35 protein-coding genes are annotated in these 47,515 nt (G+C 52.5%); 12 read left to right on the forward strand and 23 right to left on the reverse strand.

Features of this window, described 5'->3' with window-relative positions; translation table 11 throughout:
- The first annotated feature begins 437 nt into the window (after positions 1-437).
- From KOR42_RS20120 to KOR42_RS20135, 4 genes are all read left to right on the forward strand, one after another.
- A complete protein-coding gene (locus KOR42_RS20120; RefSeq protein ID WP_146511634.1) occupies positions 438-1,340 on the forward strand; it encodes a hypothetical protein in 903 nt (300 codons plus the stop codon).
- 158 nt (positions 1,341-1,498) lie between these two features.
- Positions 1,499-3,442, forward strand: coding sequence for an SHD1 domain-containing protein (locus KOR42_RS20125; protein WP_231741025.1), 1,944 nt, complete (start codon positions 1,499-1,501; stop codon positions 3,440-3,442).
- Between the two features lie 224 nt (positions 3,443-3,666).
- Positions 3,667-4,398 (forward strand): ribonuclease PH, encoded by a 732-nt coding sequence (gene rph / locus KOR42_RS20130; protein ID WP_146511636.1) that lies wholly within the window; start codon positions 3,667-3,669, stop codon positions 4,396-4,398.
- Positions 4,399-4,668: 270 nt separating this feature from the next.
- The gene (locus KOR42_RS20135) at positions 4,669-5,730 is read left to right on the forward strand and encodes a hypothetical protein (RefSeq protein WP_146511637.1); all 1,062 of its coding nucleotides are present in this window, start codon (positions 4,669-4,671) and stop codon (positions 5,728-5,730) included.
- 68 nt (positions 5,731-5,798) lie between these two features.
- Here KOR42_RS20135 and KOR42_RS20140 read toward each other — a convergent pair whose 3' ends face one another.
- Positions 5,799-6,809 carry a S1C family serine protease gene (locus KOR42_RS20140; protein ID WP_146511638.1) on the reverse strand — a complete coding sequence of 337 codons (1,011 nt, stop codon included), beginning with the start codon at positions 6,807-6,809 and terminating at the stop codon, positions 5,799-5,801.
- Between the two features lie 269 nt (positions 6,810-7,078).
- Between KOR42_RS20140 and KOR42_RS20145 the strand changes: the two genes are divergently transcribed.
- Positions 7,079-10,228, forward strand: coding sequence for a fused MFS/spermidine synthase (locus KOR42_RS20145; RefSeq protein ID WP_197441381.1), 3,150 nt, complete (start codon positions 7,079-7,081; stop codon positions 10,226-10,228).
- 132 nt (positions 10,229-10,360) lie between these two features.
- Here KOR42_RS20145 and KOR42_RS20150 read toward each other — a convergent pair whose 3' ends face one another.
- The 9 genes from KOR42_RS20150 to gcvT all read right to left on the reverse strand — a co-directional run bounded on the left by KOR42_RS20150 (position 10,361) and on the right by gcvT (position 19,641).
- Positions 10,361-11,896, reverse strand: coding sequence for an inverse autotransporter beta domain-containing protein (locus tag KOR42_RS20150; protein ID WP_146511640.1), 1,536 nt, complete (start codon positions 11,894-11,896; stop codon positions 10,361-10,363).
- Between the two features lie 270 nt (positions 11,897-12,166).
- Positions 12,167-13,918, reverse strand: coding sequence for a phosphoenolpyruvate--protein phosphotransferase (gene ptsP, locus KOR42_RS20155; protein ID WP_146511641.1), 1,752 nt, complete (start codon positions 13,916-13,918; stop codon positions 12,167-12,169).
- Positions 13,919-14,001: 83 nt separating this feature from the next.
- Entirely contained in the window at positions 14,002-14,286 is a 285-nt protein-coding gene (locus tag KOR42_RS20160) for an HPr family phosphocarrier protein (RefSeq protein ID WP_146511642.1), read from the reverse strand.
- Between the two features lie 153 nt (positions 14,287-14,439).
- Positions 14,440-14,910: a PTS sugar transporter subunit IIA gene (locus KOR42_RS20165; RefSeq protein ID WP_146511643.1), complete on the reverse strand. Its 471-nt coding sequence runs from the start codon at positions 14,908-14,910 to the stop codon at positions 14,440-14,442.
- Positions 14,911-15,034: 124 nt separating this feature from the next.
- Positions 15,035-15,397 carry a ribosome hibernation-promoting factor, HPF/YfiA family gene (gene hpf / locus KOR42_RS20170; protein ID WP_146511644.1) on the reverse strand — a complete coding sequence of 121 codons (363 nt, stop codon included), beginning with the start codon at positions 15,395-15,397 and terminating at the stop codon, positions 15,035-15,037.
- Between the two features lie 424 nt (positions 15,398-15,821).
- Positions 15,822-16,319, reverse strand: coding sequence for a hypothetical protein (locus tag KOR42_RS20175; protein ID WP_146511645.1), 498 nt, complete (start codon positions 16,317-16,319; stop codon positions 15,822-15,824).
- Positions 16,320-16,429: 110 nt separating this feature from the next.
- Positions 16,430-17,212, reverse strand: a complete 783-nt coding sequence (locus tag KOR42_RS20180; protein ID WP_146511646.1) for an SDR family NAD(P)-dependent oxidoreductase — start codon at positions 17,210-17,212, stop codon at positions 16,430-16,432.
- A 444-nt stretch (positions 17,213-17,656) separates the two neighbouring features.
- The gene (locus KOR42_RS20185) at positions 17,657-18,370 is read right to left on the reverse strand and encodes a pyridoxine 5'-phosphate synthase (RefSeq protein ID WP_146511647.1); all 714 of its coding nucleotides are present in this window, start codon (positions 18,368-18,370) and stop codon (positions 17,657-17,659) included.
- A 185-nt stretch (positions 18,371-18,555) separates the two neighbouring features.
- Positions 18,556-19,641 carry a glycine cleavage system aminomethyltransferase GcvT gene (gene gcvT / locus KOR42_RS20190; RefSeq protein ID WP_146511648.1) on the reverse strand — a complete coding sequence of 362 codons (1,086 nt, stop codon included), beginning with the start codon at positions 19,639-19,641 and terminating at the stop codon, positions 18,556-18,558.
- Between the two features lie 121 nt (positions 19,642-19,762).
- Here gcvT and KOR42_RS20195 point away from each other — a divergent pair, with 121 nt between their 5' ends.
- Entirely contained in the window at positions 19,763-20,920 is a 1,158-nt protein-coding gene (locus tag KOR42_RS20195; protein WP_146511649.1) for a serine hydrolase domain-containing protein, read from the forward strand.
- A gap of 44 nt (positions 20,921-20,964) precedes the next feature.
- On the opposite strand, the gene KOR42_RS20200 is transcribed toward KOR42_RS20195, so the two are convergent.
- Positions 20,965-21,597: a Maf family protein gene (locus tag KOR42_RS20200; RefSeq protein ID WP_146511650.1), complete on the reverse strand. Its 633-nt coding sequence runs from the start codon at positions 21,595-21,597 to the stop codon at positions 20,965-20,967.
- Positions 21,598-21,620: 23 nt separating this feature from the next.
- Positions 21,621-22,376 (reverse strand): PP2C family protein-serine/threonine phosphatase, encoded by a 756-nt coding sequence (locus tag KOR42_RS20205; protein ID WP_146511651.1) that lies wholly within the window; start codon positions 22,374-22,376, stop codon positions 21,621-21,623.
- Between the two features lie 169 nt (positions 22,377-22,545).
- Between KOR42_RS20205 and KOR42_RS20210 the strand changes: the two genes are divergently transcribed.
- Entirely contained in the window at positions 22,546-23,355 is an 810-nt protein-coding gene (locus KOR42_RS20210; RefSeq protein WP_146511652.1) for an alpha/beta fold hydrolase, read from the forward strand.
- A 66-nt stretch (positions 23,356-23,421) separates the two neighbouring features.
- On the opposite strand, the gene KOR42_RS20215 is transcribed toward KOR42_RS20210, so the two are convergent.
- From KOR42_RS20215 to KOR42_RS26890, 4 genes are all read right to left on the reverse strand, one after another.
- Entirely contained in the window at positions 23,422-24,996 is a 1,575-nt protein-coding gene (locus KOR42_RS20215) for a DUF7133 domain-containing protein (RefSeq protein WP_146511653.1), read from the reverse strand.
- Complete coding sequence (locus KOR42_RS20220) at positions 24,996-27,470, reverse strand: c-type cytochrome (RefSeq protein ID WP_197441382.1); 2,475 nt, start codon at positions 27,468-27,470, stop codon at positions 24,996-24,998. The genes KOR42_RS20215 and KOR42_RS20220 overlap by 1 nt, the downstream gene beginning before the upstream one ends.
- A 344-nt stretch (positions 27,471-27,814) precedes the next feature.
- Positions 27,815-28,591, reverse strand: coding sequence for a FliA/WhiG family RNA polymerase sigma factor (locus KOR42_RS20225; RefSeq protein ID WP_146511655.1), 777 nt, complete (start codon positions 28,589-28,591; stop codon positions 27,815-27,817).
- An 867-nt stretch (positions 28,592-29,458) separates the two neighbouring features.
- Entirely contained in the window at positions 29,459-29,887 is a 429-nt protein-coding gene (locus tag KOR42_RS26890) for a hypothetical protein (RefSeq protein ID WP_197441383.1), read from the reverse strand.
- Positions 29,888-30,249: 362 nt separating this feature from the next.
- On the opposite strand from KOR42_RS26890, the gene KOR42_RS20235 reads away from it, so the two are divergent.
- From KOR42_RS20235 to KOR42_RS20245, 3 genes are all read left to right on the forward strand, one after another.
- Positions 30,250-32,298 (forward strand): ABC transporter ATP-binding protein, encoded by a 2,049-nt coding sequence (locus tag KOR42_RS20235; protein WP_146511656.1) that lies wholly within the window; start codon positions 30,250-30,252, stop codon positions 32,296-32,298.
- 168 nt (positions 32,299-32,466) lie between these two features.
- Entirely contained in the window at positions 32,467-33,816 is a 1,350-nt protein-coding gene (locus KOR42_RS20240) for a sigma-54-dependent transcriptional regulator (RefSeq protein WP_146511657.1), read from the forward strand.
- A gap of 61 nt (positions 33,817-33,877) precedes the next feature.
- Complete coding sequence (locus tag KOR42_RS20245) at positions 33,878-34,966, forward strand: prenyltransferase/squalene oxidase repeat-containing protein (RefSeq protein WP_231741026.1); 1,089 nt, start codon at positions 33,878-33,880, stop codon at positions 34,964-34,966.
- A 73-nt stretch (positions 34,967-35,039) separates the two neighbouring features.
- Here the strand turns inward: KOR42_RS20245 and KOR42_RS20250 are convergent, their stop codons facing one another.
- The 4 genes from KOR42_RS20250 to KOR42_RS20265 form a co-directional block, all read right to left on the reverse strand.
- Positions 35,040-35,567, reverse strand: coding sequence for a hypothetical protein (locus tag KOR42_RS20250; RefSeq protein ID WP_146511659.1), 528 nt, complete (start codon positions 35,565-35,567; stop codon positions 35,040-35,042).
- Positions 35,568-35,704: 137 nt separating this feature from the next.
- On the reverse strand, positions 35,705-36,352 hold the full coding sequence (locus tag KOR42_RS20255; RefSeq protein ID WP_197441384.1) for a J domain-containing protein: 648 nt from the start codon (positions 36,350-36,352) through the stop codon (positions 35,705-35,707).
- A 204-nt stretch (positions 36,353-36,556) separates the two neighbouring features.
- A complete protein-coding gene (locus tag KOR42_RS20260) occupies positions 36,557-37,642 on the reverse strand; it encodes a dipeptidase (protein WP_146511661.1) in 1,086 nt (361 codons plus the stop codon).
- A gap of 43 nt (positions 37,643-37,685) precedes the next feature.
- A complete protein-coding gene (locus tag KOR42_RS20265) occupies positions 37,686-38,993 on the reverse strand; it encodes an alpha/beta hydrolase family protein (protein WP_146511662.1) in 1,308 nt (435 codons plus the stop codon).
- 199 nt (positions 38,994-39,192) lie between these two features.
- Here KOR42_RS20265 and KOR42_RS20270 point away from each other — a divergent pair, with 199 nt between their 5' ends.
- Positions 39,193-41,460, forward strand: a complete 2,268-nt coding sequence (locus tag KOR42_RS20270; RefSeq protein WP_197441385.1) for a BatA domain-containing protein — start codon at positions 39,193-39,195, stop codon at positions 41,458-41,460.
- A gap of 147 nt (positions 41,461-41,607) precedes the next feature.
- On the opposite strand, the gene KOR42_RS20275 is transcribed toward KOR42_RS20270, so the two are convergent.
- Positions 41,608-43,248 (reverse strand): serine/threonine-protein kinase, encoded by a 1,641-nt coding sequence (locus tag KOR42_RS20275; RefSeq protein ID WP_146511664.1) that lies wholly within the window; start codon positions 43,246-43,248, stop codon positions 41,608-41,610.
- Positions 43,245-43,868, reverse strand: a complete 624-nt coding sequence (locus KOR42_RS20280; RefSeq protein ID WP_146511665.1) for a sigma-70 family RNA polymerase sigma factor — start codon at positions 43,866-43,868, stop codon at positions 43,245-43,247. Before KOR42_RS20280 ends, KOR42_RS20275 begins: the two co-directional genes overlap by 4 nt.
- A 595-nt stretch (positions 43,869-44,463) precedes the next feature.
- Here KOR42_RS20280 and KOR42_RS20285 point away from each other — a divergent pair.
- Positions 44,464-46,095 carry an AAA family ATPase gene (locus KOR42_RS20285; RefSeq protein WP_197441386.1) on the forward strand — a complete coding sequence of 544 codons (1,632 nt, stop codon included), beginning with the start codon at positions 44,464-44,466 and terminating at the stop codon, positions 46,093-46,095.
- 48 nt (positions 46,096-46,143) lie between these two features.
- Here the strand turns inward: KOR42_RS20285 and KOR42_RS20290 are convergent, their stop codons facing one another.
- Positions 46,144-47,499, reverse strand: a complete 1,356-nt coding sequence (locus tag KOR42_RS20290) for an ATP-binding protein (RefSeq protein ID WP_315861344.1) — start codon at positions 47,497-47,499, stop codon at positions 46,144-46,146.
- Positions 47,500-47,515 lie beyond the last annotated feature (16 nt).

Genomic DNA, 47,515 nt, shown 5'->3' on the forward strand with positions numbered 1-47,515 from the left:
CAAATCGAGCGAAGCCATGATCTATGTGGCTTCCATTGGTCGCATGCTCCGCCGCTTAGCTCCTTCACCCAACCAAGCTCCGTTCAAATACCGACTTACAGCATGAAGAGGATTCCGGATAGGCTCTCAGTGTACTTCAGGATAGGGATCGGGATACTGCGCAGATGCCTCAGACGCCCACAACCCGACAACTAGCAAGAGAGAGAGAGAGAACTTACCCATCGTGTGACTCCAAAGATAAAGGATGACTGCCCACACACGGAAAAGTGATACCACATCTGAATCACATAAGCAAATCTACAATCGAAGAAATATTCGATTTAGTTCCAGACTTACTCAAGCTCGTTCACAGAATGTTAATTACCATTTCTGCTGCCATGACACCCTTTCATTCAACGCCCCGGTTCGGTGACCAATTTCTTACAAGGATTCCATGAATGCGATGTTCGCTCTTGATCGTCGGCGCTGCTGCAGTGCTGCTGATGTGCGTTGGTCCAAACCATGCTGCTGATGAGTCCTTGACGGTTTCGTCTCCCCCGGCGGAGATGGAACTTGATCCGTTTTATGGGAAGTATCTGAGTGCGAATGGATATCCGATCGTCAGCTCGGAAAGCGTGAGTGACTATGCATTGAAGGAAGCGGGGTATCTCGTGAATCAGATGCTTGCGCATCGGCCTGATGTTAAAGAGGCGATGATCGACGGAGGATCGCGATTGATCATTATGGCTCATGACGAGCTGACGACCGATGTTCCTGAACATTCGCACTTAAAACCGAAAGACTTTTGGGATGCGCGAGCCCGCGGTTTGGGAGGGTCGAGAACTGATCCGGTTTGTTCATGCGGTGAGGAGAACCTGCTCGCCTTCAAAGGAGATCCTTATTCGACCGAATGTATTCTGATCCATGAGTTCGCGCACAACATTCACTTGCGAGGCTTGGTCGAGATCGATCCGACATTTGATGAACGACTCAAGCAGACTTACCAGCAAGCCATGGACGCTGGGCTTTGGAAAGGCAAATATGCCTCGACCAATCATGCTGAGTATTTCGCGGAAGGTGCGCAGTCGTGGTTCGGCAACAACCGCGAGAATGATCACGATCACAACCACGTCAACACGCGCGAAGAACTGATCGAATACGATCCCGATCTGGCAGCCCTGTGCGAAGAAGTGTTTGGGGAAACCGAACTCGTCTACACAAAACCAGCCACTCGACTCTTCGGTCACCTTGAGGGTTACGATCCGGAAACTGCTCCCCAATTTGTCTGGCCCGATCGTCTCAACGACGTGAAGAAAAAAATCCGCGCCGACGCCGAGAATCGGGGCAAGACCTCGAAATAGAGAGGTCTCGCAAGAGTCCGCACGACCCGGCCGACGACGAGATTTCCAGCTGCAAGTTCAGCATTCTGAGAGACCGCGCTTGACGCGTGCCTCGTGAGAACTTACAAACGAAAGTCATCAATGCGTTTATCTACGATCAACTCATCTCAGGATTTCCCATGCTTGGCTCCATTCAACAGATGATGAACGACCTGACGTTCCGACTCGCCTTGGTCCCCCTGGTTGTGCTTGGGATGACCGCCCTGGCGGCTGCCGAGGAGATTCGAACATGGCAAGATGCAACCGGCCGCTTCAAGATCGAGGCCAAATACGTCAGCACCGAGGGTGATACCGTCAAGCTGGAACGAGCTGACGGAAAGAGCATTGAGATCCCGATTTCCAAGCTGAGCAAAGAGGATCAGGACTATCTGGACGACTTGAAGAACAACCCGTTCAAAGTTGCTGAAGACGACAACCCATTCATGGTCAAGGAAGATCAACCCGGTCAGGCGGCGCCGACTCCAAGCCGATCCGGAGGGGCACGCTCCGGATCGGTTGAAGTGACGGTTGACTGGGATCAGTCCGAACATATTGATGTCGGCCTCGCTGGCGATGGATGGGACTTCACCGTCGAAGGCGATCAGGAGTTGGACTTCATCCCCAAGAATGTCGGCCTCCCGACTCGGAAGGAATTTTTCGAAGGGATGAAAGGAATCGCCATCAACACTGTCGCACGGAAGGCGGTGGTCGGCTTTGTCGCGGATCCTCCAGGCGGAAAAAATGACGCTGTCACGCGACTGGTCGTCTGTGATTTACAATCGGGTCGAAGCACGGGCGAAGTGACCCAGCCGGGGAATTTCGTTCCATTGGCCCTTCACGACGATGGAGCCACTCTTCTGATGCGAACGACGAAGTTCGGGTTCGGAAACAGCAGTGAACTCCAAGTGTGGAGAATTCAGGGTCGGTCGATCAACGTCGAACGAGTCATGACCCCGCACCAGGATGACTGGAAGAGTAACAACGATCTCAACTGGGCAGCGTTCATCGATCGCAACACGTTTGTAACGAAAAGCTCGGGAGGCATCGTCGCTTTCTGGGACATGGACACGTTCCAACCGATCTGTGATTTCAAAGTCGATGGCGGCTCCCGTCCTGCATTGTCCATCGATCGCAAAACTCTTGCTTTCTCAACCGGTAAAAAGATCGGTCTCTTTGACACTCAAAGCCGGGAGGTCATTTGCCTGCAAAGCACTCCTCGAAAACTCCAGTGGCCCAACCTTGCGTTTAGCCCTTCGGGAAAACAACTCGGCTGTATCGCCTTTAATTCCATTCTCATCTGGAACACAGAAACGGGTGAGTTGTACCGAGACTTCGAAACTCCCGGTCTGAACATCAACGGCAAGCTTGAGTTCTCCGACGAAGACTTTGTGCTCGCGGGCGGACGTTATCTCATCGAGTTGGAAAACATGATCAAGCTCTGGGATTACGAAGGAGCTGGTTCCGTGAATGCCATTGGCGGTGTGACATTTTTCGCAGTAAATCCGCATAAAAAAGGCGGAGCACTCATGCCAACGCTGGTTCCGCATGATGCCGCTCTCGATGCACTCGATGCTGCATTGAATGAACCGGACTTGTTCATTTTCAGGAAAGGCTCTTCGGTTCGACTCGACCTCAATGGAATTTCCGGACAGCATCGAGCAGAGGTGGAAGCCGATCTCCGGAAGAAACTTTCAGACCTCGACGTTCAAGTCACCGACTCGGCCCCGGTGACCATCAAGTGCACTGTGACGGGACCGAATTCGAAGAAGATGACGTACACCCGGTTCGGCACTTATGACGTTCAGATTTACAACACCAAAATTGAATTTCTGTACGAAGGCAAAGTTGCCTGGCAGTCATCAGGAACAAACATTCCCCACTTCGTCCGTATCGGAGCGGATGAAAATCTCGGGGACGTCCTTCGCAAGAAGTCTCAGCAAGCGGACTACAGCTTCTATAAGAATATTGTCCTGCCGCGTTTCCTCCAAAAGCCAAATGATGGAAATCAGCAGAACAACCGAGCCAGGCAAACGATCGGAAACTCGAAAGTGGTTCCGGTCGCCAGCAATCGCTCGCGTCGATGATTCAGCGATTCGACTTTTGATTTCCGCGCTCCTTTCGGTGCAGCGAGAAGGTTTCTACACTCCTCGACTCTGCGGCGTTTGGGAAACAGCTTTTGCGATCATGTTCACGGAGTCAGTTGATTTATTGAAGCGGTCCATCGCTTCGAAAGAGTCAGCGACTCCTTTGAGCAAAAAACGGAAAGCTGCTCTCGAATCACACCAAACTGCGAATCGAATGAGTAGCCATGTCACGTCATGATGGGCGTCAGCCCAATGAACTCCGCCCTGTTCAAATTGAACGACCTTATTTCGGATCAGCACCGGGGAGAGTCCTGATCAGTGCCGGTCGAACCACGATTCTCTGCACAGCCAGCCTGAGTGAAGATCTCCCGCCGTGGAAGCTCAAGAGCGAGAATCCCACGGGATGGGTTTCTGCAGAATACAACATGCTGCCGGGAAGTACGGCTCCGCGAAAATCACGACGAACCGATGGACGCGGGACCGAAATTCAGCGATTAATCGGTCGCAGCTTACGGGCCGTCATCGACTTTCAGACACTTGGTCCACGCATGATCACCGTTGATTGCGATGTCATTCAAGCCGATGGCGGAACGCGAACGCTGAGCATCACAGGGGGCTTTATCGCGTTTGTTGATGCTGTTCGAAGCGTTGAGGATCCCACATTCGATCCCAGTGCGGTCTTTCTCAACTCAGTCGCCGCTGTGAGTGTTGGTGTCGTTAATGACGTCCCCGTTCTCGATCTTGACTACCCGGAAGACAGCACAGCGCAGGTTGACATGAACGCGGTCATGACCGGAGACGGGAATATTATTGAGATTCAGGGCACCGCTGAACGATCCGTTTTTTCGCGCGACCAGCTCAATCAACAACTCGATCTCGCCGCCGCAGGAATTCAGGAATTGACACGTATCCAGCAGACCGCATTGGGCGATGACTGGCCAATCGCTGATCGTTAAGACGCGACGACTTTCTGCCTGGCATCGTGTTCCTCCCGCAGCCCAAACGCCGTTTTTTCAGGAATTCGCCCGTGAATTCAGACATTGAACGTCGTCAAAGACCCGTCTGGACACAACTTTCCATAGCTGATAGAAATCTGAAGTCGAATTGGTAGTTTTCTGCAGAAACGAGAAAATCATGTGCTGACTGGATGTCAGACAGACTTTCTTGGCAGAAACTTCGGCGTTCTCTCTTTCCAGTCAACTCCAGATCAGCACACGGAGGGTGTTATGGTCGCGAGATTGTTTCTGTCTCTGATGACATTGGCATTTTGCACGTCCATTTTGGGTTCATCTGCGAACGGCGCAACTATCGAAGCCGATCCCGGCAAAAAGTATGAGCTGACGAAAAATCGCGGCCCGTGGATGATCAGCGTCGCAACCTTTCACTCAGCGTCTCCGGACGGCGTCACACGCAAAGGGAAGTCTCCCGAAGAAGCCGCACATGAATTGATCATTGAACTGCGTGAACTCGGCATGCCCGCCTACATGTATGTTCATGAGCCAGACCAACAGCGAGTTTCCGTCAAAGACGTGCTCGGCCGCGAAGAATACAAGAAAAACCTGAGACGAGTTCGGTCAGTTCTCGTCATCGCTGGTAACTACGATGACATCGACGACAAACTCGCGCAGGACTCATTGAAGTGGATCAAAAAACTCAATCCGGAATGTCTTCAGACCGGAGTCGTCTTTCAGGCGACCGAGGCGCGTCCGACTCCGTTGAGCGGCGCCTTTCTGACGATCAATCCGCTTCTCTCCCCTGAAGAAGTTCAGCAGAACCGGCAAGACCCTTTGCTTGTCCGTCTGAACAGTGGACAGGAGTATTCGCTCTACGAGAATCCCGGTGAGTACACACTCGTCGTGAAACGCTTCCTTGGAAAAAGCCAGACTGTCAAACCGGGCGACAAACTTCCGTCGATCACTCAATTCCTCAAGGACAATGACCTCGATGACGCCGGTGAGGCTGCTCAAGAACTCGTCACAATTCTCCGTGGTCGTTATGACGAAGGATTGAACAACTCTCCCGGGATCTTTAATGAGGTCGAAGCTTACGTCTGGCACGACCGACACGAGTCATTTGTCACCGTCGGCTCGTTTAGTTCTCCTAATGACGGAGCGATTAAGAAGTACATGGAAGCATTCAGCCCTCGTCTTGTGACGTTTGAAAATGGAAGCCAGAACTTCCAACCGGTCCATCTTTCGATTGCTGGATTCGGAAAAGGTCGCAACGAAACTCGCTTGTTCGTTTTCGATCCTGAGCCACAGCTCATTCGCGTTCCGAAAAAGCGATAGGCCGAACAACGAAACAATTGTCTCGTAAAGAAAGTTCCTCGTTCCGAATGGGACGAGGAACTTTTTGTTTAGTCGATGATCAACGGGAGCGTCATGATCTCTTCGTCTCTGATCAGTCGAACTTCGAGCTCCTCCTTGGAAGTCACCTGCACCAGAATTCGATGGATGTCGTCAATGTTTTCGGTAATTCGATCATTGATCGACACAATCCAGTCTCCGCGCTGAATGCCAGCCCGTCCAGCTGCTCCACTTGCGTCGAAGTCGACAACTTCAACAACCGAAGGCGAGAGAAGATCGAACTCCCGAACCATCGAGCGAGGGAGATGCCGAACGGTTGCCGTCACGCCAAGCTGTCGACGTCGCACTTCTCCGTGTTGAAGCAGTTCTCCAATCACCCACTGGACGGTCGCACTTGGAACTGCGAATCCCAAGCCCTGAGCGTTCTGAACAATCGCTGTGTTCACACCAACTACCCGTCCGCGCGAATCGACCAGTGGACCACCACTGTTCCCGGGATTGATCGGCGCTGCATGTTGGACGATATTTTCGATCAGGCGTCCGTCGCTGCCTCGCATGTTCCGTCCCAAAGCACTGACGACACCAGTCGAGACAGTCGTACGAAGTCCCAACGGGCTGCCGATGGCAATGACGAGTTGTCCCACCTTGAGAGCCTCCGAATCGCCGATCGCTGCATACGGAAAGTCGCTCGACTCTAACCGAAGGAGAGCCAGGTCCGTCGCTGGATCATTTCCGACGAGAACCGCTTCGAGACGATCACCGTCGATCGTCTCCGCGACGAGCTTCTGAATTCCATCGACGACGTGACTATTCGTCACAGCATAACCGTCTGGAGTAATCAAGAAGCCCGATCCGTTTCCGTGCTGTCCGTTGCGGTGTTGTCCCCAAAGGCTCACTACAGCTGGGGAAACTTGATCAACGACACCCACGACAGCTGATGAGTAAGCGTCTAGGACGTCGGAATTTTCAACGGGCGCAGTGTTCGGCGAAGGCCCCGAATTTCCTTGCGGTTGCCCGTCAGACGAAACCGTCCTCAACAAGTATTGATCTAACCAGTTCATCGTTTTTTCTCCTGCTTGAGACTGCACCAATCCTATGCACGAGAACAGTGAGGTCCAGCCTTGCCCAGCCGGGCCAAATGTTGAATGACCGCTCACACGACTCCGGATCGCTCAAACTCAGCTCAACGTAACCCACACTTAACATGATCTTTACATTGAGTCCCTTCTGGTCGCAGATTCACTTGAGTAGACTGTTTTGCTGTTGGCAATCAGAAGGGATTGCTTTCGTCGCCACTTGCTCGCACACTCGAAACGGTCCCCTGACTATCGTGAGACCCGTCGCCAAAGAAGCTGTTGTTCCGTCGTTCGTTGTGGCGACGTTGCTCACGTGTTCAGGAGCCTGTGCCCTCATATTTCAAGTCGTGTGGATTCGCGAACTTCGACTGATTTTCGGCGCGACGACATCTGCCTCAGCTGCGGTTCTGGCCATCTTCATGGGAGGCCTCGGTCTCGGAAACTTTCTGCTCGGCCGCCGAATCGATCGCAACCCGGCTCCGCTCAGAGTCTATGGAAAACTTGAAGCAGGCATCGCCTTCTCAGCGGCCATCAGTCCCCTTCTTGTTGAATTATCACGTGCGATTTACCTCGGTCTCGGTGGACAGGCGACGCTTGGATTTCCGACCGCAACCGGACTCCGGCTTCTGTTCTCCGCCCTGATCCTTGGTGTTCCAACCATTTTAATGGGAGGAACACTGCCCGCCGCAGCGAAAGCAGTCTCGTCGACGAAAGATCCCTACCGACGCGGAGTCGCACTCGTCTACGGAATGAACACGCTCGGTGCAGTCCTCGGTGCTGGGATCGCAAACTTTTATCTTCTCGAAGCATGGGGCGGGCGATGGACTCTCTGGAGTGCCTGCGGCCTCAATGCCGGACTCGCCTGTATCGCTCTGCTCCTTTCCGCTCGATATTCACGAACTCCTGTCGATGAACACGCACAGGAAGCCTCCAGTAATGACGACGCCCCAGCTGAAACGAAGACGTCGAGCCAATTCCTCACAGTGTGCCTCACGTCTGGTTTCGTCGGCTTTGTTTTCTTTCTAATGGAATTGGTCTGGTACAGAATGCTCGGTCCACTGCTGGGCGGAACGACCTATACCTTCGGACTCATTCTCTGCCTGGCACTTCTGGGAATTGGAATCGGGGGCGCGGCCTATTCTCTTCTGGCACGTTGGATCAGGCCCACACATCGACTGCTGGCTTTAACGTGTGCTCTCGAAGCCTTCTTGATTGCACTGCCGTTCTTTTACGGAGATCGCGTCGCCCTCTGGGTACTTGAACAACAGCGACAGGGAATCGATTCCTTCGGTGAGCAAGTCTGGAACTGGTTTCAAATCGGCGGGTTTGTCATTCTTCCCCCAGCGATCATTTCAGGGTTTCAGTTCCCTGTTCTCATAGCGGTCGCCGGGACAGGTCGAGAGAACGTCGGACGACAGGTTGGACTGACCTTTGCCGCGAACACATTGGGAGCCATTTGCGGCTCACTGGCAGGCGGCTTTCTGCTGCTTCCCCTACTCTCAGCTCCCGGACTATGGATCGTCTGCATTTGGATTCTTATCGGATTGACCTGTCTACTCGCACTGGCCGGTCGACGCGAGGAAGGAGTCTGGCTCAGTCCCGCCGTTGTCACGTCATTACTTGCCGGCTGCGCGATTTTGTTCATCGGGCCAACTGCCGTGTGGAGACATTCCGGAATTGGGGCAGGCCGAGCCGAACTGATCGGCACCGGACAAAACGCAGAACAGCGTTTCATCAACGAAAAGCGTCGACAAACACTCTGGGAGGGAGAAGGACTCGAATCGAGTGTGGCTGTCACTGCGACTGACAGTCTCGCCTTCCTCGTGAACGGAAAGAGCGATGGAAACGCCTACGGAGACGCAGGGACACAGATCGGACTTGGACTCATCGGGCCACTTCTGCACCCTGACCCGCAGCGAGGACTGGTGATTGGTCTGGGAACCGGCGAGTCGGCGGGATGGCTGGCAGACTGCCGCAACATGGAATCCGTTGACGTCATCGAGCTCGAGCCAATCATCATGTTCATGGCAGAACTCTGCACGCCGATGAATCGTGACGTCCTCAACAACCCGAAAGTCCACATCGAATTCAACGATGCTCGCGAGTTCCTTCTGACAACTCCCAACGAGTACGATCTCATCGTCTCGGAACCTTCGAATCCCTATCGTGCGGGCATTGCAAATCTGTACACGCAAGAATTCTACGAAGCTGCTGCTGCCCGATTATCAAGTGATGGCCTGTTTCTTCAGTGGCTGCAAGGCTACGAAGTCGATCCACGTACAGTGAAGTCTGTACTGACAACGCTGCGATCGGTCTTTCCCGCGACACAAATCTGGCGAACGAAATCGCGAGATCTCGTTCTCGTCTGCGGTCGATCGAAGGACAGCCTTTCGTTTCAACGGGATGAACTCGTCGCACGTCTTCAAGACTCAACGCTCTCGGAGGGGCTTCAAAAGGCCTGGCGAGTGACAGACCTGGAAGGCGTCCTCGCTCACTATGTCGGCGGAGACGAAGCGATTGACACCTTTCTCGACGGAAGCGATCAACTTCTCAACACAGACGATCGCAATCTCCTCGAATATGCGTTCGCGCTGACCGTTGGAAAGTCGACGCGATTTTCGATCCATGAACTGCAACAACTTGCTGACCGTTCCGACAATCCATTTCCAATTTCCATTGACGACGAGCAGAAGGAAGCGATCGCTCGCCGTCGCCTCGCGATGCTGCTTCATCTCGGCGGCGAGATTCCAGCCAACGAAGCTCCTCAATCGGTCGATCCTGATCGAGTTGCCGCCTACCGAGCGTATCTCGATGAGAAATACGAGGAAGCTGCGAAGCACTTTGGTCAATCTGAACCGGACTTGTCTTGTCCGATCGACACTCTTGTCTTCGCCCACACGATGGCTGAAACCGGTCGACCAATTGACGAGGAGATTCTGGCAACGGTTCGCGCCCAGAACGAAACCGAAGCAGCTGCAATTGAAGCGATCTCAGCGTGGCATCGAGGTGAGCAAGACGCATCGATCAAACATATGGTCACAGCATTCGAGAAACTTCGTCAGAACCCTTGGGGAAGTTGGTACCTGTTCGATTCCCTGATTCGCCTGTCAGGACGAGCCGGGCAAGTAAGCCCAACAGCTGCGGAAGCGATCTTTGATGAACTCGAAGATCCGTTTTCGATGTTCCGTCTCGAAGACAAACGACTTCTTTTGCGCTATCTCGCTTCAGAATCACTCTCGCCGGACAAAACTGTTATCGCTTTGGAAGCACTGGAGCCGAACGTTCCCTGGATTGGTTGGCTGCTGGAGAACCGAGCGCGAGTTTACGAGTCAGTCGACCATCCACTTTCTCGAACCGCCGCGAGTGATCTTCAGTTGTTCCAATACTCGGAACCGCCCAAATAGATAGATCGTCGATGATCGCAAAGTGACCGTTCAACGTGTCCGGATCAACTCGCGAAAACCAGCAATGGCTTCTCAGAGAACTGCTTGAACGCAAGCGTCACGAAGAGAGACTCAACCTCTTCCGCTGCCAACTTAATAGATCTGGCGTCTTGGCAAGTCCGCAAATCGGCGGCGTATCGGATCGGGCAGCGGCTGATTAGCTTTTGGCGAGAGCGGAATTCGAATTCTCGCGAATCCCCAGAACTGTGTGTCACGAAGTTTGTCGTATGAAAGTTCAACGCCAGCTTCGAACCGCGACTGATTCCCGAGCCATGGAAGGGCATAGCATCGATACTCTAACCGGGACTTCGGTCCTGTGATCGAACTGAAACCCGATGCGGAATTCCCAAGATGGTAGATTCCGTTGAACCAGCGAAGTTCCCGGCTGTCCAGCCATCCCCAATGAAGAAGCCGGCAGCCATATTCGATTTCGAAACCTCGATACGCCCGTTCCTGAAAATTGTGAGTGAAAACCGTTCCGTTCGAAAATCCGCTCCGACGATCTGCTGATTCACCGCCTTGATTCGGGAAGTAAGCGGTGATTCGAAAATCGCGTTCGAGTGTGATCACTTCAATCCCGGTCGTGAATTGATTGAAGCTGTTATCATCGGTTGTATTCATGTGATCGAAGTATCCGTAGACACCCCAGATCCAATCGTCCTCATCGATGAAACGGTATCCCAATCCGAACATTCCAGTGCTGGCGTCTTCACTGTCGAACTGAGCCCGCAAGTCTGAAAAAATGAGGCTGTCGTTGGTTTCCCAAAGAGGAAGCATCCCGCGAATCTCCGTCACGGTTCTTTCCGATCCCGGCATGATCATCAGATCAATGAACGGAGCAAGATCACTCGTTCCGAGGCAGTTTTGACACTCATCTGCAAATGATCCCGGGCAGCACTCGTCTCCCATCCAACTCTGATTCAACTCTGGAGAGGCTGCTTGTGGTGGAGCCGAGTCCATCGCAAGGAACGGATCCGGGTCCGGAAACAGTTCCGGTCCAGCCTGTGATGGCTGTGGGTCGAGCATCGGCGAAGACGGTATTGGTGAAGACGGCGAGGGCGAAGAAGTTGGAGCAGGAACCGGAGCCAAATCAGGCAGTTCGACTTCCGGAGGAACCGGGACGTTCAAATTCGCCGGGTCAGGTTGAGAGTCGGGATGTGGTTCAATCGCCGGACTCGGATCGGACGAGATGAATGCTTCTGCCACAACGGGAGGTTGCGAAGGAATTTCAACGAGTTTCGGCGTCGGGGTCGCAGGCACCAACTGTTCAGATTCACTCTCCCCGGCTGTCTGCAAGACCTGTTGAGGTTCAGGAAACTGAGCGGGTCGAGCGTTCTTCCGACGAGCGTTCTGTTCTCGAACAAGCTGTTCCAGATCCAGAATCTCGGGAAGGCTTTCGTGCTTCGGAATTGGCCGACATGGCGGAGGAAAATCTCCCTTCACGAACCCTAAGAATCGAGGAGGAGGCGGAGCATCGCTCTCGACAAATCCCAGAAACTTCGGCGGAGCAGGCTGTTCGGAATCAACATATCCAATGAAACGAGGAGGCGGAGGCGCATCACTTTCCGCGAACGCACTGAGTGCGAAACAGAATTGGGCAGAGAGTATGAGTCCACAAACAAGACGCATTCGAGAGAACCATCCATTAACCAGTTTGTGGACTGTACTACTCCCTTCCAGCGGTTGAGGTCAATCTGCCAAGAATGGGATGCCTCTTCATGAAGCGATCACAGGCACTTTTCGCCGTTTTCACTCAACTTCATGGTAACCAGTTCATGGCGGTCAGATCATTGGACCAGAGCCACTCGCAACAATCCCGTTCAGGAACTCACGCAGCCAAACACAGCGATCACCGCGATGAAAGATCCCGAGCTACGCAAACCCTTCATTAAGAACGACTTACGGCAAGTCACGATCCGGGAGAAATCGCTTGAGTTCTCCGCGTAAGAACGTCTCGATGTCACGCGCAAGGTCAAGCTGATAGCACTTTTGCGCCAACTCTTCGCATTCGGTGATGGAGATGTTTCTCACGAGTTGCTTGATGATCGGCACCGACTGAGGAGTCACGCTGAGATTCCGCAACCCCATGCCAAGCAGCAGCGGCACAAACATCGGATTCGAAGACATTTGACCACAAACTGCGACGGGCAACTTCGCATCGCGGGCAGCAAACAGAACCCTCCGCACAAGGAACAAGACTGACGGATCGCTGCCGTTGTAGTATTTGGCGACCATCGGATCAGACCGATCCGCTGCGAGGGTGTATTGAATCAAGTCGTTCGTGCCGATGGAGAAGAAATCGACTTCATGCGCAAACTCCTCGGCCATGATCGCGGCCGACGGAACCTCGACCATCATCCCGACCGGGATATGCGGATTGTGTTCGATCTTCTGCTCTTCAAGGTCTTCGCAGACGTCGCGAAACACCATTCTGGCCTGACGGAACTCTCCAATTGAAGAGATCAACGGGAACATCACTCGAGCGTTTCCGAACACGGCAGCACGCAAGATTGCACGCAATTGCGTCTTGAAGAGTTCAAGATACTCCAGACTGACACGAATACTTCGCAGCCCCAATTCCGGGTTGCTGACTTCATTGTAAACGTGTTTCATCGCGCCGGGAATTTTGTCAGCCCCGACGTCGAGGGTTCGAATGGTCACCGGGCGTTCCCCGAACGTGTCGATGACTTTCCGATACGCCTGATAATGATCTTCTTCGGAACGTTCGCCCATGGCTCCGAGGTACAGAAACTCGGTCCGGTATAACCCGATTCCATCAGCTCCGCGTTCTTTGCACTGAATGGCTTCTTCCGGGAATTCGATGTTCCCGCAAACCTCGATCGAAACTCCGTCGGTCGTGATCGCCTGACCGACACCGAGTTTGCGAAGTGCCTGAGACTTCGATTGGAACCGCTCTTTGATCAGCCGATATTTTTCAAGAGTTTTCTCATCAGGGCCGATGATGAGCCGCCCCTCGTTTCCGTCGAGGATGACGGTTTCCCCGCCTGAGATATCGGTGAGGAAGTCTCCGACCCCAACAATGGCCGGGATTTCGAGAGCCCCTGCGAGAATTGCAGTGTGGCTGGTACTGCCTCCTTTTTCAGTGGCGAAACCCTGAACGAATTTCCGATTCAGCCCGGCCGTCTCGCTGGGAGTCAGGTTGTATGCGAGCACGATCACTTCGGTCGTCAGGTGCGACAATTCTTCCCGCTGTTCTCCAAGCAGATGCCGGAGCAGGCTTCGTTCGAGATCGAAAATATCCGCAGCCCGCTCAGCGAGATACTGATCTCCGAGATGCTGGAGTTCCTTCGCATACCGTCTTAACACTTGAGACGAAGCATGTTCGGGAGACTCGTGATCTTCCCGAATCCTCCGTTCGATCTGCTCGATCAGCTTGGGATCTCTGACAAACTGTAGATGGGCCCCGAAGATCGAAGCATACTCTTTGCCGAGATGCTTGGCAGCAAGTGCCTCGTTGGCCGAGATTTCCTGAGCGACTTTTTCGAGTGCAGCGTGCAGGCGTTCCACCTCCACGTTGACAGCATCAATACTCACCGAATCCTTTGGAATTCGGAAGTCTTCAACCCCTAAGACAAATGCTGGTCCAATAGCGACACCGGGTGAAACAGCAATCCCATGTCTGACCTGCATTGAATTCCTCGAAACGGTATGTCATCACTCGCGATGGGCTCCACCAGCGCGTTGGATCCCCCATCGGATTTTCGCGACTCGATTTATGACGATGGTTCTTCGGGTTTTGAGAGCAATTCCTCAAGTTCGTTCAGCACTTGCTCTGCATCATCACCGGTTGCTTCCAGTTCCAGCATAGAATCAGGAACCGCGGCAAGTTGCACAAGATCAAACATTGAAGAAGCATCGGCAGTCTTGTCGCCATAGGTGATTCGAACCTGCCCCGAATGACGACTCACCAGAGCAATCACATTCGAGCATGCACGAATGTGAAGCCCCTGCGTAATTTTGAGTCGCACCGTTCGGCGGAGCACAATCGAACCATTCATGAGTCCTGAATAGACTTTCTTTTGGAGAAATCAGTGGCGACTCGATCCAACACAAGTTTTCAGTGATGGCAATTCACCTCACTGAAAACCGGGATGTCTCGAATGCCCTTCCCTTACCGCGAATCTCTCACAAGAGTTTAGAAATCGGAAATATTACACGAGGTTTTCGTCAGCTTCCTGCAACAGATCGACGACTTGCGACTGCGTGGTCGACTGCTTCAGGAAACTACAAAAGTCGTCTTTCTTCAAGTATCGAGTGATTGTTTCCAACCCGCGAAGGTGATCACCTGGTCGATCCGGGGGAGAAATCAGCAAGAACAGAATGTAGACAGCTTCCCCGTCGAGGCTTTCAAAGTCCAGTCCATCGTGACACAGTGCCACTGTTGCAATGATGGACTCAACAGAAGGATGCTTGGTATGTGGGACTGCAACCCCACGACCGATGCCGGTCGAACCGAGTTCTTCTCGTTTGAGAATCGCCGAAACGATCGCTTCTTCATCGACTTCGCGAATCTTGCCAGCTGTTTTGAGGCTGGCCACCATCTGTCGAATTGCGGATTCCTTCGATTCAGCTTTCAGCTCTGGAAGGATCGCTTCTGGAACGACAAACTCGTTGAGTTTCATGTGTCGCGGTTCCTGATCAATAAATCTCTAAATGAGTTGCTGCGGCGACGACTCGATTTGGACCGTCTACCCAAACAACATGAACATCTAACGCGTCGTTTCAACGACAAAATTCTGATGATGATTATTCTTCTTCATCATCGCTACCGACAACTTGATCAGAGACAACTTCATTCAGGGGCTTGTCTCGTCGATGATCTGTCAGCTTTCCTTTGTATTTTCGAATCTGTTGTTCCATTTTTGCCAGAACCTGGTCAAAGCATGGACCGACTTCGTCAGCACTTGTTTCGTGATGTGTGACAAAGTCGTGTTTGTGCTCGGCATCAACAAGCATTTCGACCCGAACCCGGTCTCCTTCGTAATCCAGCGTAACCTGAATTGCAGTCACACGTTCGAAGTAATGGAGCAACTTCTCCGCCTTGCGAGTAATGTAGTCGCGAAAATCCTCGCTAATTTCACCATGACGACACGTAATCGCGACTTGCACCGGGCAACCTCTTTCAACAAACAGCAGACGGTTTCGAACGAATGTGTTCAAATGACACGACGAATGGTCAAGACTCAAAACGCGATTTTAGTTCAACGTGGACGTGCGTCAATTCACTTCTCGAATTCGCTGGAGCAAGTTATTCACTCAACGATGTTTGTTGATCCGTTGACCGACGAAATTCCGAACGTTGTTTTCAACCGCATGCGATTCAGGATCGCTCTTTGAGTCATCAAGAATCCTTGAACCGAAGTATTGCGTTCGATTCCTGGAAGACAACTGCGAGTTCGCTTTCTGAAGTGGCACGATTCCTATGCATCATCGAAACTCCGACGATGCCTGTCCGTTCAAATCTCGGCTTCGCACTTGTTCTAAAGTAAACTCGCTTTGGCCTTGGCACGCACAGAGGCGAGTTGGCAATCCTTTAGTGTGCGTGACCGTGGTCGTGTGACACTTTCGCGGTCAGCGTCTTATCACCCGTTTTGATTTCAACCTGTCCGGTGATTTCTTCGATGTCGTCGACCGACTCCGGCAACGCTCCCTCAGCGGATGTGAATCGCGACGTTGTTCCTTCTGCTTCCCCATCGAGTGGATTCGCAGCGAGTTCGACAACAGTCACATCATCGCCTTCACCGAGGAGAAGACTTGCCGTTGCTTCTTCCAGGGGAACAGCAGTCGCTGCATCGTCTCCGAGAACATAGACCGAAACCAAACCGTCGGAGTAAACGATCTCGCCGTGATAGTCTCCGAATTCGAGAATGTGTCCACCATTGGGGCCTTCAGCATGATGATGATCGTGGACGGGATCTGTATTCACGACGTCATCCACGTCACCGAGTTCCCGATAGCCATCATCCGATCCGCATCCATGAATGGCGACGATCAACCCAAGAGCCAAAACGCCTGCGGAGTATCTACGCATCGACTTCTCCAAATAGAACAGAAATGCATGATTGAAAACGACAAGAATGAAAGCATTCAAGCAGTTTGATCAGCAATCCACAATTGAAACTGGATTCCTGGAGAGGAAGATTACTGTTTTCCTTCTGCTCGATTCGACCACCAGGGCAGACTGATTCCTCCATCCATGACAACAGTGCTTCCGGTCATGTAGTCACTCTCGCTGCTCATCATAAACGCAGCAAGCTTTCCAACTTCTTCAGGTTGCCCTAATCGCCCCCAGGGGATGTTCTTGGCACCACTCTCGAGTTGCTCTTCGGAGAAGAATTTTCTTTCGCCGGGTGTGTCAATCCAGCCCGGATGCACAATGTTGACACGAATTCGATGTTGCGCGAGCTCAATCGCAGCAGTTCGCCCCATCTGATCAATCGCGGCCTTAGCCATGTTGTACGCCATGGCTGTCGGAATCGGGATCGTCGCGTGCGGGGAACTGATCACGAGAATCGCCCCGCCCTTTCCTTGTCGAATCATTTGCAATGCGGAAGCACGAACGCCATAGAAAGCCCCCCACATTGAGACATCAATAGTGCGGCGGAATCCTTCCATATCCGCATCGACCATCAATTCTCGATCACTGTAGGCAGCGTTCGAGACAAAACCGTTCAACTCGCCCCACTGGTTGACGACTTCTTCGATGAGATTCTCGATTGCACTCTGCTCCGCGACGTCTCCCTGTAAGACGAGACACTCACGTCCCAGACCTCGAATTTCTTCCGCAAGGCTCTCCGCAGCATCAGAACTTGATCGATAATTGATCGCGACATCCGCGCCTGCACGAGCCAGTTCGAGCGCGCATCCTCTTCCGATCCCTTGAGACGCACCGGTAACGAGGATTTTTTGTTGACTCAAATCCATGGATCGCTTTCTGATTGACTTTTGTTCGCTGAATTGAGAAGAAAGAAATGACTCACCGATTTCCAGCGAGATCCTCGCCGGCAATTCATCGGTTCGTTGTTGCCAACATCCGTCCATTCAAACACGTTTCGGGATACGTTCTAAGATAACAAAGTCATCCACTCACCCCAAACGCTGCGGAATTTCGATTTGCAGTGTTTTCCTAACCGTCCTCAGCGACGACAACAATGTTTAGGAACCTTGCTCCTCAGACGCACGTCAAGTCGTTGCCCCGCCGGTTCCCGCCGGAAATATCTGCCTTCCGAGCTTCGCTACTCGCGAAAACTTGCGCAACCGTGGTCGAACCAATGCTCCTCCCGGAGTTCTCTCGGAATATTCACACGTCGCAACATTCGAACACACGTTGCAACATTCAAACGCTTCCCCGAATGACAGAACGGGATATCACACGATCAGCTCTTTCATTTCTCGAACTGCCTGTTCGAGCCCGACGAAGACAGCCCTCGCGATGATGCTGTGACCGATGTTCAATTCACCGACTCCCGGAATCTCAGCGACGGGGACGACATTGCGATACGTGAGCCCGTGCCCCATGTGGAGTAGCAACCCCGAGTTCAACGCCATTTCCCCGGCCCGATAGAGTTGATCAAGCTCTGCTTTCCGAGCCTTCTGATTCTCAGCATCTGCGTAGCGACCGGTGTGCAGCTCGACCGCCTCCGCTCCGAGTTCGCGCGACGCTTCAATTTGATGTTCGTCGGGATCAATGAAGAGGCTCACTTCAATTCCGGCTGATTGAAGTTGATCCACACAACGTTTGACGCGGTCGCGATGTGTGATCACGTCGAGCCCCCCTTCTGTGGTGACCTCTTCGCGTTTTTCCGGGACGAGAGTGCACTGATCGGGAACAACTTTGAGTGCAATCGCCGTAATCTCTTCTTCCGCAGCCATCTCCAGGTTCAGCTTCACCTGAACGGTCTCTTTGAGAGTGAAGACATCCCGATCCTGAATGTGACGACGATCTTCACGTAAGTGAACTGTAATTGTATCTGCTCCGGAGAGCTCAGAAATGACCGCACCCCAGACGGGATCCGGTTCGTATGTTCGGCGTGCCTGACGAATCGTCGCAATATGGTCGATATTGACACCAAGCTGAGCCACAGTGGTTCTCCTTAAAAAATTGTTCCAAAACGCATTCGTCGACGGTCTTCACGCGAAGCAATTCGAGTTTCGAGAAACGATTCATCAGAACACGCCGGGTTTGAAGTTCGCATGTCGACACAAACTCAACCCGTCCTCAACACGTCACTGGCATGTTAATGAATCGAAGTCATCACGTTTAACGATTACGATCGCTTATAGAATGGAAGCGCCGCGATTTCCCCAGGTTCGCGCTTTCCGCGAATATCGACGTCGACCATTGTGCCAGGTGAAGCGTACTTCTGGTCGATGTAACCCATCGCAATCGACTTTTGGAGCGTTGGAGAAAATGTTCCGGAGGTCACTTTTCCAACTTCCTCCGAGTCGACAAGCAAAGTCGCCCCTTCACGTGCGATTCGCCGTCCAGACAACACGACTCCAATCCGCTTCGGCAGCGAGTCAGATGCTTCTGCCTTCTCGCGAATCGCTTCGTGGCCGAGAAAGGAACTTTTCTTGAGTTTGACACCAAACGTCAGCCCCGCTGTGACTGGATCAACGGCTTCATCCATTTCGTGTCCATACAGAGGCATTGCCGCTTCAAGTCGCAAGGTATCGCGGCAGCCCAGCCCACACGGCTTCAGCCCATGCTGCTCTCCCGCTGCAACGCATGCTGCCCAGACGTCGACAGCAGCGTCATTCTCGACAATCACCTCGAAGCCATCTTCTCCGGTGTAACCCGTGCGGCTGACGAGAGCATCGACACCGTTCACACCGCCTCGTTGAACGGAGTAGTACTTCATCGCGGACAAATCGACATCTGTCAGGGAACTCAAAATCGTCTGAGCTTGCGGTCCCTGAATCGCTAACATAAACGTACTTTGAGTCCGGTCATCAATCGAAACGTCAAAGCCAGATTTGTGCTTCTCGAACCAGCTCAGAATCTTCTCTCGATTCGAAGCGTTCACCACAACGAGAAATTCTGTTTCGAAATTGTAGATCAAGACGTCATCGAGAATTCCTCCCGATTCGTTGCAAACGAGCGAATATCGAACCTGACTGGGTTTCATTTGAGCAACATGATTTGTCGCCACATGATCAAGAAACGAAACAGCATCCGCTCCACTCACCCAGATTCGCCCCATATGGGCGATGTCAAAGAGCCCACATCCCTTACGGACGGCATCATGTTCTTCGACGATCGACGAATACTGGATGGGCATTGACCACCCCGCGAAGTCGACCATTCGCGCTCCCGATCCCTGATGCCAGTTCGACAAAGCTGTCTGTAACATGATTTCTTCCTGATCCAGTCGACTCGATAAAACTTCCACTCAATACAGCGCGCCCATTCAGAGACGAGCATCTTGCAAACTTCGCGTTCGATTATCCATCGATTATAGAGAATTCTATCAAATGAACTTCACCAACACGCCACTTCTCCAAATCGGCTCCGAATCCGAGGTCGGACTCAACAAAGATCGCTGGTCCAAAGTCCTTCAGTCTGCACAATCGCTGATTGACGAACAGCACGTTCCCGGACTTGCTTTCCAGGTCCAGCGAGGCGATTTTTCAACACAAGTTGAATCGTTCGGCCAGACGTTTCTCACAAATCGCGAAACTCCGATCAGTGCAGAAACACCCTTTCTCATCGCTTCACTCTCTAAGCCGATGGTCGCGATGACCATGTTGATGCTCGTCGAACGCGGCGCGTTGACGTTGAACCATCGAGTCAGCGATCTCGTTCCGGAGTTTCGAGGAGCCGGCAAGCGTGGCATCACCATCAAGAATGTTCTCACGCACACATCAGGCTTGCTGGACATGCTTCCCAACAATCGGGAGCTGCGATCTTCCAACTCGTCCATTCTTGAATTCGTGAAAGAAACCGGAAAGTCGGATCTCGCCTTTCCGACCGCGACGAATGCACAGTATCAAAGCATGGGCTTCGCGCTTCTCGCTCCGGTTGTGGAGAATGTCACAGGAAGACCGCTCCGTGAGTTCATCAGAACAGAACTCTTCGAAAAAATTGGAATGCACAATTCCTGGCTCGGCATTCCCGAGTCCGTTCAACTGAAAAAACCGGTTGCGGAAGTCCGTGTCCCTGACGATCAAATCGGAGAAGATCACTGGAACTGGAACAGCAACTACTGGAAAACTCTTGGAGCTCCGTGGGGAGGAGTTGTCTCGCCGGTCGAAGACGTCAGTCGGTTTTGCCGTTGGATTCTGGCGGGCGGAAAATCTCCTGATGGACAACATTTATTGAAGCCGGAAACGATTCGACTCGCAACATCCAATCGACTCAGAGACTTCCCGAACATTCCTGACTCCACAATGCGATGCCGTGGCTGGGGATACGGTTGGCGGATGAACTGGACAGATCATCGCGGCACATTCACTGATCTCGCGAATGAGCATGTCTTCGGACACTGGGGAGCGACCGGGACACTGATGTGGATCGATCCCAACACTCAAACAGCAGTGGTCATTCTCTCTACGCACCCCGCTTCACGATCGGTTTCTCCACTCGTCAACCTCTCCAACCAGATTGTCGCTGCCTTCGAATCGACGGATTGAGAACACAAAACACCCGAAGCAAGATGTTTCAAAATTGGAGGCAGTCAATCTGAGTTGATGACGCCGCAATCGCGAAGCGCACTCCAAACCCACTCGAGCGGCAAGCCGATCACGTTGGTCAGGCTGCCTTCAACGGATCGAACAAACAGACTCCCGGATGCCTGAATTCCGTATCCGCCCGCTTTTCCCAGTGGTTCTTCCGTCGAGAGATACCAGTCGAGAAGTTGCGGATCGACCGAATGAAACGTGACGCGACTCGTGACCGTGCCCGTTGTTCGCCGTCCATCCGGCTGAAGAATGCAGACGGCGGTAATCACTTCGTGGGTCGTTCCCGAGTAGTACTCCAGGAACCACTTTCGAACGGTCTCTCGCCAATTCTCTCCCTGAGGCTTTCCAAGGACAGCGAAACTACTGTCGGAACATTGCGCGAGGACGATTGTGTCTGCTGTGATCACACCAAGACTTTGATCAAGCTGAATCTGCTGCGCAACGTCTTCGCACTTCGTCAACGCGATATTAGAAAGCTGATCGAGAATCTCTTCCCGATTCTTGATCCCCTCAAATCCCGCCTCTTCATTGTCGAGCGGAGGACGAATCGCGATCAAATCCGGAGGGACGATCTGACGTAAGAGCGTTCGCCGCTGAGGGGATTGTGACCCAAGATAAAGATGACTCATGCGAACTGCGCGGCCGTTCGTTTCTAATTCTGCACGTAAAGAACGATGCAGGTGATGTTGTCTTTCGATCCCCCATCCTGCGCCGCTTTCACCAGCGAGTCCGATGCAGCCTGAGGATCGTCGTTGGCCACGAGAATTTCTTGCATCAGCTCATCGCTGACTCCGTCAGAAACTCCGTCGGTGCACAGCAAATAACGATCACCCGATTGAGGAGCGATACGCACGGCGTCGCTTCCCTTGGCTCCATCCTTCGATCCCAAATAGCGATAGAGAACATTTTTGTATCGATGTGTCTCCGCATCGGCCGGACTGATGGTCCCAGCTTTCACCAGTGCTTGAGTGAGCGAGTGATCCTCAGTCAATTGCCGGAACTCATCCCCACGCAATAGATAGGTGCGGCTGTCCCCGACGCCTCCAATATAGAATGCGTCATTGGCACGGACGATGAAGGTAATCGTCGTCCCCATACTTCGAAACTTCGGCTCGATCTCACCGAGTGCCATAATCTCGGAATTCGCATATTCAATCGCCTGATCAATCCGTTCAACGACCACTTCATCCGTCGTTGTGGCGTCCCAGTCGAAGGTTTGGTCGAGCCGCTTCGAGATCAATTCGACAGCCAGTTCACTGGCTTTCTCCCCTGCACTCTGGCCACCCATACCGTCAGCGATCAGGAAATAATGCCCATCGGAATGAATGAAGAGGCGATCTTCATTATTCTCACGAAAATTTCCAGTGATCGAAACCGAGCCCCAAGTGAGCTCGGAGGAATCTGTCATGGACTCACCTTGAAAATGTCGCTGTGTTGCCCAAACTTTCAATTGTAACCGTCGAGGTGGAAACCACAACACAACAGTATTTTCCAGATCGTCGGAGTCAGTTCAATACCGGACCCGGATTTCTATTCAGGTCGTCACCTGTTTTCACAAGCGGAACGGAGTACACACAATGGTACCCTCACTCAAACGGATTGATGGACGACTTGTCAACATCGTTGATCAAGGAACCGGACCGGCCATCCTTTTCGTTCACGGTTTTCCACTCGATCATTCAATGTGGAAGCACCAGATCGACAGCCTCTCCGATCAATTTCGAGTCATCGCGCCCGACCTGAGAGGATTCGGAACCACCGAAAGCGACGACAAGCTGACGACCATGCGGCAGTTCGCAGACGATCTGGCTGCCATCATTGAAGCGACGGATGGCATTTCCAAAGTGACTCTCTGCGGCCTCTCAATGGGAGGATACATTGCCTGGGAGTTTCTGCAAAACCATTCCGGTCTCGTCGAACGTCTCATTCTGTGTGACACCAAAGCGTCCGCAGATTCTCCCGAAGCCCGGCAGACACGGCTCGACAATGCCGCCCGCGTTCTTCAAGAAGGACACGCGTTCATCGCAGAGGGAATGATGGAAAAACTCTTCTCCCGAAAAACACTCTCGGACAACACTGAGATTGTTGAAGAGACGAAACAGGTCATCCTCAACTCTTCCCCCACTGCAATCGCAGCTGCGCTCCACGGAATGGCTCAACGTTCGGACATGACTTCAATTCTTTCCGGAATCGAGATTCCTACGCTCGTCATCGTCGGGGAAGAAGACGGCATCACGACGAGGGAGGAAATGGAACAAATGGCCCGATCAATTCCGAGTGCCACGTTCTGTCCAATCCCCGATGCAGGACACATGGCCCCGCTCGAACAACCTGAACTCGTAACAAATGCCATTCGCGAGTTTCTCACAAAACATCCGATCAGCTAAGGCTCGATTCGAACCAGGCGTCATGAATCCATACAAGCGATCAAGCCTCGCGACGACTGCTCGCAATCACTGGTCGCGAGTGATCGCCTTAGGAATCCGATTGAGCGTGTAGTACGCATCCGGATGAAGGAGCGGTGCTCCGTCGGCGGAGCGAACCCCTCTCGCGGTGAGTTCATGCACGAAGAGTTCACGCATCCCCTTAACGGTCAGCTTCACAGACAAGCGGTCTTCGGAAACATCAGCTGAGGTGATTGTCAGTTCGCGGTTTTGAATTTCTTCGCTTCCATAGGATGCTTGATAGAGATACGTATAGCTGTTCATCGCGTATGAACTCACATCGGCTGCGGTCTCGGGATCGACTTCTTTTGTGAAGGTCAATCGAAAGCCATCGTTCAGTGCCGACATTTCCTGAATCTCAAAAGGAACACGCCCTGACCACATAACACGTTGCAATCCATAAGACGCTGTCCCCAAGCTGCTCCATCCTCGATTGCTGAGACCAGCAAAGAGGCTTCCATCCGAGGCTTGTTGTAACCGCAACACAGCTGAGGCCATTCCATCTCGAAACGGAAAACAGGCTCCCTGATATTCCCCATCGACCTTTTCAAGAAAGACACGATGGATGCTGGCGAGCGTGAATTCCCCAACAAACAATTGCCCGCTGAACGGACCGAATTTTCCGCCGCTTGAATCGAGGACAATGTCCGTCACCGACTGGCCGACTTTCTTGTACGGAAACCAAACCGCCGGAGGAACCATCTGAGAGAAGTTCTTGAGTGCCGTTGGAAATGGGACTCCATTCGGGACCGATTCGATTCCGTGAATCGGAGAGTCGGGCTCACTCATCGATGCGAGTGCCTCGGGATGATGAAAGAAGGCCCCCTTACGCATGTGATGCAACGAATTTGTCGCGACCCAGTTTCCCTGCTGATCGGTGTAGAACATGTCACCGTCGGCGTTGCTCCCAATTCCACTCGGAGAACGCATCCCGGCACAAATGGGAATCAGTTTTCGATTGTCGAGATCGACTTGCATTCCCCAGCCGCGCCATCGTGCCTGTCGATACCCGAGCGTGGGGTCCTGAATGGTTCTCGAGAGTTGGTCTCCTTTCAGCCCGAGACCAATATTCAGCGTCAACCAGATGTTGCCCTGTCCGTCGAGTTCCGGCCCGTAAGCATATTCGTGGTAGTGTCCCGTCAGCCCCCATCCTGTCGCAGCGGTTTCGTAATCGTCGGCGATCCCGTCACCATCACGGTCACGGACCCGCGTCAGTTCACTCCGTTGAACGGTGTAAAAACTGTCATCATGCCAGAGGAGCCCCAACGGTTCGTGAAGGCCGCTGGCAAACTTGTGGTAAGTCACATTGTCCGGGGGAACGTCACTGACACCGTCCAGAATCCAGATTTCCCCTTTGCGAATCGCGACGGCGAGCCGACCATCCGGAAGCTGCGTCATCCCACTCACTTCCAGCGGCAACCCGTCAGGAGCCGGCTTCCAGTTCTTCGACCGGGACTCCGTTCGCGATTCCGGAGTAAAGATCGACACGATGGGATAATAGTCGTCAACATCTTCAGCGATGACTGACTTCTCGAACAAGCCAGCAAGGACAATGACGACCAGCAGAACTCTCCACAGAAACATTACCAGTGATACTCCAGTTCGATAGAAAGTTGGTTTCCGATTGGCCAGGTGAGAACATTTCGCTCTTCTGAACTGTGGCCATCCGCTTGCCCCTTGAAGATGACTGTTAATCCGTCGCTGTTTGAGTACTGAAGTGGATTTTCAGTCGAAGGCTTCAACTCTGGCCCAAGAACGATTCCGAATTCGTCGTTCAAGCCATCGTCAACATTTCGCGGTTTGACTTGAATCACCTGCTTCAACTCGTTTTGTGCGGTTGGCTCAAATCTCTGCTCGACCACGAAGCCTCCCAATTCAGAGCGAAACGTCGGAACTCCTTTCTCGTCGAGTCGATATCCGAGGAATCTCTGTTTGGACTCAATCTCAACCCGTTCATCGCCCCGATCGGAGCCCTTTCGAACGAAGACATTCGAAACGGCATCGGACAAGTTGAGGCGATCTTGACCGAGGGGGACTGCAGGAGGAGTGAACCGATCGAACCACGTTCCATGGGCGTCCAGAAATCGACCTCTCCAGATTTCCGAGAGCACCACATTTTCGGCATCAAACGCAAGATGCACATTCTCAGGAAATCCGACAGCAATGGCATGTGTTCCGGCACTCTCCATGAAAGTCCGAAGAATCACGGGACGATCTTCCGGGAACAGTTCAAAATCCTGCTGTCTGGCGACGACAATTTTCTCCGGTAAACCTGCCTGGTCAACATTTCCGAGATACGCCCAGAGCGCAGCGATTTGATTCTCAACATCTCCTTGCAGGATGTCCTGATTCGAACTGACCCCATTCGGGAAGAACGACGGCATTCGAGTCCGCTTCTTAAGAGCGATCGGGTTCAGAATGAACTTGTCGAACCAGTCTCGATGCACACGGTCAGTGACACTCGCAAGATCGACTCCAACGACACTCGGAAGGCTCTCCGATTGAAGTGGATGACATTGAACGCATCCCGTGTTGAAGAGTTTCCGACCTGCGGACTGAAGTTGCTTCGCTGTGAATTCCGGCTTGTCAGTTCCCTTCTCTGGGCTGTTCTCTGATTGTGCAAGTTCGTCTTCCGACGCGAGCATTTTCGGCAAAGACGCGCACGCTTCTGACTGAAACCGTGGCATCTGAATCGTGAGATACGGCCGTACCGAATTCTCACCGTTCAGAACACTTTCAATCCATTTGGTTTTGAGCTTCGCTCCGACATGAGTCAACGGAGGCGGAAGCTTTCCTTCATCCCCGATGTCCACATTTCCAACTGTCTCAAAGAACCCGCGGCGACTCGGCCCCATTCCGCCCAGTTCGTTTCTTTCGTGACAAGCAAAACAATTCAACTGAAGCATGGCCCAATCCGCTTCCGTCAGTGTGTCGGATAGCGCATCTTGACTTTCTTTCTCTGATTGAATTCCGTCTCGCAACGCATTGACCTGTCGATCGCTGAGCGGAAAGAAGACTTCATTGGACTTCGGAGAGTTGAGACAACTCTCGTTCGCGTTGAAATCGAGTTCGGTCAATGCCGGCCCCAGTCGTGGCTCAATGACTTCTTTGACGTGATGACAATTGGCACACCCAAACTGTGCGAAGTGTTCGCGTCCCTGTTCGATTTGAGCTTGCAGCTTCTCGTCTTCAAGTTCGACCGATTCGACCTCCGGGAGTGATTTCATCCGGATCTCTCGCGGTTGATCCCCGAGGAGATACGCAGCGACGTCGGCTGCCTCAGTTGCTTTGAGATCGAATGACGGCATCCGGCCAGATGGACGTACCTTCAGCGTGTCCATCAAGAAGTAAGTCAGAGACTGGTGCGAGTACTTATCGTCGAGCTTCCCGAACGGAACGGAATTCACCGTCTGCGCAAGATGACTTAAGCCGAGTTCTTCGATCTCTTCGGACGTCAGTCCTTCGATCAGCTTCAGCAGAGACTGATCCTGACCAGATGCGCTTTGTCCCTCGGTGTATTCCGGATCCGGCTCATGACACGCCACACAACCAATTGTATGAAAGAGTTTCTGGCCGACATCCGATTGACCTTTGATCCAGAACTCATGGGGAACGGGATTGGCTCCGGTCGCTTTGATTTCAGCGAATGGTTCGGTCTGAGTTTTCAGAAATGCGACGATTGACTCGACGACATTGCCTCTCTCGTCAGTCTGCAATCCATGCAAAACGTCCGGCATCGTTGTGCCCGGTTTCACATCGTGCGGCGCAGCGAGAAACCTTTTCAGCCACTCAACCTGCACGCGACTTCCGACGGCTTTCAAGTCGGGGCCACGCTTGGGAGCGGTGTCGTTTTCCGTGCTAAGATGGCAGGCGGTGCAACTCAACTCGGTGAGAAGCAATTTCCCAGCTGCCTCGTTCGGAAGTCGTCTCGATTCCGCAAAGCGATCGAAACCTGCCACAAATGGTTCGATATTCTCAGCGACTGCCGATTCCACCGAACTCCACTGAATGCACAACCCGAAGAAGAAGAATTGTGCAGCCGTCGCGACTCGATTCATCCCGCCATTCCACTGTCTGCGCATTCACCAGTTGCCTGTCTCACGTTCGTTCGCTCGCCTGCGATCACTCGCTTGGCGTTTGACTTTTAAGGATGAGGGCAGGTCATCACGATCACTTGATCGCCTCGCGAAAATGAGAGGGCTCATTCCATTTGAGCCAGACTCATTTTGAGAACGAGAACCTGTTCCATCCAAAGAAGCGGACGCATTGTGGCACAACTTGGAGCAACTCTCCAGACAGTCACGTCAATCCGCGCAGGCGATGAAACAAGTTGCGGCGCGTTCAACAAAAAAAGCCACCTTGCGGTGGCTCAAAAGTTGATGGGATGTCTGATTTCAGCAGCTTATGCAAACTCAGGGCGGCGACGACGCAACTGATCTTTGAGGCGAGTCACGATGCTTGAATGCATCTGGCTGACACGACTTTCCGATAGCCCAAGAGTCTGGCCGATGTCTTTCATCGTCAACTCTTCGTAGTAATAGAGAATGATGATCAATCGCTCATTACGATTCAAACCTTTCGTGACGAGTTTCATCACGTCACGCTTTTGAATCCCGAGCGTCGGATCTTCACCCTTTGAATCTTCGATCACGTCAACTTCGCTGACGTCTTTATAGCTGTCGGTCTCGTACCACTTTTTATTGAGGCTCACGAGATTGACGGCATTCGCTTCGGTCTTGAGCTTGTCGAATTCATCAATCGACAATTCCATTTCCGCTGCGAGTTCGACATCTGTTGGTGGTCGACCATGGCGGGCTTCCAGCGTTTTGCGGGCAGCCTCCAGTTTGCTGGCTTTGCTTCGAACAAGACGAGGAACCCAGTCCATCGTTCGAAGTTCATCCAACATCGCACCACGAATACGGGGAACACAGTACGTTTCGAATTTCACACCGCGCTCGAGATCGAATGCTTCGATAGCATCCATCAGTCCGAACACTCCGGCGGAAATCAAATCGTTCAGGTCCACCCCATCAGGCAACTTGGCCCAAACGCGGTCAGCGTTGAATCGCACAAGGGGGAAATAGTGAACCATGAGCTTATTGCGAAGCACCTGGTCCATCTGATCTTTTTTGTATTCAGTCCATACGGCCTGAATGTCGTCTTTGACCTTCGTGGTCATACACTCCTCCGTGACCTCATGTCGATCACCGCATTCGAGTTCGCGAACGCCAATCTTCACGTCCACACCAGTGTGAAAGCAAAAACATGAGAACGCTTAATCAAATTATCGGCAAACCGAGGAGATTGATTGAGGCAATTGTTACATGTGACACGATCGACACGAATCTTTCAGAAACATCCTGAATCTGGAAGATGTCCGTCGAGACGCAAAAGTGAAATGAAAATCGGGGGGAACATCAGCAACCGGGGGGAAATGAAATGTGTTGCTGACGAGAAGCGGGTGATAATTCAAGTCGCCGAATATTGGCAAGCGACACCACTCGAAAAGGATTCGCCGGTGGAAACAGAGCGCAGATGTTGCCGACTCGGAAGAGCTTCCAGCGAGCGCCCCAGCCCCTGTGGCAGATTTCGCTGAAAGAGAATGGCCAGCGATTGAAAATCAGAAATCAGGACAAAATTCTCTTGGCGCGAGAATTTGGAAGTCCCAGCTGCGGTCCCGAACGAAGATCAGAACAGCACTCCCGGTCCGAACATGTCTCTCAAGAGAAAGAGGCACTACCCGGGATTACAAGCGGTGAATCGCCCTCTCAATCGACTGCTCACTCCAATCGAGCTGTCTGAATTGGGACACTGGGCCGTCGGAACAACACATCTGTGTGCTCATCCGCTTTTAACCAAATAGACAAATAGGACGAGAAGCTGCTCGAACGAATTCCAAGATGTCACACCACGCACAGAGACGGGTCGTAAAGCTTCGTCCGTCGAGCTCGTGTGTCGACTTTGTGGCGTCGTGCAAATGTTCGTGTCGGCCAACGAGACATCCATTCATCTGACCGACACTGAACTGAGCACATGCTTTTTACTCTTAGTATCCCCAGGTTCGATAAGCGACTCCGTATGGCGTCTGGCGAACGACGGTCCGACTGGCACTGACTGGGAATGGCCAGAGTGGGGCATAAGTTCGTGTCTTCACGACAGAACGATGAGGGGCATAACGAACTGTTTGCGTCACTCCGACTGGCGCCGCGACAACAACAGGTGCCGGTGCAGGGGCGACATATGTGACAGGCGCGACCGGAACGACTGGTCGATTCACAATCACTGGAGCCGGGTAACCGTAAGGCACAAACGCAACTGGAGCAGGAGCCACATATACGGGTGCTGCCGCAGAATAGACCGGAACAGGTGGGTAAAGAACTCGATACTCCTGAGCGGAAACTTGATTGTCGAATCCGAACCCAGCAGCCGCTCCCATCAACACACACACTCCAACAATAGATTGAGCCAACCTCATTGTCTCTCCTCCCCTTCAATTTCCTGATGTCTCGATACAGCCACCTCACGCAACAAACCGGGCGTGCGTGACTCCGTTCAAGCATACGCTGGATCAATCAAGAAATCACCTACCATCACGTTCAGTCTCCCCGAACCTCCTATTTTCTCGTCTTTTGAGAAGAGAGTTTGTCGAATTGAGAAGAATCTGCAAAGAGTCCCGCATCACACAACGACACACGCTAAACCTCAACATGGACAACACTTACACCCTGTGCCGAAGAAACGAAAAGTCGCGATTCGTATAGACACACACGCTCAAACCCTGTCTAATCCGACTGGACACTTCGAACGGACTCGAAACAAGACGAAACGGATTATCGCGTGGACAGTTTTCAACGCCTTGTCAAATACGTCTGGCCATTTCGCCGCCAGCTACTTGTCTCAATCATGCTGGGCGTCGTGGTAGCAATTCTATGGGGAGCAAATCTTTCCTTTGCTTTCCCAGTCATCAAGGTGTTGCTCGAACGTAAGAATCTTCACGATTACGTCGCTGAGCAAATCGATCATGCCGACGAGGACGTGCGCGCTGCGGAAACAGCAGTGGCCCGCCACGATAAGACCGTTCAGGAACTCGAACGGGCAAGCGTTCCGCCGACAGATCCCGAATATGTCAAAGCTCTGCAGTCTCGAGCAGAGGCCAACGAAAGCCTGGCGGATGCTCGCAGCGATCATTTTCAGATGCAGCGTCTTCAGGCAGTGGTCATGCCGTTCGTTCCTCAGAACGAATTTCAGACGCTGTTCTGGTTACTGGCAATCGTTCTCGCGGCCACCGCACTCAAAGGATTTCTTGTCTTCCTGCAGGAAGTTCTGGTCGGTCGAATTGCCGAACGAACCGTGATGGCGATTCGAAAGGACTTGTTCAGCAAAGTTCTGAAGATGGATTATCAGTTTTTGTCTCATCAAGGGACAAGTGGGCTGATGTCCCGTTTCACCTACGACGGAGAACAATTGTCGCAGGGAATTGTGCTGTTGGGCGGTCGGCTGATTCGGGAACCATTGAAGTGCCTCTCATGTATGTTCCTCGCGCTTTACATCAACTGGCGATTGACGCTTCTTTCAATCTTCTTCTTCCCGCTGCTCGGATTGTTCCTCTACAAGTTTGGCGATCTGCTCAAGAAAGCGAGTCGTCGAATGATGGAGAGCATGTCGCAAATCTATAAGGTCCTGGAAGAGTCCTTCTCCGGCTTGAAAGCAATTATCGCATTCAACAATCAGTCCCGTCACGAACAGCAGTTCAGCCAACAGTACGAGAAGTATTTCAACAAAGCGATGAAAGTGGTTCGCATCGATGCAGCCGCCAAACCGATGCTCGAACTGCTCGGTCTCGCTGCCATGTTTGTAGCTGTCTTCCCCGGAGCGTATCTCGTTTTGCGTGGCAAAGAACACGTCTACGGAATTCGTCTCTCGTCAGATGTCATGAGTTCTGCGGAATTGGCGACGTTGTATTTCGTGCTTGTCGGAATGCTCGATCCGTGCCGGAAAATGTCGTCCGGATTCTCGAAGCTGAAGAAGAGTGCCGCCGCTCTCGATCGCATCCTCATGGTCATCGACCGCGAAAGTCAAATTGTCGATCCCGTCGCGCCGAAATCGACTCAACGGCACTGCAAATCGATCCGTTTTGAAGACGTCTCATTCCGATATGAATCGAAAGACGCAAAAGCTCAACGAGGACTGGCACTCGAACACGTCGATCTCGATGTCAAATTCGGAGAAGTCATCGCCATTGTTGGTCAAAACGGGTGCGGGAAATCGACGCTCGTGAACCTGCTGCCGCGATTTTACGATCCGGAGAATGGGCAAGTTCTGATCGATGACACCCCACTCACCGAGTTGTCGCTCTCGGATCTTCGAGATCAGATCGGATTCGTGACGCAAGAAACGATGCTCTTCGATGACAGCATCTTCGAAAACATTCGATACGGCAGCCCCAACGCGACACGAACCCAAGTTGAAAGTGCAGCACGTCGAGCCCATCTCCTCGAAATCATTCAGGCACTGCCTCAAGGATTCGACACCGTCATCGGCGACAAAGGCAAAGAACTCTCCGGCGGTCAGCGTCAACGCATCGCACTCGCTCGGGCCATCCTCAAGGACCCCGCGATTTTGATTCTCGACGAAGCGACTTCCGCTGCCGATGCGGAAAGCGAATCACTGATTCACGAGACCCTGAACTCCTTCGTCAAAGGACGCACGACGTTTCTGATTTCACACACGATCTCGAACAGCCTGCTGAAATTTGTGACGCGAATCGTCGTCATGGAGCGAGGTCATGTCATCGCATCAGGAACGCACGATCAGCTGTTGGAAACGTGCCTCGTTTACAAACGTCTCTACAACTCCCCTGCCCGAGTGATTGGAAAAGTCGCATGAATCGGTCAGTGATTGCGTCTTCCTGATTTCTCCGATCAACGGTTTTCTCGCGACTTCCGGCAGTCCGTCTCTGGTCTTTTACTCTCCAAATTCTAAACTTGGGTGTGCGACTCTGGAGTGATTCTTCACTGCAGACACGTTTCCAGCCTCGGTAGGAAAGACCTTACTGTGACACAGACCGCTGCGCAGAGACAAATTCTCGTCGTCGAAGATGAGGATATTATTCGAAATACACTCGCTGAGTTTCTCGAGGGAGAGGGATTCGACGTCACTCAAGCTGCTTCGGTCACTGAAGGACTGAACAAAGCCCGAGAGCAGGATTATCAGGTTGCAATCTGTGACATTCAGCTTCCGGACGGAGACGGCATCAAATTGATGCGGCAGATGCATAAACTCAATCCGTCGCTGTTCGTGCTGATCATCACCGCTTACGGAACCGTCGAGTCGGCAGTCGATGCTTTCAAAGGTGGTGCGTTCGACTATCTGACGAAACCGGTCATCTTTGATGATTTGTCGAACAAGTTGAAACGCGTCTTCGAGTATCGAGATCTCTACCTGGAAAACCAGAAACTCCGACGCGAGCTTGAACAGCCACATCGGTTTGATCAGATCGTTGGCTCAAGCGAACCCCTCAAAGCGCTCCAGGACTCGATCGCCAAGATCTCGGTGACCAATTCGAACGTGCTGCTCGTTGGAGAATCGGGCACAGGCAAGGAATTGTTCGCACGAGCCATTCATTCAGCTGGCCCGATGAAGGACGAGAAGTTTCTGGCCGTTAATTGTGGGGCTCGCCCGGTCGAACTTCTCGAGGCCGAAATCTTCGGATCTGATGCCCCCGGTGCGTCTCAACCGGGGATTCTTCGAATTTCTGCAAGTGGAACGGTCTTCCTCGACGAAGTCGCTCGGCTTCCGATGGGCACGCAACTCAAACTTCTCCGAGCGATCGAGTACGAAGAAAGCATGCCGAGCGGAGGTTCGGAGACCTATCAAGTCAACTGTCGAATTATCACTTCGACCAGTGAAGACCTGTTGCGACTCGTCGGCGAACAGAACTTTCAAGAAGACCTGTTCTATCGGCTCGACGGTGTGAAGATTCGAATTCCGCCTCTACGCGAACGGCTCGACGACATTCCGGAACTGGTCGACCATTTCATTGCCAAACATTCCAAAGCTTTGCGAAAACGAGCTGTCAGCGCAACCAGTGAAACAATCCGACTTCTCATGGCTGCCCAATGGAAAGGGAACGTTCGCCAGCTCGACAACGCCATTGAACGGGCCGTCATCATGTGCGACGGAACAACCATCGAACCCCACGATTTGCCGCCGGATCTTCTGGGAATGGGGCAACCGCTTCCGGACACAGACGACCTGCGTAGCGCATTGAGGCATTACGAACGCTTGCACATCTCGCGAGTGCTGCGTCAATGGCCGGACAAACGCGAAGCAGCCAAACGATTGAAACTCGGCCTTTCGAGCCTGTACCGAAAGATCGAAGAACTCAGCATCGAGCTTGGGTAACGAGGAGCGTCGCAACAAGAAAGAATCGTCCGAATCACGATACGGAATTTCAGGAGAGCCAATGATGTTCGTCAGACAATTGATCTCCGTTCCCGTTCTCCTTGTGACACTCATTGCGACATGCTTCGCTCAATCGAGTAACAACGAACTTCAACCTGAAGACCATCAGGAGAAGATTCAACAGGTCATTGCGAAGAGCATTCCATTCCTCATTGAAGAAGGCGAGGGATGGATCGAGAAACGTGGCTGCGTTTCGTGCCATCAAGTTCCCTTCATGCTTTGGAGTCTTGATGCAGCCGGGAAACGCGGCTTTGAAGTTGATCAATCCAAGCTCGATCACTGGAAAGACTGGGCGACGAAGATCGATCACTTCGCCAATCCCAAGAACACGACCGATCGAAGCGAAGCAGAAATCGCAGCTGCGAACATCGATACGATGGCGCAACTTCTGTTGATTCTGAGAACTCAATCAGAAGATCAACCGCCAGCCTGGCAGGAATCGTTCACACAGTATCTGCTCGACAATCAATTGCCCGACGGGTCCTGGAATGCGTGCGGACAACTTCCGTTTCAGAAGCGACCGAAAACGGAAACGACGCAGGTCACAACAATGTGGACGCTGATCGCGCTGCTCCGAAATGGCAACGCCGACTCTTTAGATTTGTCTGAACAGAGCCTTTCGGAACATCTCACCCCAGAGGGAACAAGCACCGAGTGGTGGGTCACTCGCTTGTTGCTGGCAGTAGAACTCAATCGCCCCGTGGGATTGCCCTTAATCGATGTCACCGAAGCCCGTCAGCAATTGCTTCAATTTCAGCAACACGACGGGGGATGGGGTTGGCGGACAAGTGATCCAAGCGACGCACTTGCCACTGGGATGGCTCTCTATGCACTCAGTCAGACGCAAGAGGATGAAAGTGATTCCGCGATCACCCGCTCTCAACAGTTCCTGATCGAGACTCAAACCGATCGCGGATTCTGGGAAGTTCACAGCACCAAAGGCAAACACCAACATCAGGTCACAGACACAGCAACCTATTGGGGCACGGCATGGGCCGTCGTCGGTTTGTGCTCATCGCTCGAAGATGACAACTCATATGTTGAAAATCTTCATCGCGATGAGAGCACCCGCATCCCGGATTCGCACTGATTCCCTCAAGACACCCGCAATTTGTATTGAGCACAACGGGTTTAGATGACCACTGAGAGAGCCTGACTGTGGTTTAAGATGTCCTGACATCGCTCGGATAAAACGTTTGCAGATGAACTCCACTTCCAAGGCGAAGGATGTAAAGAAAAACAGCATGAGCGAAGAGACCTCTTTCAATCGCCCCCGTTGATTTTGTGAACCGTTCTATTCGGGGAATCGGCTTCGCAAGAGGGATGACCTTCTTCGCTTCTTTCTGCGACTTGTTGACATCAAATTGTTGCAGAAGACTTTGCCCGGCCCCTGAATTGATCGCCTGATAGAGCGCTTTCACCATATCGGCCCGGCTGGTAAATCTCGAATCGACTCCGGGTGCCCATTTGTTTTCGATCCGCACCCCATTCTTGGGGTCCATTCGCCGCGATTGTTCGATCGTCTCCGCGAGAATCAACACCGTCTTGTTCCGATGGGTGATGTCCTCCCTGCCGTCCGCATGTAACCCGATGGCATGGCCGTCTTGTTTCGACTTAGGAGATGGCCGTCCTTCACTCTCGCAAAGCAAGTCGTGAACTTCCTGGTAGGTATAAGTCTTCTGGTAACTCATCAGATTTCTCGCTTTCGTAGATTTTCATCATTGGTTTGCAACGATTCGCAAGACCGAACGCTGCTTGCATCAAACGAAACGGGTTCAGGTGAGTGCATCACACACATGCCAACGGTCGATTCAATTTCCTTCGCGGTTTATGGACCGGTCATCATCTCCCAAGCAGATGCGGCATGCCAGACAAACAACGCAAATCCAAAAAGGACCGTCCAACCCAAAATTTTCAAAGTTGGCGAAGCAAAAACTCCAAAACAGACATCTTCCCCAAAATCAGGCAGCCAGATCAGCAAGACCCCCATCGTCGTTGCTCCCCAGAACAACGCCCCAGCTTCCTCGAAGATCGTGGGGTGAAGCAGACTCATGGCCCCGTAAGTTAAAACAACCACGAGCAGTGTCAGGTTTTGGCCCCAGGTCGACTCCTCGTTTGAAGCGAACGGAGAACTCGAATGAAAGAAGCTCGTCGTGAACAGCTCTGCAAATTCCGTTTGCCTGTTCAATTCGTCCGGAGAAGTCGTTGGCCGTCGACTGGAATTCCGCTGCGAGGGACGCGATGAAGAATTTCCCGGCGATGAATTCTGCTCATCCCATTTTCGACGATCTTCGGGATTGTTGAGAATTTTGTAAGCATTGACGACAGCTTTAAAAGAATCGCTGGAAGACTGCTGAGGATTCCGATCGGGATGATGTTCGACCACCAGCTTCTTGTATTGCCTGCGAATCTCCGCAGAGGTCGCATTTTGGCTCACTCCCAGAATGAGATAGGGATCGAACAATGCTCTCGACACTGTCCTCCCCTTCTCACGCAATCCCAGGAATTGTCAGAGTGTGTGCGGATTGAAATTTCGACCGCATTTCGACCGAGACCGAGGCAGTCACTCCACACGTTTCATCATCGCAAGTCGGCTCTTTGGGATCAAGATGCGGTGAAGTCGTGACCATCGACGGACGCTCCGAATGTCTGCGGAGCAGAGTGCTGACTTCCGAATCAGCTACGATACTTTCTCCGGGAGATTCTTCTGAAAGAACTGGATGAAATTCCGCGAAAGGATTCGCTCGCTATCCTCCTGCGAATAGCCGCGTCGCTCCAGAATCTCAGCAATCTTCGGAAGATACTCAATGGAATCCATATCGCCGGGACTCTGTTCTTTCCCAAAACCTCCGTCGAGATCGGTTCCGATTCCGGAGTGCAAGGCATTCCCGGCCAATTGACAAACATGATCAATCTGATCGACGACATCTTCGAGTGAAACAGTTTCCGGAGGAGTCACTTTCTTGATGTATTCCGGCTTCAACATCCAGTTGTCGAGGGCTGCACCAATGACAGCCCCGCGTTCGATCAACGCACGAATTTGATCATCATCGAGTTGCCGATCTCCGGGGACAAGAGCACGACAATTGTGATGGCTCGCCAGCACCGGACCTTCGAACACATCAAGTGCCTGCCAGAAAGATTCATCCGCCAGATGTGTCGCGTCCAGCAACATTCCGACTCGGTTCATCTCCTTCAAGAGTTCCACTCCATCGGACGTCAGCGGACCTTCGCTTCCGGTCCCGTGACAGTATTCATTCGGTCCGTAATGAGCCGGTCCCACGATTTGCAGACCCGCATGAAACCATTCCTCGACCTGTTTCGGACTCAGAATCGGAGACGCCCCTTCCATACTCAGGAGATACCCAATCGGCGGGGTCGAGGCACTGTCTGCAGATTGATCCGCGCTCTGCCATTCGCGAGCGTGTTCAGTCAAATCGTCCGCGGACGACAGTTTCCGCAAGACGCCCCGTTCCGCCATCGCTTCGTAATAAGCCAGTTGCCCTTTCGCAGCGGCGTAAGTCGATTCACGCCCCTGATAAAATGTCAGTTCAAAACTCTTGCGATGGAGTCGCGGAAGGAGGGTCGCGATGACGATCCCAATCCCGGCGTTTCGTAGCTCCGGAAAGCTCACCATCGCTTCGCCGGGAACAATCCCGTCGAACTGAGATTCGAATTCACGAATCTTCCCAACTGGCCATTCGAGGTTTCGGTTCCACTCGACGGCATTCCATGCCAGATCGAGGTGCGCATCAAAGATCAACATGTGCAAATTCAGTCTTTGAATAATGGAGCTGACTTATTACGAGTCATTCGTCAGTGGATTTAAGATGGCGATCCGCAAAGTCGAGATACTGATCCCAATCGTAGTCGGTGACATCATGCTTGCCGCTGCGAATGTGATAGCCGATGGTTCCAGAGTTGATGGGCTGATTGATCTCCGGCATCTCTTCAGGAGCCGCGTCTCCGCCGAATCCATCTGTTCCGAGCAGTCGATAGACAGGATCAGCATGTAGTGCGGAAAGAAACTCCCCATGCGGATCGGCCCAGCGATCTTCTTCTGCGCTGGCGATATAAACCGGTCGCGGAGCAATGGCTGCGATGAGCAGATGCTGGTCGACGGGAAGTTCGTCTTCGTTGTCGTTGTATTTCAGAAAGTTATCGCAGAACCAGTGCGGGAACGACGTGTTAATCCGACGCACGGATTCGCCAAAACGGCGACGACTGAGGGCTGCTCCGCCACACCCGGAGTTATTAGAAATAACGAGAGCAAATCGCGGGTCACTGGCTCCCGCCCACAGCGAAGTCTTTCCGAGACGAGAGTGCCCCAACACAGCTACTCGCTCTCCGTCGATCGAAGGCGACTGCTCGAGGTAATCGAGAGCGCGGCTGAGTCCCCACGCCCAGGCTGCGATACTGCCCCAGTCTTTCGGAGAGATTGATTCTCCTGATCCGGGGTACTCTCCATGAAGCCCGTTTTCAAACCCGTCATCGAAATCGGGATCGAAGTCCCCGTAGTAAATCGTGACGAGTGCATATCCTCTTTCGACAATTTTCTCGACTGGCCACCGCGACGCAGACGCCCCTCGCGAAGCTTCGGTCGCTTGATGGTTTTCGTATCCCGAGGCCGGTTTGTTCCGCATCCAGTTTTTGTTCAATGTGATTTCGGGATCCGGATGAATGGAATGGTTTCCCCCGAAGTTCAATGCGAGAAACGCGGGAACCTTCTCGTCAGTCTGCAGACGATAAATCAACAGCCGCGCGACAAGCGGAGACTCTTCGTCTCCCAGCAACAGGTCGACTTCTTCCCGAATTGCTTTGCCGCCAAGTGCATTGGCGTGATAGCTGATGAGTTCGCTGCGCACTTCTTCAGGTGCTGGGGGAGCCGATCCGTAGACCTCTGAAGCGAACAGATCAAGAATTTCGCCGCGCCGCTGATTGATCCACTGATCCGCGTTCTCGACAACTTCTCCTGAAGTCGTTGTGAATGGATCAGGAAGCGTGAACTCGGGAATCAAGGATTCGTCATAGATCGCTTCCTGTGCGTTTGAAACAGTCGCAAGACATGCAAACGCCGTCAGGCAAATCGCAAGGAATCGAAAATCGCAACTACTCATCGTGTCTTTTTCCTCGTTGTCAATCCAGAACTCTCATCCAAGGATGATGATTCTTTCTCCGCTTTTCCAGCAAGTGCCGCAAGTCGAACCGAAAAGAAAAGTCGAATTCTCTTTACAGAATCGCAAGACGCACCTGACTCGATCAACTACAATTCGCGTATCCCAGTCCCATCGGTCATGGAAGGATTGTTCGCACCTGATGTCTTCGTGGATTCTTCAGCACTTTTTGAATCCCTCCTTCTTCTGGGCGGGAATGGCGTTGGTCTCAGCGCCAATTATTATCCATCTCATCAATCGAATGCGCTTCAAGCGTGTCCGATTTGCGGCGATGGACTTTCTGCTCGCGAGTCAAAAGCGGAATCAGCGCAGGGTTCTCATCGAACAGTTGCTGCTCCTTCTGCTGCGCATCCTGCTCATTCTTGCAATTGTAGCTCTACTTGCGCGAATGATTCTCGACCCGTCTCAACTCTCACTCTTCCAGGGGGCCAAGTCTCATCATGTCGTTGTTCTCGACGACTCTCTGTCGATGCAGCAGAGAACGGCAGAAGGGACAGTCTTCGACACTGCGAAGGAAGTTGTGCGTCGACTGGTCGCAGAAGGTGCGGACTCGCCTCAATCGCAGATCTTCACACTTGTGCGGATGTCTGCACCGGCGACGACACTTTCTGGATTGAGCGAAGTTCAACTGAACAGCGATCTGCTCGTGGAACTCACCGATCGACTCGACGCGATCAAATGCACACATCAGGTCGCCGAGCCCGATCGAGCTCTCGACTCTGTTCTCGAACGTCTGACTGCAGACCGTTCAGCCGTGCGGCATGTCCACGTAATTTCAGACTTCCGGGAATTGAACTGGATCGAAAGCAAATCGGCAATCGCTTCCTTGAAAGCACTGGAGACTGCCGACACAAACGTCAATCTCGTGAAGTGCGTCGAAGACTCCACTGAAAACCTGACCGTGACTCAACTCGGAGGAAAAGTTGAAGTTGCCGCTGCAGGTGTTCCGGTCACTCTCGAAGCGACTATTCAAAATCAAGGAGTGCGAACAGCCAGCGACGTTCGTGCAGATGTCTTCCTTGACGGGACGCGAACGCCTCGCACAATTGACTTTCAGGACATCGCTGCCGGAGAGCAGACATCGAGGCGTTTCGACGTCGTCTTCGAAACCGCCGAGCATCACCGGGTGGACCTCCGGATTCGCGACGATGCTCTGGAACCGGACAACTTTCGATTTCTCACCGTCGATGTTCCTCAAGAGATCCCTGTATTGATCGTGGACGGCTCTCCCGGAACAGAACAGGCCCTCTACGTTGCCGACGCGCTGGCAGCTGATACATCTGTCACCGGGTTCTCTGTCGACGTTCAGACTCCGGACGATTTGCGAAGAACGCCACTGGAAAACTTCGATCTCATTTATCTCATCAACGTTCCTGAAATCGCCCCCGATGCGCTGATTGCATTGACCGACTACGTTTCAAACGGAGGCGGACTGGTCTGGTACCTCGGCGATGCAATTCGGCCGGCGTTCTACAATGAGAAACTCTTTCAACCCGAAGCCAGCTTGTTTCCCGTCCGCATCGAAATCGCTCCGCGCGAATTCAATCGAGACGACAACGGCAGCGTCGCTCACCCCGATCTCGTTCCTGTTGAATCTCCGCTATTCCAACTGCTGACCGATGCGGAAGTTCCCATCCTCGATCTCGTGTTTGTGAATCTCTATTTTCCGCTGGCGCCGGCAAGTTCAGATTTGCCGAACATGGCTTCGGATGTTTCGGTCCTGGCACGACTCAACAACGATGCCCCTGTTTTCCTCGAACATCGATTCGGAAGAGGCAATGTTGTCACGTGTTTGACATCAGCCGGACCTCTTGTGAATCCGCAAGGGACCGTATGGACAAACTGGGCCAACGGACCAGCCAGCTTCAGTTTTGCCGTCTTTCAACTCGAACTCGCCAAACATGTGATTCGTAAAGACCGATCTCTCCCCGCACTCCAAAGCGGCCAACCGATTGAATTCAAACTCAATCAGGCGTTCTATCAACCCGATGTCGAAGTGCTTTCCCCTTCCGACCAGATTGACCGAATCCAAGCGACTCCGCCCGCTCAAGAAGACAACGATGCCTCTTCCTCCGAACCCGACGGGACGTTATTCAACGTGATCTATCGAAACACGGACGAACCAGGGATCTACTCCTTCGGCCTCTCCACGCAACAACCAGGACGCGAGGAACGGCTCTACGCGGTCAATGTTCCTCCATCCGAAGGGGCTTTAGCAATCGCAGAAACAGACGCCCTCAAGAATGAACTCGGGCTGGACTCAACGATTCAAATTCATTCAGTCGGCACCTATGACTGGATTCTCAACGAATCCCCCGGATCGGAAATTCGCTGGTTGCTCCTTCTTCTTATCCCTCTTCTCTGCATTGTCGAACAGTTTCTCGCCAGCCGTCTCAGCTACGTCGAATGATCTTCAATCGGTTCGCTGCATCGCCTTCGAAAAGAGATTTGCGGTCGCAAACAATTCCCGAATCGTTCTAAGCGAGCTCGAACGATCAACGTCGGCAGCCTCAAAGGAAATGTGTTCCGGGGAGTGCAGACTCCCGATGAGGTTGGTCTAAAATCTCGACCGAAACGACAGGAGTTGAAGAATTCGTCTCACCAGCGAGATCACAATTCCTCCAGTGACGATGAGAATCCCCGCTACGAGATAGGGATAATGCCCCGGGGTTTCCGGATCTCCTCGCATCGAATGCAGGAAGAAATAAGAGATCACCGAAGTCACCGTAGTCACAGCCACGAGGCGCGGCTTGTACCACATGGCGCTGGCCACGATCAGCAATGCGTATCCCGCAACCAGTGACTCAATGGGTCGTGCGGCATAGTAAACCGCAGCGGTGAAGAGGATCGCATCAGATGCAACCCAACAGCGACGAACGAATCGCACATCCTTCCTCAGCAGCCGCTGAAACACAATCGAAGCAGCCCCCCAGGTTCCCAGAATGATCATTTCCGGAATATAGGACGGTCGAAGCCCCGGCACCGACAACTCCGCGAGTTGCACGACCGTGAAGATCACGAGGAACGCCGTCAGATGGACAACGAGAGCCGGTTCTCTTCGCGCCCACCGCCTCACCGAATTCCAAAGTCCCATCGACTTAAGGACGATCGGTTCATGATTCAGAAACCGCTCCAGATCGTCCGCCAATTCGTCTGCCGATCCATAACGGTTCTCGGGCTTCTTCTCGAGACACCGCATACAAATTTGTGCCAGTGGACGAGAAATCGCAGGATTGATCTTCTGCGGATGTTTCGGCTCGCTATCACGTAATCGAAGAATCTGATCGAGCGGAACACTCTCGGAAAACGGAGGTTGTCCGGTCAAAAGTTCATAAAGAATCGCTCCGAGGCTGTAGAGATCCGAACGATAAGTGACCGAATTCACCTTTCCCCACGCTTGCTCCGGAGACATATACGCAGGCGTCCCCAGAATCGCTCCCGACATCGTTTGCTCGTCATCATGCTCGAAGACTTTGGCCAATCCAAAATCAGTGACGAGGGCATTTCCATCGTTGTCGATCAGAATGTTGGAAGGTTTCAAGTCGCGATGAATGACATCCTGCCGGTGCAGATACCCAACCGCCCGAGTGATTTGAACAAGCATCGCTGCCGACTCGTCGAGGCTGATTTCCCCCATCTTGATTCGATCAGCCAACGTAAACTCAGAAATGTAAGCCATGACGAGAAACGGAATCCCCTCATGTTCACCGGCATCGTGCACGCTCACAATATTCGAATGACGAAGACGCGAGGCCGCTCGTGCTTCTCGAAAGAACCGACGAACTTCTTCATCGGAAGCGAACTCACACGACCGAACCATTTTCAGAGCAAAGTGCGAATCCAACGTCTGATGCCGTGCCCGATACACAACTCCCATTCCGCCCCGCCCCAACTCAGCTTCCAAAAGATACGCACCGAACTCGCGCGGAAGCGACTGAAATGAAGAACTCGACAAACTGGAATCGGACGACAACAGTGTTTCGGCCACTTTGTCTTGACCGCCACCTCCCGCCATCGAATCGAGCAGGTGAATGCAATCAACGAGTTGCATGAGATTGGGATGTTTCTTGAGGAGTTCCTCCGGAATGGAAAAGTGCTCGCCGTCTTGAATTGCGTCGCAGTGCCGCTCCAGAAACTCCAGGAGTTCGGGATCGAAGTTCGAATCGGAATCTGACAACTCAGCACCGCGATCAGTCATGAGTCACTCTGATTTTCTACGAGAATCTCTTGAAGCTTATTCAGGGCCCGCATCCACAGCATTTGTACGGCTCCTCGGCTTCGTTCCATTCGCTCGGAGACTTCTTCAAACGAGAGTCGCTGCAAATTTCGCAGTTGAATCACTTCCCGGTAATCGTCAGGGAGTCTCGAAATCGCGTTGGCCAACTCGAACTCCTGCTCGTGATCCATCAAAACCTGACTCGGGGAATCGAGACGAGCAGCCAGTTCGCGAAACGGAGCAGACGCATCCGGAGACTGCGGCTGGATTCTCACTTCCTTCTTCACGTCGCGTTTCCCTGCTCGGAATCGGCGGATGAAATCATGAGTGTTATGAGCAAGAATCTGTTTGAGCCATGCCAGCCATTCCCCTTCAGACTTGCCCTCGAAATCCCGAAATCCGCGATGCGCTTCGAGCAGTGTTTGCTGGACGAGATCGGAGGAGTCGACTTTTGCTTTCATCCAGGTTTCGACATTGGTCCGCGCAATGACGTTGATGTAATTTCGGCAGCACTCAAAGAGTTCATCGCGAGCACGTTCATCGCCGTTTCTCGCGTTTTCCAGAAGAAGCGCGATCCGCGTACTCTGTTTTGACTCGCTCATTTGCCCTCTCCTTAACTTCGCGAAAGCTCAAGCACACAAGAATCCGTTGCTCTTGCCGGTCCCTTGCCTGAACGAACTGACGCAAAACTCTGATTCTGCCCGACAGCGAGCCCGACAGCGAGCCCGACAGCGAGCCCGACAGCGAGCCCGAATCGAACTGACCGAATCGAACTGACCGAATCGAACTGACCGAATCGAACTGACCGAACGGCCTCTGCCTCGACACCTGAACATCGAGCCGACTGGAAAACTCCGTGCTTTCAGATTATCCGATTCAGTGAATCAGAGTAAAACCGCTGAAGAGAAAATCTGAATGCAAGTTTCGAGCGAAACTCCCAGCTTCTCGAAACTCGCAACGTCGAATTCAAGAAAAGAGATCGGAACAATTCGCAAAATCGGCACAAAGGGTCTCTTTTACGAGTTCCGCAGCGGAATCGAAATCTCCGAACAAGGAACGTCTGCGTGTCGAAGCAAATGATCCCAAAGTGTAGATGCCTGTCGTTCGAACATATCCACAGTCTTGGCCAGAGACTGCGGCACCGAAGAAGTCTTGATTCTCCCCTAATTGTCTCGCTGAAACGGAAAGCGAATCAGAATGCAACGTGACACCTTTGCCGGGATCGATAATATCCTCTTGAGTTTGGGTCTCGATGAAAGCGGCAACTTCGCAGATTCGACGGCAGGAGATTCTGAAGAAACGTCGCAGGAGGATTCTCAACAGCCTCAAAGTGCTGTCCCCGAACAGCCAGAAACAGCGACGGCAACACCGTCTCCTCTCGACCAAAACGCCCCCACCTCAGAGTCCTCCAGTGGAGACGAACGTTCGGACAAGCCGGTCATCGATGAAATCACAAGAGATAACTACGATCAGGCGCGGGCCCATCTCGCCAAAATCGAAGCCGCCCGAAGACTCGCCAAGGCAAACGAAAAACCGGAAGCAAGTCCCCCGCAGCAAAAGTATCCCAGCTTGCGAGGGTCCAGCGAATTCAGCCCCAAAGCTCCCGACTCGCTCGAACAAGCTGGGCTGAATCTCAGCGACGTGATGAATCTCATCATCAAATATCTCGCCAGTCGAGGTGTTGAGACCGGATACAAGATCGCACTCCAGATTGGACTCAATTTCGGACTCGTCGAAGCGATTCTTCGACAGCTCAAAATTGAACGACTCGCCGCTTACAAGAACGCAATTGCCGGCGGCGATTACCTCTACGAACTCACCGACCTCGGACGCGACCGGGCACGCATTCTTTCCGATCAGACGACTTATTTCGGAACAGCTCCCGTTCCCCTCGATCAGTACATCGCCAGCGTTCACGCCCAGTCACTCGAAGGCCGCAAACCGTCGCTGAATGCGATTCGCCGGGCCTTCTCGGATCTCGATATCAGCGATCGCATGATCTCGAACATCGGGCAAGCCATTCACTCCGGTCGGGGAATGTTCCTCTACGGACCTCCGGGTAACGGAAAAACCAGTATGGCCGAACGTGTCACCAAATCTTTCGGTGACACGATCTGGATTCCCCGAGCGATCATCGCCAGTGGCGAGATTCTCCGCCTGTACGATCCCAACCGTCACCGCGAAGTTCCCGTTTCCGATGATGCCGAACTCAAAGTCGACGGACGCTGGGTTCGCATCGAACGACCAACAATCGTGGCGGGGGGTGAACTCCAGATGGAAAACCTGGAAATCACATACATCCGCAAAACAGGTGTTGGCGAAGCTCCTTTGCAGATGAAAGCCAACTGCGGAACGCTTCTCATCGACGACTTCGGCCGACAGCGAATGAGCACCGACGAACTGCTCAACCGCTGGATTGTTCCACTTGAACAGCGACACGATTACCTTCACCTCGAAAGCGGTCGAACGATTCAAGTTCCGTTCGATCAGTTGATCATCTTCTCCAGTAACCTCGAACCACGAGATCTGGTCGACGACGCATTCCTCCGCCGAATTCCATACAAGATCGAAGTCAAAGACGCCTCAGAAGACGAGTTCCGCGCTCTCTTCTGCAAGCAGGCCACACAGCAGAAATTCTCGTACACCAACGAAGTGATCGATTACATGATCATCGAACACTACGTCCAGGCAAATCGCCCCTTCCGCTTCTGCCACCCCCGCGACCTGCTCCGCCAAATCCTCAACCGCTGCTCACTCCACAACCTCCCCCGAGAAATCACCAAAGACTCCATCGACCAAGCCGTCGAAAACTACTTCTCGATAATGTAAACCGGTCAATAGTGAGTCTAAGTCGTACAAACTTCTCCGACTCAATGTCTACTTGAGAAACGCACGCATGGCCTCAATCGATTCTGAGAGATCTTCTGGTGTAAACAAAGCATTGTGCTGGTTCTCCGGATGATGAATCTGATGGCGAATGTACTCAGTTAGAGTGACTTGCTGCCGCACCGTCGAATGATCTCTTCGACGACGGATGTACTCACGCTGCAATTTGTCAGCTTTGTAGTCCTCCAAGAGTCCTTGTGCCTCAATGAATCCATAGAGCTCATTGTGGTATTCGTAGGACGCTTCTCCAAACGCTGAAAAATTCACCTCATTCAGACTCGGATACGGAAGCTCCTGCTCAAGAACCGGCGACACTCGCTCCGGTGTTTGATCAGAAACCAGAATGATGTTTTCAAACTTTAGACGCTTGACGATTTCTGGACTGTGCGTTGTTAGCAACACCTGGGTGTTCTGAGACTCAGAAAGGGCAATCAGCGCATTCGTTAAAGCGCGCTGATGTTCTGGATGCTGAGAAGTTTCGGGTTCCTCAATGGCGTATACGATGTCCGGCAGGTTCGCCGCGTTCTGTCTCCTCTCTGCTTCTGCGCGGAAGAAACTGATCAGCACGAGGCGTTTTACTCCACTTCCTCTCTTATTGATCGGGATGTCATCGTCACCAGTGATTGACACATTCTTAAAAACATCTGGCCATTTTAGACTGGCGAATTCTGGAAGTCGAGGATCGAGAGACTCAGCAATGGCAGGGTTCATTTCCTCAAGCTTCTCAAGAGTTCTCTGCGCCACCTCATCGAGTCGTGCCTTCACTGTCTCTGTGACCTCCGCCAAGCCTGCCTGAATCTGTGGATCGCCGAGAATTTCCCTAACTGCAATTCGCATCGGATCCTGAACTTCATCGTCGGAATCGCTATTTTTTCGATCTGATTGAAACAATGTGTATAGCGGCATATACTTCTTGAGCTGCTCCCAAATGCTTTTCGCATCATTTTTAGCAACTTCAATTTCGCTATCGTCTAGACGTAAGTTTTCTTGCCCAAGCCAAATAGCTCTACGCAGTTCAGCATTCTTCGTCCTGTCTGGGCAATTGAAGCCTGCTTCTTCCACAATCGTCTTAAGCTCCGAGTTTTTCTTTAGAAGCAAGTCGTCGCAATCGGAGTTTACGGGGTAACTTGCTCTGATAAACACCTTTTCCTTGCCAGCATTGGGGTACTTCTTGAGAACATGCAGCGTGCCGTCTGAAGTTAGAAGATACTCGTCTCGCAGTGTCGTCTGGTTACTGTAAGCGCCGTTTGGAGTGCATGTTGACTTGGGTTGTATTCTTTGGGGTTTCTGGTTTTGGAATTCCTGGGGGATGGTGTCTTGTCGCGTGTGGGTTATTCTCGAGTGCAGTGGGTCGAGTGGATTG

This window comes from Thalassoglobus neptunius (genome assembly GCF_007859735.1).
In the GTDB taxonomy this organism is placed as follows: Bacteria; Planctomycetota; Planctomycetia; order Planctomycetales; family Planctomycetaceae; genus Thalassoglobus; species Thalassoglobus neptunius.

Bases quoted from the DNA above. Each gene is read 5' to 3' on its own strand.
- rph (WP_146511636.1), top strand. From the start codon at position 3,667: ATGTCACGTCATGATGGGCGTCAGCCCAATGAACTCCGCCCTGTTCAA.
- gcvT (WP_146511648.1), bottom strand. From the start codon at position 19,641: ATGTTACAGACAGCTTTGTCGAACTGGCATCAGGGATCGGGAGCGCGA.
- KOR42_RS20165 (WP_146511643.1), bottom strand. From the start codon at position 14,910: ATGAAACTCAACGAGTTTGTCGTTCCAGAAGCGATCCTTCCAGAGCTG.
- KOR42_RS20150 (WP_146511640.1), bottom strand. From the start codon at position 11,896: ATGCGTCTTGTTTGTGGACTCATACTCTCTGCCCAATTCTGTTTCGCA.
- KOR42_RS20285 (WP_197441386.1), top strand. From the start codon at position 44,464: ATGCAACGTGACACCTTTGCCGGGATCGATAATATCCTCTTGAGTTTG.
- KOR42_RS20275 (WP_146511664.1), bottom strand. From the start codon at position 43,248: ATGACTGATCGCGGTGCTGAGTTGTCAGATTCCGATTCGAACTTCGAT.
- KOR42_RS20175 (WP_146511645.1), bottom strand. From the start codon at position 16,319: ATGCGTAGATACTCCGCAGGCGTTTTGGCTCTTGGGTTGATCGTCGCC.
- KOR42_RS20205 (WP_146511651.1), bottom strand. From the start codon at position 22,376: ATGACAGATTCCTCCGAGCTCACTTGGGGCTCGGTTTCGATCACTGGA.
- KOR42_RS20220 (WP_197441382.1), bottom strand. From the start codon at position 27,470: ATGAATCGAGTCGCGACGGCTGCACAATTCTTCTTCTTCGGGTTGTGC.
- KOR42_RS20245 (WP_231741026.1), top strand. From the start codon at position 33,878: ATGATGTTCGTCAGACAATTGATCTCCGTTCCCGTTCTCCTTGTGACA.
- KOR42_RS20225 (WP_146511655.1), bottom strand. From the start codon at position 28,591: ATGACCACGAAGGTCAAAGACGACATTCAGGCCGTATGGACTGAATAC.
- KOR42_RS20280 (WP_146511665.1), bottom strand. From the start codon at position 43,868: ATGAGCGAGTCAAAACAGAGTACGCGGATCGCGCTTCTTCTGGAAAAC.
- KOR42_RS20160 (WP_146511642.1), bottom strand. From the start codon at position 14,286: ATGAATGGTTCGATTGTGCTCCGCCGAACGGTGCGACTCAAAATTACG.
- KOR42_RS20270 (WP_197441385.1), top strand. From the start codon at position 39,193: ATGTCTTCGTGGATTCTTCAGCACTTTTTGAATCCCTCCTTCTTCTGG.
- KOR42_RS26890 (WP_197441383.1), bottom strand. From the start codon at position 29,887: ATGAGGTTGGCTCAATCTATTGTTGGAGTGTGTGTGTTGATGGGAGCG.
- KOR42_RS20200 (WP_146511650.1), bottom strand. From the start codon at position 21,597: ATGAGTCATCTTTATCTTGGGTCACAATCCCCTCAGCGGCGAACGCTC.
- KOR42_RS20125 (WP_231741025.1), top strand. From the start codon at position 1,499: ATGCTTGGCTCCATTCAACAGATGATGAACGACCTGACGTTCCGACTC.
- KOR42_RS20250 (WP_146511659.1), bottom strand. From the start codon at position 35,567: ATGAGTTACCAGAAGACTTATACCTACCAGGAAGTTCACGACTTGCTT.
- KOR42_RS20135 (WP_146511637.1), top strand. From the start codon at position 4,669: ATGGTCGCGAGATTGTTTCTGTCTCTGATGACATTGGCATTTTGCACG.
- KOR42_RS20195 (WP_146511649.1), top strand. From the start codon at position 19,763: ATGAACTTCACCAACACGCCACTTCTCCAAATCGGCTCCGAATCCGAG.
- KOR42_RS20260 (WP_146511661.1), bottom strand. From the start codon at position 37,642: ATGTTGATCTTTGATGCGCACCTCGATCTGGCATGGAATGCCGTCGAG.
- KOR42_RS20210 (WP_146511652.1), top strand. From the start codon at position 22,546: ATGGTACCCTCACTCAAACGGATTGATGGACGACTTGTCAACATCGTT.
- KOR42_RS20180 (WP_146511646.1), bottom strand. From the start codon at position 17,212: ATGGATTTGAGTCAACAAAAAATCCTCGTTACCGGTGCGTCTCAAGGG.
- ptsP (WP_146511641.1), bottom strand. From the start codon at position 13,918: ATGCAGGTCAGACATGGGATTGCTGTTTCACCCGGTGTCGCTATTGGA.
- KOR42_RS20265 (WP_146511662.1), bottom strand. From the start codon at position 38,993: ATGAGTAGTTGCGATTTTCGATTCCTTGCGATTTGCCTGACGGCGTTT.
- KOR42_RS20140 (WP_146511638.1), bottom strand. From the start codon at position 6,809: ATGAACTGGTTAGATCAATACTTGTTGAGGACGGTTTCGTCTGACGGG.
- KOR42_RS20215 (WP_146511653.1), bottom strand. From the start codon at position 24,996: ATGTTTCTGTGGAGAGTTCTGCTGGTCGTCATTGTCCTTGCTGGCTTG.
- KOR42_RS20120 (WP_146511634.1), top strand. From the start codon at position 438: ATGCGATGTTCGCTCTTGATCGTCGGCGCTGCTGCAGTGCTGCTGATG.